Origin of the sequence: Oceanobacillus alkalisoli, assembly GCF_022213125.1 — a bacterium.
Taxonomy (GTDB): domain Bacteria; phylum Bacillota; class Bacilli; order Bacillales; family Amphibacillaceae; genus Oceanobacillus; species Oceanobacillus alkalisoli.
Map to the genome: position 1 here is coordinate 57672 of NZ_JAKNRA010000009.1, position 57671 is coordinate 115342.

At 39.9% G+C, this 57671-nt stretch carries 61 protein-coding genes, 2 tRNA genes and 2 other annotated features (2 of these 65 cut by a window edge); of the genes, 14 read left to right on the plus strand and 49 right to left on the minus strand.

The genetic code is table 11. The annotated features are described in order from the left end of the window. The 10 genes from tig to L3V42_RS11985 form a co-directional block, all read right to left on the minus strand. A protein-coding gene (gene tig / locus L3V42_RS11940; RefSeq protein ID WP_235761039.1) for a trigger factor crosses the window boundary here: on the minus strand, nucleotides 1-746 show its 5' portion. Its footprint begins 544 nt before the window's first position; only the first 746 of its 1290 coding nucleotides appear in the window; it begins with the start codon at nucleotides 744-746; its stop codon lies off the left edge, out of view. Nucleotides 747-861: 115 nt separating this feature from the next. Continuing rightward, on the minus strand, nucleotides 862-1830 hold the full coding sequence (locus L3V42_RS11945) for a tetratricopeptide repeat protein (protein WP_238472073.1): 969 nt from the start codon (nucleotides 1828-1830) through the stop codon (nucleotides 862-864). Nucleotides 1831-2373: 543 nt separating this feature from the next. Next, nucleotides 2374-2447, minus strand: a tRNA-Arg gene (locus tag L3V42_RS11950). Between the two features lies 1 nt (nucleotide 2448). Continuing rightward, a tRNA-Gly gene (locus L3V42_RS11955) sits at nucleotides 2449-2522 on the minus strand. A gap of 155 nt (nucleotides 2523-2677) precedes the next feature. Then, the gene (locus L3V42_RS11960; protein ID WP_235761041.1) at nucleotides 2678-3190 is read right to left on the minus strand and encodes a metallophosphoesterase; all 513 of its coding nucleotides are present in this window, start codon (nucleotides 3188-3190) and stop codon (nucleotides 2678-2680) included. A 48-nt stretch (nucleotides 3191-3238) separates the two neighbouring features. Beyond that, nucleotides 3239-3844, minus strand: a complete 606-nt coding sequence (locus tag L3V42_RS11965; RefSeq protein WP_238472074.1) for an XTP/dITP diphosphatase — start codon at nucleotides 3842-3844, stop codon at nucleotides 3239-3241. After that, nucleotides 3845-4612 (minus strand): ribonuclease PH, encoded by a 768-nt coding sequence (rph, locus tag L3V42_RS11970; protein WP_238472075.1) that lies wholly within the window; start codon nucleotides 4610-4612, stop codon nucleotides 3845-3847. Between the two features lie 136 nt (nucleotides 4613-4748). Next, nucleotides 4749-5831 carry a GerMN domain-containing protein gene (locus L3V42_RS11975; protein WP_238472076.1) on the minus strand — a complete coding sequence of 361 codons (1083 nt, stop codon included), beginning with the start codon at nucleotides 5829-5831 and terminating at the stop codon, nucleotides 4749-4751. Between the two features lie 386 nt (nucleotides 5832-6217). Next, nucleotides 6218-7033: a glutamate racemase gene (gene racE, locus L3V42_RS11980; RefSeq protein WP_235761096.1), complete on the minus strand. Its 816-nt coding sequence runs from the start codon at nucleotides 7031-7033 to the stop codon at nucleotides 6218-6220. Between the two features lie 22 nt (nucleotides 7034-7055). Further along, nucleotides 7056-7511, minus strand: coding sequence for a MarR family winged helix-turn-helix transcriptional regulator (locus L3V42_RS11985; protein ID WP_235761045.1), 456 nt, complete (start codon nucleotides 7509-7511; stop codon nucleotides 7056-7058). Nucleotides 7512-7889: 378 nt separating this feature from the next. Between L3V42_RS11985 and L3V42_RS11990 the strand changes: the two genes are divergently transcribed. Then, complete coding sequence (locus tag L3V42_RS11990; RefSeq protein WP_156857869.1) at nucleotides 7890-8114, plus strand: helix-turn-helix domain-containing protein; 225 nt, start codon at nucleotides 7890-7892, stop codon at nucleotides 8112-8114. Between the two features lie 224 nt (nucleotides 8115-8338). Next, entirely contained in the window at nucleotides 8339-8749 is a 411-nt protein-coding gene (locus tag L3V42_RS11995) for a carboxymuconolactone decarboxylase family protein (RefSeq protein ID WP_235761046.1), read from the plus strand. An 83-nt stretch (nucleotides 8750-8832) separates the two neighbouring features. On the opposite strand, the gene L3V42_RS12000 is transcribed toward L3V42_RS11995, so the two are convergent. The 4 genes from L3V42_RS12000 to L3V42_RS12015 all read right to left on the minus strand — a co-directional run bounded on the left by L3V42_RS12000 (nucleotide 8833) and on the right by L3V42_RS12015 (nucleotide 12564). After that, nucleotides 8833-9288 (minus strand): acyl-CoA thioesterase, encoded by a 456-nt coding sequence (locus L3V42_RS12000; RefSeq protein ID WP_238472077.1) that lies wholly within the window; start codon nucleotides 9286-9288, stop codon nucleotides 8833-8835. A gap of 92 nt (nucleotides 9289-9380) precedes the next feature. Next, the gene (gene sdhB, locus L3V42_RS12005) at nucleotides 9381-10145 is read right to left on the minus strand and encodes a succinate dehydrogenase iron-sulfur subunit (protein ID WP_238472078.1); all 765 of its coding nucleotides are present in this window, start codon (nucleotides 10143-10145) and stop codon (nucleotides 9381-9383) included. 15 nt (nucleotides 10146-10160) lie between these two features. Further along, the gene (gene sdhA / locus L3V42_RS12010) at nucleotides 10161-11912 is read right to left on the minus strand and encodes a succinate dehydrogenase flavoprotein subunit (protein WP_238472079.1); all 1752 of its coding nucleotides are present in this window, start codon (nucleotides 11910-11912) and stop codon (nucleotides 10161-10163) included. A gap of 31 nt (nucleotides 11913-11943) precedes the next feature. Beyond that, a complete protein-coding gene (locus L3V42_RS12015) occupies nucleotides 11944-12564 on the minus strand; it encodes a succinate dehydrogenase cytochrome b558 subunit (RefSeq protein ID WP_235761050.1) in 621 nt (206 codons plus the stop codon). 422 nt (nucleotides 12565-12986) lie between these two features. Between L3V42_RS12015 and L3V42_RS12020 the strand changes: the two genes are divergently transcribed. Beyond that, complete coding sequence (locus L3V42_RS12020; RefSeq protein ID WP_310739763.1) at nucleotides 12987-13433, plus strand: YslB family protein; 447 nt, start codon at nucleotides 12987-12989, stop codon at nucleotides 13431-13433. 203 nt (nucleotides 13434-13636) lie between these two features. On the opposite strand, the gene uvrC is transcribed toward L3V42_RS12020, so the two are convergent. The 15 genes from uvrC to L3V42_RS12095 form a co-directional block, all read right to left on the minus strand. Beyond that, a complete protein-coding gene (gene uvrC / locus L3V42_RS12025) occupies nucleotides 13637-15451 on the minus strand; it encodes an excinuclease ABC subunit UvrC (RefSeq protein WP_235761052.1) in 1815 nt (604 codons plus the stop codon). An 87-nt stretch (nucleotides 15452-15538) separates the two neighbouring features. Then, nucleotides 15539-15853, minus strand: a complete 315-nt coding sequence (trxA, locus tag L3V42_RS12030) for a thioredoxin (RefSeq protein WP_235761053.1) — start codon at nucleotides 15851-15853, stop codon at nucleotides 15539-15541. A gap of 146 nt (nucleotides 15854-15999) precedes the next feature. Beyond that, nucleotides 16000-16971, minus strand: a complete 972-nt coding sequence (locus L3V42_RS12035; RefSeq protein ID WP_235761054.1) for an electron transfer flavoprotein subunit alpha/FixB family protein — start codon at nucleotides 16969-16971, stop codon at nucleotides 16000-16002. A gap of 29 nt (nucleotides 16972-17000) precedes the next feature. Further along, entirely contained in the window at nucleotides 17001-17774 is a 774-nt protein-coding gene (locus L3V42_RS12040; RefSeq protein ID WP_238472080.1) for an electron transfer flavoprotein subunit beta/FixA family protein, read from the minus strand. 23 nt (nucleotides 17775-17797) lie between these two features. After that, entirely contained in the window at nucleotides 17798-18571 is a 774-nt protein-coding gene (locus L3V42_RS12045) for an enoyl-CoA hydratase (RefSeq protein WP_235761056.1), read from the minus strand. Between the two features lie 238 nt (nucleotides 18572-18809). Next, the gene (gene fadR, locus L3V42_RS12050; protein ID WP_235761057.1) at nucleotides 18810-19391 is read right to left on the minus strand and encodes a fatty acid metabolism transcriptional regulator FadR; all 582 of its coding nucleotides are present in this window, start codon (nucleotides 19389-19391) and stop codon (nucleotides 18810-18812) included. Between the two features lie 139 nt (nucleotides 19392-19530). Then, a complete protein-coding gene (locus L3V42_RS12055; protein ID WP_235761058.1) occupies nucleotides 19531-21228 on the minus strand; it encodes a long-chain-fatty-acid--CoA ligase in 1698 nt (565 codons plus the stop codon). A 191-nt stretch (nucleotides 21229-21419) separates the two neighbouring features. Next, a complete protein-coding gene (locus L3V42_RS12060) occupies nucleotides 21420-21827 on the minus strand; it encodes a DUF350 domain-containing protein (RefSeq protein ID WP_188857044.1) in 408 nt (135 codons plus the stop codon). A gap of 18 nt (nucleotides 21828-21845) precedes the next feature. Then, nucleotides 21846-24188, minus strand: coding sequence for an endonuclease MutS2 (locus L3V42_RS12065; protein WP_238472081.1), 2343 nt, complete (start codon nucleotides 24186-24188; stop codon nucleotides 21846-21848). Nucleotides 24189-24199: 11 nt separating this feature from the next. Further along, nucleotides 24200-25918, minus strand: coding sequence for a DNA polymerase/3'-5' exonuclease PolX (polX, locus tag L3V42_RS12070; protein WP_238472082.1), 1719 nt, complete (start codon nucleotides 25916-25918; stop codon nucleotides 24200-24202). A gap of 106 nt (nucleotides 25919-26024) precedes the next feature. Continuing rightward, the gene (locus L3V42_RS12075; RefSeq protein ID WP_235761061.1) at nucleotides 26025-26558 is read right to left on the minus strand and encodes a CvpA family protein; all 534 of its coding nucleotides are present in this window, start codon (nucleotides 26556-26558) and stop codon (nucleotides 26025-26027) included. A 3-nt stretch (nucleotides 26559-26561) separates the two neighbouring features. Continuing rightward, nucleotides 26562-26825: a cell division protein ZapA gene (zapA, locus tag L3V42_RS12080; RefSeq protein WP_235761062.1), complete on the minus strand. Its 264-nt coding sequence runs from the start codon at nucleotides 26823-26825 to the stop codon at nucleotides 26562-26564. A gap of 712 nt (nucleotides 26826-27537) precedes the next feature. After that, a complete protein-coding gene (pheT, locus tag L3V42_RS12085; protein WP_235761063.1) occupies nucleotides 27538-29967 on the minus strand; it encodes a phenylalanine--tRNA ligase subunit beta in 2430 nt (809 codons plus the stop codon). A 14-nt stretch (nucleotides 29968-29981) separates the two neighbouring features. After that, the gene (gene pheS, locus L3V42_RS12090; RefSeq protein ID WP_235761064.1) at nucleotides 29982-31016 is read right to left on the minus strand and encodes a phenylalanine--tRNA ligase subunit alpha; all 1035 of its coding nucleotides are present in this window, start codon (nucleotides 31014-31016) and stop codon (nucleotides 29982-29984) included. A 52-nt stretch (nucleotides 31017-31068) separates the two neighbouring features. Continuing rightward, nucleotides 31069-31308, minus strand: a binding site (T-box leader). 73 nt (nucleotides 31309-31381) lie between these two features. After that, nucleotides 31382-32119 (minus strand): TrmH family RNA methyltransferase, encoded by a 738-nt coding sequence (locus tag L3V42_RS12095; protein WP_238472083.1) that lies wholly within the window; start codon nucleotides 32117-32119, stop codon nucleotides 31382-31384. Between the two features lie 100 nt (nucleotides 32120-32219). Between L3V42_RS12095 and sspI the strand changes: the two genes are divergently transcribed. The 3 genes from sspI to L3V42_RS12110 all read left to right on the plus strand — a co-directional run bounded on the left by sspI (nucleotide 32220) and on the right by L3V42_RS12110 (nucleotide 33727). Further along, a complete protein-coding gene (sspI, locus tag L3V42_RS12100; RefSeq protein WP_235761066.1) occupies nucleotides 32220-32444 on the plus strand; it encodes a small acid-soluble spore protein SspI in 225 nt (74 codons plus the stop codon). Nucleotides 32445-32517: 73 nt separating this feature from the next. Next, nucleotides 32518-32997, plus strand: coding sequence for a DinB family protein (locus tag L3V42_RS12105; RefSeq protein WP_235761067.1), 480 nt, complete (start codon nucleotides 32518-32520; stop codon nucleotides 32995-32997). 109 nt (nucleotides 32998-33106) lie between these two features. After that, nucleotides 33107-33727 carry a lytic transglycosylase domain-containing protein gene (locus tag L3V42_RS12110; RefSeq protein WP_235761068.1) on the plus strand — a complete coding sequence of 207 codons (621 nt, stop codon included), beginning with the start codon at nucleotides 33107-33109 and terminating at the stop codon, nucleotides 33725-33727. A 45-nt stretch (nucleotides 33728-33772) separates the two neighbouring features. Here L3V42_RS12110 and L3V42_RS12115 read toward each other — a convergent pair whose 3' ends face one another. Both L3V42_RS12115 and L3V42_RS12120 read right to left on the minus strand, forming a co-directional pair. Then, a complete protein-coding gene (locus tag L3V42_RS12115; RefSeq protein ID WP_235761069.1) occupies nucleotides 33773-34858 on the minus strand; it encodes a M42 family metallopeptidase in 1086 nt (361 codons plus the stop codon). A gap of 204 nt (nucleotides 34859-35062) precedes the next feature. Next, nucleotides 35063-35548, minus strand: coding sequence for a dUTP diphosphatase (locus L3V42_RS12120; RefSeq protein WP_238472084.1), 486 nt, complete (start codon nucleotides 35546-35548; stop codon nucleotides 35063-35065). Between the two features lie 103 nt (nucleotides 35549-35651). Between L3V42_RS12120 and L3V42_RS12125 the strand changes: the two genes are divergently transcribed. Then, nucleotides 35652-36044, plus strand: coding sequence for a sigma-w pathway protein ysdB (locus L3V42_RS12125; RefSeq protein ID WP_235761071.1), 393 nt, complete (start codon nucleotides 35652-35654; stop codon nucleotides 36042-36044). 20 nt (nucleotides 36045-36064) lie between these two features. Here L3V42_RS12125 and L3V42_RS12130 read toward each other — a convergent pair whose 3' ends face one another. From L3V42_RS12130 to infC, 5 genes are all read right to left on the minus strand, one after another. Continuing rightward, on the minus strand, nucleotides 36065-36658 hold the full coding sequence (locus tag L3V42_RS12130) for a TVP38/TMEM64 family protein (protein ID WP_235761072.1): 594 nt from the start codon (nucleotides 36656-36658) through the stop codon (nucleotides 36065-36067). A gap of 57 nt (nucleotides 36659-36715) precedes the next feature. Next, nucleotides 36716-36988: a DUF1294 domain-containing protein gene (locus tag L3V42_RS12135; protein WP_235761073.1), complete on the minus strand. Its 273-nt coding sequence runs from the start codon at nucleotides 36986-36988 to the stop codon at nucleotides 36716-36718. Between the two features lie 565 nt (nucleotides 36989-37553). Further along, nucleotides 37554-37913: a 50S ribosomal protein L20 gene (gene rplT / locus L3V42_RS12140; protein WP_235761074.1), complete on the minus strand. Its 360-nt coding sequence runs from the start codon at nucleotides 37911-37913 to the stop codon at nucleotides 37554-37556. A gap of 56 nt (nucleotides 37914-37969) precedes the next feature. Continuing rightward, entirely contained in the window at nucleotides 37970-38161 is a 192-nt protein-coding gene (gene rpmI, locus L3V42_RS12145; RefSeq protein ID WP_235761075.1) for a 50S ribosomal protein L35, read from the minus strand. Nucleotides 38162-38307: 146 nt separating this feature from the next. Further along, on the minus strand, nucleotides 38308-38811 hold the full coding sequence (gene infC / locus L3V42_RS12150; protein WP_235761076.1) for a translation initiation factor IF-3: 504 nt from the start codon (nucleotides 38809-38811) through the stop codon (nucleotides 38308-38310). A 69-nt stretch (nucleotides 38812-38880) separates the two neighbouring features. After that, nucleotides 38881-39014, minus strand: a sequence feature (ribosomal protein L20 leader region). A gap of 218 nt (nucleotides 39015-39232) precedes the next feature. Between infC and L3V42_RS12155 the strand changes: the two genes are divergently transcribed. Continuing rightward, the gene (locus L3V42_RS12155; RefSeq protein WP_238472085.1) at nucleotides 39233-39403 is read left to right on the plus strand and encodes a DUF5325 family protein; all 171 of its coding nucleotides are present in this window, start codon (nucleotides 39233-39235) and stop codon (nucleotides 39401-39403) included. A gap of 14 nt (nucleotides 39404-39417) precedes the next feature. Here the strand turns inward: L3V42_RS12155 and L3V42_RS12160 are convergent, their stop codons facing one another. Beyond that, on the minus strand, nucleotides 39418-40224 hold the full coding sequence (locus tag L3V42_RS12160; protein WP_305082624.1) for an inositol monophosphatase family protein: 807 nt from the start codon (nucleotides 40222-40224) through the stop codon (nucleotides 39418-39420). A gap of 129 nt (nucleotides 40225-40353) precedes the next feature. Continuing rightward, nucleotides 40354-40554, minus strand: coding sequence for a YkzI domain-containing protein (locus L3V42_RS12165; protein ID WP_235763835.1), 201 nt, complete (start codon nucleotides 40552-40554; stop codon nucleotides 40354-40356). A 787-nt stretch (nucleotides 40555-41341) separates the two neighbouring features. Here L3V42_RS12165 and L3V42_RS12170 point away from each other — a divergent pair. The 3 genes from L3V42_RS12170 (at nucleotide 41342) to L3V42_RS12180 (ending at nucleotide 43278) form a co-directional block, all read left to right on the plus strand. Beyond that, a complete protein-coding gene (locus L3V42_RS12170) occupies nucleotides 41342-41989 on the plus strand; it encodes a protein rep (protein WP_235763836.1) in 648 nt (215 codons plus the stop codon). A gap of 61 nt (nucleotides 41990-42050) precedes the next feature. Next, a complete protein-coding gene (locus L3V42_RS12175) occupies nucleotides 42051-42521 on the plus strand; it encodes a GNAT family N-acetyltransferase (protein WP_235763837.1) in 471 nt (156 codons plus the stop codon). Nucleotides 42522-42660: 139 nt separating this feature from the next. Then, the gene (locus L3V42_RS12180) at nucleotides 42661-43278 is read left to right on the plus strand and encodes a YktB family protein (RefSeq protein WP_238472086.1); all 618 of its coding nucleotides are present in this window, start codon (nucleotides 42661-42663) and stop codon (nucleotides 43276-43278) included. Nucleotides 43279-43315: 37 nt separating this feature from the next. Here L3V42_RS12180 and L3V42_RS12185 read toward each other — a convergent pair whose 3' ends face one another. From L3V42_RS12185 to L3V42_RS12220, 8 genes are all read right to left on the minus strand, one after another. After that, complete coding sequence (locus L3V42_RS12185; RefSeq protein WP_235763839.1) at nucleotides 43316-43582, minus strand: UPF0223 family protein; 267 nt, start codon at nucleotides 43580-43582, stop codon at nucleotides 43316-43318. Nucleotides 43583-43591: 9 nt separating this feature from the next. Further along, a complete protein-coding gene (locus L3V42_RS12190) occupies nucleotides 43592-44548 on the minus strand; it encodes an NAD(P)H-dependent flavin oxidoreductase (RefSeq protein WP_238472087.1) in 957 nt (318 codons plus the stop codon). A 50-nt stretch (nucleotides 44549-44598) separates the two neighbouring features. After that, nucleotides 44599-45474, minus strand: coding sequence for a polysaccharide deacetylase family protein (locus L3V42_RS12195; RefSeq protein ID WP_238472088.1), 876 nt, complete (start codon nucleotides 45472-45474; stop codon nucleotides 44599-44601). 133 nt (nucleotides 45475-45607) lie between these two features. Further along, a complete protein-coding gene (gene lpdA, locus L3V42_RS12200; protein ID WP_235763842.1) occupies nucleotides 45608-47014 on the minus strand; it encodes a dihydrolipoyl dehydrogenase in 1407 nt (468 codons plus the stop codon). Between the two features lie 4 nt (nucleotides 47015-47018). Beyond that, nucleotides 47019-48299 carry a dihydrolipoamide acetyltransferase family protein gene (locus L3V42_RS12205; protein WP_235763843.1) on the minus strand — a complete coding sequence of 427 codons (1281 nt, stop codon included), beginning with the start codon at nucleotides 48297-48299 and terminating at the stop codon, nucleotides 47019-47021. Nucleotides 48300-48322: 23 nt separating this feature from the next. Next, nucleotides 48323-49300 carry an alpha-ketoacid dehydrogenase subunit beta gene (locus tag L3V42_RS12210; protein WP_235763844.1) on the minus strand — a complete coding sequence of 326 codons (978 nt, stop codon included), beginning with the start codon at nucleotides 49298-49300 and terminating at the stop codon, nucleotides 48323-48325. A 3-nt stretch (nucleotides 49301-49303) separates the two neighbouring features. After that, nucleotides 49304-50347 (minus strand): pyruvate dehydrogenase (acetyl-transferring) E1 component subunit alpha, encoded by a 1044-nt coding sequence (pdhA, locus tag L3V42_RS12215; RefSeq protein ID WP_235763893.1) that lies wholly within the window; start codon nucleotides 50345-50347, stop codon nucleotides 49304-49306. A gap of 417 nt (nucleotides 50348-50764) precedes the next feature. After that, nucleotides 50765-51424, minus strand: a complete 660-nt coding sequence (locus tag L3V42_RS12220) for a YkyA family protein (RefSeq protein ID WP_235763845.1) — start codon at nucleotides 51422-51424, stop codon at nucleotides 50765-50767. A 345-nt stretch (nucleotides 51425-51769) separates the two neighbouring features. On the opposite strand from L3V42_RS12220, the gene def reads away from it, so the two are divergent. The 3 genes from def to rnjA all read left to right on the plus strand — a co-directional run bounded on the left by def (nucleotide 51770) and on the right by rnjA (nucleotide 54781). Continuing rightward, on the plus strand, nucleotides 51770-52321 hold the full coding sequence (gene def, locus L3V42_RS12225) for a peptide deformylase (protein WP_235763846.1): 552 nt from the start codon (nucleotides 51770-51772) through the stop codon (nucleotides 52319-52321). Between the two features lie 580 nt (nucleotides 52322-52901). Continuing rightward, nucleotides 52902-53111: a DNA-dependent RNA polymerase subunit epsilon gene (locus L3V42_RS12230; RefSeq protein WP_235763847.1), complete on the plus strand. Its 210-nt coding sequence runs from the start codon at nucleotides 52902-52904 to the stop codon at nucleotides 53109-53111. Between the two features lie 2 nt (nucleotides 53112-53113). After that, nucleotides 53114-54781 (plus strand): ribonuclease J1, encoded by a 1668-nt coding sequence (rnjA, locus tag L3V42_RS12235; protein WP_235763848.1) that lies wholly within the window; start codon nucleotides 53114-53116, stop codon nucleotides 54779-54781. A 39-nt stretch (nucleotides 54782-54820) separates the two neighbouring features. On the opposite strand, the gene L3V42_RS12240 is transcribed toward rnjA, so the two are convergent. The 3 genes from L3V42_RS12240 to L3V42_RS12250 all read right to left on the minus strand — a co-directional run. Further along, entirely contained in the window at nucleotides 54821-55489 is a 669-nt protein-coding gene (locus tag L3V42_RS12240; protein ID WP_235763849.1) for a potassium channel family protein, read from the minus strand. Between the two features lie 260 nt (nucleotides 55490-55749). Next, a complete protein-coding gene (locus tag L3V42_RS12245; RefSeq protein WP_238472101.1) occupies nucleotides 55750-57492 on the minus strand; it encodes an ABC transporter ATP-binding protein in 1743 nt (580 codons plus the stop codon). Between the two features lie 110 nt (nucleotides 57493-57602). Beyond that, nucleotides 57603-57671: the end of an ABC transporter ATP-binding protein gene (locus L3V42_RS12250; protein WP_238472089.1), read on the minus strand. It continues 1680 nt past the right edge of the window; only the last 69 of its 1749 coding nucleotides appear in the window; the start codon falls outside the window, past its right edge; the stop codon is at nucleotides 57603-57605.

Below are 57671 nucleotides of genomic sequence, written 5' to 3' on the forward strand. Positions count from 1 at the left end.
TCTGGAAGTTCTTTTGCTTTTACTTCATGAATTTTAACTTTAAATGTTGCTTCTTTACCAGCTAGGTCTTCTGCATGGTATTCTTCCGGGAAGGTAACATCAATTTCCGTCTCTTCTCCTGGTTTCTTACCGACTAATTTCTCTTCAAATCCAGGAATGAATTGACCAGAACCAATTTCCAGGCTATGGTTTTCACCTTTCCCACCTTCGAATGCTTCACCATCTGTGAATCCTTCAAAGTCGATGACAACTGTATCGCCATCTGCAATTTCTCCTTCTTCTTTCACAACAAGCTCTGCATGCTGCTCTTGAAGGCTTTTCAACTCATTATCCAGATCTTCCTCTGTTACTTCAACAGATTCTTCTTCCACTTCAAGGCCTTTATATTCGCCTAAAGTAACTTCAGGCTTCACTTCAACCTCTGCAGTGAAGATCAATGTTTTACCTTTTTCGATTTGTTCGATATCAACACTCGGCTGTACGATTGGAAAAATGTCCGCTTCGTCCACCGCTTTCGAATAAGCTTCCGGTAGTACAATATCTACAGCATCCTGATAAAGGGATTCTACTCCGAAACGCTGTTCAAATAATCCGCGTGGAATTCTTCCTTTACGGAAACCTGGTAATTGTACATCTTTCACTACTTTTTTAAACGCTTGATCTAATGCTTGATCAAATTCTTCAGCAGGAACTTCAAATGTCAAAATTCCTTTATTTCCTTCTTGTTTTTCCCATTTCGCTGTCATAATTGATTACCTCCAACATCTATTGTTTAACTTAATAATACATTTAAGGGTTAATTTTCATTTTTTACAACTCAATCATTATACCATAACTTAGAGGTCTTTCAAGCATTTGTACCTAATCCTCAATAATACTTGCATATAATAGATCGGTTGTCTTAATTTCTTGGATATACTTATCTACCTCTGCTCGTTCTTGCTCAGGAACGGCAATGTTTAAATAGTCGTTCCCAATCTGTAGTAATGCCTCTGCGATATAAGGTGATTCATCAAGTGATGGTGCAATTGGATAGAGCGCGTAAAGATAGTGCCCTAAAAGCGTATTCATCACTTCATACAATGACGGATTGCTTTGCTCCGCTTCTTTGATCCGGGAAGCAATTTCTTTAGCGATTGCACTTTCATTTATTTCCGGTGTTTCACTTGGTGTCGCCTTCATTTTGATGCCAAACTTATGTACTTCTATCGACTTTGTTATTCCTATTCGTTTCATCCAAAGATAGATGGCCGTTTTAACTAACGGATGGATATGTTCATCAACAAGCAGCGAGATTACTTTCTCATTTGGCTGGATCGTCGTTTTACTAAGCTTATTTACGAGTCTCCATTGTTCAATGTGGTTATCTTGGTGCACAGCATCAAAGAGCGCATCTAAGTAAATATTCGAACGTTCTAATTCCACATTCAGCCGCATTTTTTCACTCATCGAGTAAAGTTGTTTGAATGGTTCTTTCAATTGGTTCGGTACATTGCCGCTCTCTAATTCCACTGCCACGACATCAATCAATGCATCATATTGATCCGTTTGAAATAATAAAGTTAAATAAATATGTATGTACTGGTAATAATAGGAATCTTTTTCTTCTATTAATGACTCACAGAGTTCCTGTGCTTCCACGTAACGCTCCAGCTCCATTAAGCAAATTAATTTCCCGGTGTAAATTTCATGATTTTTTACATCATAGCTTAATAGGTTGTCTAATTTCTCCAAAGCTTCCTCGAATTTCTTTTCTTTAATTGCTGCAACACTTTCTTCTTCTAGTACTTTTTGCCATTTTGGAAACAAAATAATATTTCCAGGTTTCATTTTCCTCAGGTCACCTCCTCCTTTTGTTTCAATTTTTTATGAGCTTGAATGAATTTCATAATTACCAAAGTCGGCTTTTCCATCACCATATGTAGTTGGGATCGAACCAACTCAACTACATCTGGTGATGGTGAAGCATTAAATACGTATTATGAAATTCATTAAGCTTAACTTAATAAATAGTTTTACCCTTCCTATTAAATATGAAACATGAAGAAAGAGAAAACAGCAGCCTTTTCTATCCTCTGCTACGGTTTATTCCGTTCATTCAATCGAGGGGTTGCTTCATCTGGTTCGTTCGTCAAGCAAATAGATAAAGTAAAACTTCAATCCGTGGGGTTTTTCTTCATCCCCACGGATTGTTAGTTGAACGAACCTTAGGTGTTAGCTCTCGTTTCTTCCCACCTTAACTTGCTAGATTGAGCGGAAGTTTTGAGGTGGGAGTTTTACGGATACTTACACCGGGATAAAAGTATATATATCCTATCATAATACAAAAGAGAAACCTAAAACAAGTTAGGTTTCTCTTTTGTTGTCTGAAAGTGTCCCAAGTAGGATTCGAACCTACGGCCTACAGCTTAGAAGGCTGTTGCTCTATCCAGCTGAGCTATTGGGACATGGAGCGGGTGAAGGGAATCGAACCCTCATCATCAGCTTGGAAGGCTGAGGTTTTACCACTAAACTACACCCGCAGATTTCTTTTTTATTTAGTTTTAAGTGGTCATTATGTAAAATATATGTTTTAAAAGCGAACAAGTTTTATTATAGCAGTTTTGCATTAAATGTCAATATTTTTTTGAAAAAAGCTTGCTGAGAAAAAATATCCTCTCAGCAAGCACTTGATAGATTAAGCCTTTACTGGATAATCCAGCGCAGGATAATGCTCACCAGATAGTGTGTAAAATGTAGCAGATATAGCTTTATCGGAATCCCATTCTAAAATAGCATAAGTTTTCTCCCGCATCCCACCTCTTGGCTGGAAGATACTGCCTGGATTAATAAATAGTTGTTCCCCTTCCTGAGCAGCGCCAGCTACATGGGTATGTCCAAAACAAACGACATCAGCGTCTGCTTCTCTTGCCCGCAAGGATAGAGCGGTCAAACCATAGTTCACCTTATGCAGATGGCCATGGACAATCAGGAAATTCAATCCATCTATTTCCAATGTTTGTTCATTCGGATAGCGATTGTCAAAATCACAATTTCCAGCGACTTTATAAAACCCATCCAATGGACCGGAGTCGATATCAAGCTCAGAGTCTCCGCAATGAATGCGGTAATTGACCTCGTGTCTTTCCTTTATTTCCGATAGTTCCTCTGTAAGTCCATGACTATCACTAACAATCAAAATTTTCGTCATGCTGCTGCATCTCCCTTTCTGCTTATCCTTTTTCATGTAAGGAGAGTTTTACTTATGCTCAACTAGCTTGTCCCAGTTCTCCAATTGCTTTATCGCGTTACTCCGGTGGCTGATTTGATTTTTTTCACTAGCACTCAACTCTGCCATCGTTTGTTGATAGCCGTTAGGGATAAACAATGGATCATAGCCAAATCCATTTTCCCCATGAGGAGCAACAGAAATTTCACCTTCACAAGTACCTTCATAAAATTTTGTTTTCTCCCCGGGAATTGCTATTGCAAGTACACAGACAAATCTTGCTGTTCGTTCAGCTTGCGGAACATCCTGCAGTTTCTGTAGCAGCTTTTGATTATTTGCTTCGTCACTCTTATCTTCTCCTGCGTAGCGAGCAGAATATATACCTGGTGCACCGTCCAGCGCATCCACAACAAGCCCTGAGTCATCTGCGAGAACAGGGCGATTCAGCATTTCTGCAATCTGTTCTGCTTTTAGTGCCGCATTCTCTGCAAAGCTATTGCCGGTCTCTTCAATATCTGGAAGTTGTTGCTCGGCAATATCCAATAATGACTGCACGTTTACACCATAGGGCTGAAAGAAATCAATAAACTCTTTGACTTTCCCTTGATTCCGAGTCGCGATAATGATTTCTTTCATTTAATTCCTCTCTCCTTGTGGTGCTTTGGTACTTTCAATTGATTCTCCAAGTTCACCCAATATCTCTTTCTGTAATTCAAATAGCTGTTGCAAGCCTTCATCTGCTAAGCTAAGCATCGTGAAAAGCTCATTCTTCGAAAATGTAGCCTCTTCTCCAGTACCTTGGATTTCTACAAATTCACCTTTCCCGGTCATTACAATATTCATGTCTACATTTGCTTCTGCATCTTCTTCATAGTTTAAATCGAGAATCGCTTCACCTGATGATAATATTCCAACAGATGTCGCTGCTAAATAATCTTTTACAGGCAAGGATTTAATCTGTTTTTTTTCCACTAAAGTTCCAAGTGCAAGTGTCATTGCAACAAATGCTCCGGTAATGGAAGCAGTTCTTGTCCCACCGTCCGCCTGAATAACGTCACAGTCCACCCATACTGTGCGCTCACCAAATCCTTCCAAATCAACAACAGAACGTAAAGCCCGTCCAATAAGGCGCTGGATTTCCATCGTTCGTCCTGTCACTTTACCTTTTGAGGATTCTCGGATATTCCGCTTTTCTGTAGCCCGCGGCAGCATCGCGTATTCGGCAGTAATCCAGCCTTTACCTTGTCCTCTCATAAAGGGGGGTACTCTATCCTCTACACTTGCATTACAGATTACTTTTGTATTCCCCACTTTAATCAGCACTGAACCTTCCGGATGCATAATATAATCTTTTTCCATTTTAATAGGTCTTAATTCATTTATTTTTCTACCATCATTTCTCATGTGAAAAATCCTCCTCACTCGTCGAATTAAGCTTACCATACTTTTCCCGAAAGAAAAATCATCATCCCTACAAAAGTTGCATGTAGCATAAAACAAAAAGAAGCTAGGACATGGCCCCAGCTTCGAATTTCTTTTATTAAAGTTTCTCACTTGGAACAAAGAAGTCTGCACTGACCGGTTCACTGTACGGCTCCCCGCTCTCATTTGCAATTACATCCTTATTCTCGACTTTAATCTCTACAGCATCAATTTCATCCTGAATCGTTAATGTTCGTACAATCGTCTCCATCACGTCATCTGCAATAACTGCGTCTTCTGCATCTTTTAATATCGCTTCATTAAAAGTGAGTTCCAACACTCCTTCTGACAATGCTGGTTCGCTGACAAGCATTGCTTCTTCATTGAATACATGAGTTACATTCGCCATAAAACCTGGACCATCCATTAATGAAGTGACAATCGCTTCAAACATCTCTTCGTCTTCCCCGACACCTACATATTGCGTTACAGGTATATAGTACCGGTTTTCTTGGTCGCTTGCTGGGTAATACATCGTCACTGCTTCACTGTTAATGAAATCAATCGTGTCATTTTGTATGACGTTGATCCCATCTGCTTCAGAGTAACCTTTTCCAATCGGAGTACCATTTACTGGCATTTCATCTAGTTGATGACCATTAACCCAAAGCTGAACACGGTCTACACTCTCAAATTGCGTTAAGGTATGTGTAACAGCCTCAAGAATTTTCACTTCATCTTCAGCAGCATAATCTTCGAATTCCTCCGAAAGGTCAACAACCATTGTCCCGTCCTCCAAAAGATTTAAACCAAGAATTTCCGTTCCTGCGGGCAAGACCGCACGAAAACCATTTGGCAATACATCCATTACCGGACCATCAACAACTAGATACTCTAATACTTGGGTTGCAACCTCTTTTGATTCAAGCAGCGGCAGTTCGATCATTTGTGATGCGACCATACCGTTTGCATCAATTAAAAATAGCTGGCGGGCAATTGTCTCGTTTGCTTCTTCTTCCATGTTCTCCTCGTCTGTTTCGGCCCCATCTGCTTCTGTTTGTTCATTACTTGCTGTATCATTCACTGCTTCTGCATTTTCAGGTGGATCGATTTCAACGGAAGACTGCTCCCCTTGGAAACAGGCAGTTAGTAACAATAGTGAAGCACATACACCTGGAATTAATAATCGACTCGCTTTCATGCAATACCTCCCTGCGATGGTTTGTACTACAATATATACGAGCTATCAAGTGGAAATAGACCAGCTTGTTTTAAAAATGTTTAAATAGAGTCGGAAGGTAAAATAACACCCTGACGTTCGTTGACTATAAAGGACGAACTAGCCATCACTTTCATGCAGCGTAAATGTTTTGCACGTTCTTATGGGTTGCTCTCTAATCGCCGTTCAGCAGGTGCGAGAGGTGTCTGGACTGCAGACCTCCAGAAGTGAGTTTCAGACACTCACACCTTATGAAGGTGATGTGTTTTTATTTTTGATTACTTTAGGGGCGGAGTTATTTGCAAATTGGAACAGAATCTGAGTGTCGCATCTACCGGTCCCATGGTGAAACGTACTATAGGATAGCGCTATTCTTTTTCGATGACTGCTCGTTTAATTGTAAATTGTTGGTGAATTGCATTTTGGAAAATTTTAGTTGCGATTCGGTTAAATATCTCCATGTCTCCAGTAGAATAAATTTCATGCACTTGCTGCAGACCTGATTTATTCTGTAATTGTTTTATTTCAAGAACAGCGCTTGTTTCTCTTGCTGTTTCTTCACTTGAAGAAATCACTGCTACCTGATCCCCAACTACTTTTTTGATAAGCGGTTTTAATAAAGGATAATGCGTGCATCCAAGAATCAACGTATCCATATCATTATCTTCCACCAACGGTTCTAGCGTTGATTCTACAACCATTCTTGCCTCTTCCCCTGTAAAGACTCCTTTTTCCACTAACGGTACAAACAATGGACAAGCTAGCGCCTGTACATGAAGTTCTGGGTTGATTTGTTTTAAGGCATCAGGATAAGCACCACTTTTCACTGTTCCCTCTGTTCCGATAATGCCAATTTCTTGATTAATTGTTGCCTTAATTGCTGCTCTTGCACCCGGGTTAATCACACCTATTACGGGGATGTCTAATTTTTCTTTTAGATCATCAATCGTATAGGCAGTAGCTGTATTACACGCAATCACAAGCAGCTTAATTTCCTTTTCTAATAAGAAATCCACCATTTCCCAAGTGAATTGTTGAACTTCTTCTTTCGTTCTTGGTCCATATGGGCAACGTTTCGTGTCACCAAGATAAATTAGCTTTTCCCTTGGCAGCTGCCTCATTAGTTCAAGTGCCACGGTCAAACCGCCAACACCTGAATCAATTACTCCTATTGGTTTCTCCACAATCCGTTCATTCCTTATCTGATTATTTCTCATTTACTTGCTTCATCCGACTATATAATGAATCAAGCATTTCATTTAATATTGTTTCTTCTTCCGGGCTGAAGCCGTCGAGAACTTCCTGTAAGTATTCTTGGCGCTTTTCAATCACTTCATGAATAATCACTTTTCCTTTGTCCAATAAATGAATTCTTACTACCCGGCGATCTTTATCATCCCTGATTCGTTCAACCAATTCATTCTTCTCCATACGGTCGACGAGGTCTGTTGTTGTACTAAAAGCAAGACTTATTTTATTTGAAAGCTCCCCAATCGTCAAATCTCCTTCCTCGAGCAACCATTGCAGGGCTACAAACTGCGGAGATGTTATGGGGTAGTTATGTAATATCTTCCTGCCGTTTTGTTTGATCATTCCAGATATATAACGTAATCTTTTTTCAATTTTAACGATGGATTCAGCTGAGGTAATCTCATTCTCCATTCGGCAACCTCCTTGCATTCTAATTTCAATTTGAACAAACGCTTTAGCTTAGTATAACAAATTTTCATCCCGGTGTAATCGTCCATAAAACTCTCACCTCAAAATTTCGGTTCTTGTCAAGAAAGTTTAGGTGGGCAGAAACGTGAGCTAACATCCTAAGGTTCGTTGAACTAACAATCAGTGGAAGGTGAAGAAATAACCCTACTGATTGAAGTTTCACTTTTTCAGAAGCATAGTAAATATGTTGCTCCCCCCACAGTAAAGGCTCTTAAAATAGGTCATTTATTACGCACTAAAATCTTTTCCGTTCATAAGCTATAATGACTAAATAATTCCCTTCAAAATGCGGCTCTATCAAGAGCAAGGAGGGGTTATCATTTGAAGGACAGCAACTATAAACCGAAGCAATTATTAACGAAGCGAGAAAAGGAAGTATTTGAACTGCTTGTACAAGACATGACAACAAAAGAAATAGCCCAGAAACTGTTTATATCGGAAAAAACTGTGAGAAATCATATTTCAAACGCGATGCAGAAGCTGGGGGTAAAGGGGCGTTCACAGGCAGTCGTTGAGCTTCTCCGTATGGGAGAACTTAAGCTGTAATTTAGACCGACTTTCATTCAGTGGAAGTCGGTCTAACTTATTTTTCACTTGTAGGAGAAGGTCTCATTCCATGAAACCCATACACTCCCATTGACGAGTCGTTCAAAAAGGTTATATACTAATATTGTTATGAAAAAACGGAATTTTATCGAGTATAAAGTTTTCTTATACAATTATAATTATTTCCGTAAATAACAAGTAATAAAATCAAGGAGGACTTTACAATGGCAAACGATCGTTATCAAAAAGGAATAGATAAAATACAGGAGCTTACAGCATCTGATGACAGCAATCCGACTGGTGAAATGGATATTGGTGAAGCATTTAAAGATATTGCCCCTGATCTTAGCAAGTATGTGGTGGAATTTGCTTTTGGTGATATTTATGCACGGCCTGGCTTGGACAACAAACAAAAAGTAATGACCACCATTACTGCTCTTGTTGCGCAAGGGAAACCGCAAATCGAAATGCATATCAAGACCGGCCTATCTGTTGGTTTAACACCAGAGGAGATTGTAGGTTGTATTATGCATCTTATCCCATACACAGGATTCCCAAGTGTTCTAAATGCTCTAAAAGTAGCTCAAAAAGTCTTCAATGAACGTGGGTTAACTGTTACAACGCCTGAAATATAATAGATGGTTGAATCAGTTCTAAAAGATACATAATGGTAAAAACACCGACTTCCTTTTTATAGGAAGTCGGTGTTTTTATCAATTTAGCGTACATGATATTGATCTGTAAGCAATGCTTTCATTCCCTCGGGAATCGCCCAGGCTTTATTTGTTGTAAAATCCATCATAACAACACGCCCTCTTCCAGTGGCGGTTATTTCACCTTGATTATTGACCGCCATATAATGTAAGTCCATGGATGTTGTACCGATTGTTTCCACTTTAACATAGAAATCGATTGTCTCATTGAAAAACATTTGCTTAAGGTAATTGCATTGGAGGTCTGCGACAACAAAGCCTCGTTTCTTTTGATCAAAATCCTTAAACAGACCGAAAGATTGCAAAAATTCAATCCGTGCCTCTTCAAAATAAATGAAGACAGATGTATTATTGACATGGCCATATAAATCTGTTTCAGAAAAACGCACCTTTATCGGAATGGAAAAAGAAAATCCAGAACGCCATGCCTCCAAATCATTTATGTAGTCAATTCCTTTCATAGCAATACCCCCAAATGAAACGAAATGGCCCTACCTGTAAAGGTAAGGACCACTCGTTTTAATTTACTGCATGAGAAACTACGCCTTTGTTTTTATAATGTCTCGTCACTGCCAAAGAAGCTTCGGAATGCATGCAGGTTCGTTGCACGGTTCATTGCTGCGATGGAAGTAGTAAGCGGGATGCCTTTTGGACATACTTGTACACAGTTTTGTGAGTTTCCACAACCACTGATACCTCCATTTTCCATTAAACCTTCTAATCGATCACTTGCATGCATCGCTCCTGTAGGGTGAGCATTAAACAAACGCACTTGTGAAAGAGCTGCCGGACCGATAAAGTCAGATTTATCGTTAACGTTTGGACAAGCTTCCAGACAAACACCACATGTCATACATTTTGAAAGCTCATAAGCCCATTGACGTTTATTCTCTGGCATTCTGGGACCAGGTCCAAGATCGTGGGTACCGTCAAGCGGAACCCAAGCTTTCACTTGTTTCAATGCATCAAACATACGTTCACGATCGACAATCAAATCACGTACAATCGGGAAGGTCGACATCGGTGCTAAGCGAATCGGCTGCTCCAATTGGTCAACCAATGCTGCACATGATTGTCTCGCGGTACCATTAATTACCATTGAACAGGCACCACAAACCTCCTCTAAACAACTCATCTCCCACATGACCGGTGATGTTTCTTCCCCATTTGCGTTTACCGGGTTCCGTTGAATTTCCATTAACGCGGAAATAACGTTCATATTCTGACGGTATGGAACATGAAACGTTTCCTCATAGGGTTCAGAGTCCGGACTGTCTTGACGAGTTATAATAAATGTAACTGTACTTTTTTCAGCCATTTTGTATTCTCCCCCTTAGTGTGTCGTTGTGTAGTCACGTTTTCGAGGCTCGATTAATGACACATCAACTTCTTCATAGCTAATAATCGGTTCCACATTCTTGTTGTCAAACTCTGCAATTGTTGTCTTCAGGAATTCGTCATCATTACGCTCAGGGAATGCCGGCTTGTAATGCGCCCCACGGCTCTCATCCCGTTTATATGCACCGATTGTAATAACACGCGCGAGATGCAACATGCTATCCAGCTGGCGCGCAAACATAACTCCTTGGTTACTCCAACGAGAAGTATCATTAATATTGATATTCTTCCAGCGCTCTTGCAACTCTTGGATCTTTTCATCTGTTTGCAGAAGCTTTTCATTTTCACGTACAACGGTTACGTTATCTGTCATCCAATCGCCAAGTTCTTTATGCAGAACATATGCATTTTCGGTTCCATCCATGCCTAGAAGCTCATCGAATTTCGTTTGCTCTTCACGTTCTTTCTCGTCAAAGAGCTGATCACCAATGTCTTCTGCATGCTTATCAAGTCCTTCTATATATTCAATCGCTTTCGGACCTGCTACAGAACCACCGTAAATTGCGGATAATAACGAGTTCGCACCTAGACGGTTCGCACCATGCTGGGAATAATCAGCTTCACCTGCCGCAAATATCCCTGGAATATTCGTCATTTGATTTCCATCAATCCAGAGTCCACCCATTGAATAGTGAACAGCCGGGAATATCTTCATAGGGACTTTACGAGGGTCTTCTCCAACAAACTTTTCATAGATTTCTATAATTCCACCAAGTTTAATATCAAGTTCTTTTGCATCTTTATGAGAGAGGTCAAGGTAAACCATGTTTTCACCATTGATCCCAAGTTTTTGATTCACACAAACATCAAAAATTTCTCTTGTCGCAATATCACGCGGTACAAGGTTTCCATATGCTGGATATTTCTCTTCCAGGAAGTACCAAGGCTCCCCATCTTTATATGTCCAGATTCGCCCACCTTCTCCACGAGCAGATTCACTCATGAGACGCAGTTTGTCATCACCAGGGATAGCTGTCGGATGAATCTGAATAAATTCTCCGTTAGCATATTTAACTCCCTGCTGGTACAGGATACTTGCAGCCGAACCTGTATTAATCATCGAGTTTGTTGATTTCCCAAAGATTATACCAGGGCCGCCTGTTGCAAAAATAGTAGCATCAGAACGGAATGCACGGATTTCATGTGATTTTATATCTTGAGCAACAATGCCTCGACCAACACCTTCGTCATCGATGATCGCTGACAAGAATTCCCAACCTTCATATTTCGTAACAAGCCCTTCCACTTCATAACGGCGGACTTGTTCATCCAGTGCATATAATAACTGTTGCCCTGTTGTCGCTCCTGCAAATGCCGTACGGTGCATTTGCGTACCACCAAAGCGTCTAAAATCCAGAAGGCCTTCTGGAGTACGGTTAAACATAACGCCCATCCGGTCAAACATATGTATAATTCCCGGAGCCGCCTCACACATCGCCTTTACTTGCGGCTGGTTAGCCAAAAAGTCTCCACCGTATATCGTGTCATCAAAATGAAGCCATGGTGAGTCTCCCTCACCTTTCGTATTAACTGCTCCATTAATTCCACCTTGAGCACATACAGAGTGAGAACGTTTTACAGGAACAATTGAAAATAAATCTACTTTTACACCTGCTTCTGCTGCTTTGATTGTAGCCATCAAACCTGCTAGACCACCACCAATTACAGCAACTTTACGATTACTCATTTATTTGACTCACTCCCCTAATTACTTACTTTTACACACCATACGCAAACTGAATCAATGTTCTTACACCAAGATAGCTAACCGCGATAAAAATGAAGAGAGCTACGTAGGTTAACACACGCTGTGATTTGGGTGATTGCGTAATGCCCCACGTCACAAAGAAGCTCCATAGACCATTAGCAAAGTGGAATACAGCTGAAACTACACCGATTATGTAGAACCAGAACATAAATGGACTGGAAAGAATTCCTTCCATCAAGCTGTAGTTTACTTCAGCGTTTCCAAGTGCAATCTGGACGCGTGTTTCCCAAACGTGCCACGCAATAAATATTAATGTAATGATTCCTGTCCAGCGCTGTAGCTTGAACATCCAGTTGCGGAAAAATCCATATTTTGCTACGTTGTTCTTTGCAGTAAATGCTATGTATACCCCTAATACTGCATGATAAAGAATCGGCAGATAGATGATGAAGATCTCCAATAGTATTACAAATGGAAGCCCTGCCATAAACCCCGCTGCTTTATTGAAGCTTTCTTCTCCGTACACGGCAAAGTGGTTAATTACCAAGTGCTGGACTAAGAATATCCCGATAGGAACAACACCTAGTAAAGAATGTAACCTTCTCCAGTAAAAATCACGTTGCCCCGCCATGTTTTTCCCCCCTTGTAGGTAAATAGTTTCATATTTAGGTATCATTCAAGGCTGCAAATTTTTTCTAATTTCTACATCAACCTTTAAATGATACAAAATTATAACACTTTTATTGTACTTCTTAGTTTATAAACCGTCAAGAAAACGATTTAATTTCTAACAATTCAGCAAGCAGCTATGGACCTCCTAAAAACTTCCATGGCCTAATTATAGCAAACTTTTAATAATTAGCGTTTATAAGAGACTCAATGATAATTAATTATGAACAGCAGAGAGGATTATACATCGTCCTATCGGAGGTCCGCAGTAAAGCATGATTATCCTAACTCCAGTTATGACTGGTTCACTGTATTTATGTGTTGTATAATAAATAAAAGTCTACTAATGATAGTTTAGCATATTGACAGTTTATGATGGAAAGGGTGACAGAATTGAGTAAACAGCTGACGACAATCCCGATTTCTCAACTTGAAGAATTACATACATCCGGTGCGGGGTTTGACATCCTCCGCTATCTCGCGCTTCCTGACTTATTAGGAGACGAAGCACCTACATTGCTTTATTATATGGGAAAAAATCTTGCAAGGAAATTTGATATAAATTCGATAGACGATATCACTCATATTTTCGAAACGTTAGGTATTGGCAAAATGGAACTTGTTAAAGAAAAAAAGCGAGAGAAAACATTTCATCTGCTTTCCGACTCGGTCGTACTTCGTTTAAAAAGCCCAATTGCCGCTGACTTCCGTTTAGAAGCAGGGTTTCTTGCAGAGGCAATTCAGATGATCGAAGGAATAGAATGCGAATGCACTGAGGAAATTAATCGTCGTATCCACCAAATACAATTCACAGTGTTTTACACAAATTAAAAACACGCACCGCCTCTCGGTACTGTTTAGTCGAGGGACAGTGCGTATTATGACTCATTAACAAGTATGTAACACCCTGCCCTCTAAACATGTGAGAAACCTAAAAGGTGGAGGTGGGGATAAACAGTCCGTAAAATCCCTGATTCTGTTCAACTAACATTCAGCAGGGAGAAAAGAGCTCCCCGCTAAATGTTAGTTTCTCTTTATGAATTCGTTTTTTCCTCTTCCGCATTTGCTTCTTCTTCCAGCTCATTTAAATGCTTAAGCACCTCGTGAGCTGTGTTAGACGGAATTCCAAGTTTTGTAATATCTGTTACAGAAGCTTTTTTCAGCTCTGTGATCGATTTAAAATGTCTAAGCAATAGCTTTTTCCGTTTTTCACCAACACCAGGTATACCATCAAGCGAAGATTGGAATAATCCTTTACTGCGCAAATTCCTATGAAATGAAATGGCAAACCGGTGCACCTCATCTTGAATCCGCTGAACGAGATAAAATTCTTGGGATCGCCGCTCAAGTGAAACAATTGACGGAGGTGAACCGTATAATAATTCACTTGTCTTATGTCTATCATCTTTTACTAATCCAGCAATCGGAATATCAAGTCCTAATTCATTTTCGAGTACATCGGTTGCAGCGCTAATTTGGCCCTTCCCACCATCGACAATGATCAAATCAGGCAGTGGCAGATTCTCTTTAAGCACACGTGTATACCTTCTCCGTACTACTTCACGCATCGTTTCATAGTCATCAGGTCCATCAACCGTGCGGATTTTATACTTGCGATAATCTTTTTTACTCGGCCGGCCATCTACGAAAGCAATCATCGCTGAAACCGGATCGGTTCCTTGGATATTCGAGTTGTCAAAGGCTTCGATACGATGCGGTGTTTCAATGTTAAGAATCTCACCAAGCTTCTCTGTCGCGATAATTGTCCGTTCTTCATCTCTTTCAATCAAGAGGAATTTCTCATTAAGTGCGATTTTTGCATTTTTCATCGCTAATTCAACAAGTTCTTTCTTTCTGCCCCGGAAAGGTGTATGTGTATGGACCTCCAGCAACTCATTGATTAATTCGCTATTTGATCCAATCGGCAGGAGAATTTCTTTTGGTTTTAAATGGTTTTGATGTAAATAGAATCTACCAATATAGCTAGTAAATGCTTCTTCTGGATCATCATAGAACGGGAAAGTCGTTACATTTCGTTCAATCAACTTCCCTTGACGCATGAAGAAGACTTGGATACACATCCATCCTTTGTCATAGCTGTATCCAAATATGTCGCGATCTGTCTTATCAGTCATTGTCATTTTTTGTTTCTCCATAACAACGTCGATATGTTGAATTTGATCCCGTAATTCCTTCGCTCTTTCAAAGTTAAGTGCTTCACTCGCTTCATACATTTTCTCTGTCAGATTCCCTTTGATATCTTGGTAGCCGCCTTGCAAAAAGGAAGTTATCTCTTGAACAATCGCAGCGTATTCCTCGGCCGCTGGCGGATTCTTACTACATGCTTTACATTGATTCAAGTGATAATATAAACACGGTCTGCCTGGTGGATTATTGCATTTGCGTAAAGGGTACATTCGGTCAAGTAGCTTCTTCGTTTCCCGTGCTGCGATTACGTTCGGATACGGCCCGAAATACTTCCCTTTATCTTTTTTGATTTTTCTTGTAATCAATAGACGGGGATGTCTTTCAGCTGTAATTTTTAAATAGGGGTATGATTTATCGTCTTTCAGCATAACGTTATATTTCGGATCATATTTTTTTATTAAATTCATTTCTAAAATGAGTGCTTCCAGTTCTGAAGAAGTGACAAAATACTCAAAGTCGACGATTTCTTGAACTAATCGCTGCGTTTTCCTGTCATTTGCTCCAGTAAAATAAGAACGGACACGATTGCGTAATTTCTTTGATTTACCGACATAGATGATCGTTCCATGCTTATCTTTCATGAGGTAACAGCCTGGATTTGCCGGGAGTATTTCCAATTTCCTTTTGATGATGTTATTCATGGTAATCATTCCTTTAAGTTTAGAAAATCCCTTGTTATGAAAACAACAAGGGATTTTTCGGTTCTCTATTATCTAATTTTACACGATTTAGAGATGTTTGTTAATTACTCCGGTTAATGCTTCTTTTGGTTGGAAGCCAATTACCTGGTCAACCACTTCTCCATCTTTCATCAGCAATAAAGTTGGGATACTCATAACACCAAATTTACTTGCTGTTTCTTGGTTATCATCGACGTCCAATTTAACAATTTTTACATCTTCGGACATCTCACCGTCTATTTCCTCTAAAACTGGAGCAATCATTTTACAAGGTCCGCACCATGGTGCCCAAAAGTCAACGAGGACTAAACCCTCTGAAGTTGCTTCAGCAAAATTTTGATCTGTTACATGTTCAATTGCCATTCTATAATTTCCTCCTTTTGATAAATCAATCTTACTTAAATAGAAGTATAACACCCTTATTATTTACTTCCTAGCATTTTGCTTATTCGTTCCAAGAAAAATAATTGAAAAAATCCAGGACGAAAGCATGCCCCGGATTTTTTTAATCAGACTTTAACCGTTTTAATTTCTTCAATAAGTAGAGGCATAACCTCGAATAGGTCGCCTACAATTCCGTAGTCGGCGATATTAAAGATGTTTGCTTCTGGGTCTTTGTTTATCGCCACGATGACTTTTGAGTTTGACATCCCTGCCAAGTGTTGAATCGCTCCAGAGATACCAACTGCGATGTAAAGATCCGGGGTAACGACTTTCCCAGTTTGCCCGATTTGGAGGGAGTAGTCGCAGTATTCCGCGTCACAAGCCCCGCGAGATGCTCCTACTGCACCACCAAGAACATCCGCTAGTTCGTATAATGTGTCAAAACCTTCTGCACTTTTCACTCCACGTCCACCAGCGATAACAACGCTTGCTTCGGATAGGTCTACTCCTTCACTCGCTTTACGGACCACGTCTTTGATAATAGTACGAATATCAGCAACATCGACTTCTTTCGCTATTATATCACCACTTCTTGCTTCATCACGTTCAAGGGGTGCTATATTATTTGGACGGATGGTTACAAATGTTAATCCATCTGTAATGATTTTCTTTTCGAAAGCCTTACCTGAATAGATTGGACGAACATATTCTACACGATCCCCATTTGTTTCAATGGCTACAGCATCAGAAACCAATCCGGTATCCAACTTGGCTGCTAGTTTCGGTGTCAAATCCTTTCCAATGGATGTATGTCCCATTACGATGCCATCAGGCGATTCATCATTCACTACAGCCAGAACTGCTTGGCCGTATCCTTCTGATGTATAATTTTCTAACTTTTCATGGACTATTGTAACAATGCGATCGGCACCATAGTAAATTAGCTCCTGCGCCTGAGCTTCTAAATTTTCTTTCCCTAAAACAACGCCGACAATTTCAGCATCTGCCTGAATTTTTTTCGCTGCAGCTACTGCCTCAAATGAAACGTTACGTAATGTACCATCTTTTGCCTCTGCAATTACTAGTAATTTACTCATCCTTCTTCCCCTCTCTCTATCCTTTTCAATTAAAGTACTTTCTTTTCGTCTTTCAATAACGTAACAAGTTCTTTTACCTGATCTTGAATCTCACCTTCCAAAACTCTTCCTGCTTCTTTTTCTGGCGGTAAGAATACTTCAATTGTTTTCGTCTTCGGTTCGACATCATCCTCATCCAAATCAAGATCATCCAGTTCTAATTCTTCAAGCGGCTTTTTCTTCGCTTTCATAATTCCTGGAAGGGACGGATAACGCGGTTCGTTCAACCCCTGCTGGCAAGTAACGAGGATAGGCAGACTTGTTTCAACAGTCTCCACGTCACCTTCTACATCTTTTTCGATGCTGACATTATCCCCATTGATGGATAGATTTGTAATCGTTGTAACGTACGGTATACCTAGTGCTTCGGCAAGACGCGGACCTACCTGGCCACTCGCCTCATCAATTGCAACATTCCCCGCTAAAATCAGGTCTACTTCCTTATCTTCAAAAAATGCTTCCAATATTTTGGCTGTCGTATATTGATCGCCCTCTTCAAGATCATCTTCCGTATTGATGAGAACTGCCTTATCCGCTCCCATTGCAAGAGCAGTTCGTAATTGCTTTTCAGAGTCTTCATCTCCAATTGTGATTACGGTTACTACCCCTCCGTGCTCATCACGCTGCTTGATTGCTTCTTCTACAGCATACTCATCGTATGGGTTAATGATGAATTCTGCACCATCCTCATCAATCCTTCCATCATCCAGATTAATTTTCTCTTCTGTATCAAATGTCTTTTTTAATAGTACATAAATATCCATCTTGCTTCCTCCTCTTATATCTTTTATTTATCTTTAAAATCAGGCTTTCTCTTTTCTACAAATGCTTGAATACCTTCTGTCGCATCTTCGGATCCAAATATTGTTCCGAAAGCCTTTGCTTCAGCTTCCATACCGGCTACGAATTTATCGGAGCGGGTGTAGTTTACAAGTTTCATAACATGATGAATGGTTGGTTTACTTTTTGCAGCTATTGTTTTGGCCAACTGAGCGGCTTCTTCCAATACACTTTCGTCTGGTACAGCACGATTCGCAAGTCCAAATGCCGCCGCATCCGTGCCGGAAATCGGCTCGCCTGATAAGATCATTTCATATGCTTTAGATGTTCCAATGTAGCGTGGTAAGCGCTGGGTTCCAGCAAAACCAGGGATGATTCCTAGATTAAGTTCTGGAAGACCGAGCTTTGCGTTTTCCCCCACAATCCGAATATGACATGCCATAGCTAGCTCAAGGCCTCCGCCTAACGCAGCACCATGAATTGCCGCAATAACTGGGATCCGGAAGTCTTCCAGCCTTTGAAACACTTGCTGTCCACTTTTAGCAAGGTTTTCATAGTCTGAATGCGCTTGCAAAGAAGTGAATTCTTTTATGTCGGCACCAGCCGAGAAGAACCTGCCTTCCCCGTGAATGATAATTACTTTCACATTGTCATCTTCTTCAATTTCTCCGAGGAATGTACTTAAATCCTTGATCAATTGACTAGACAATGCATTAGCCGGTGGACTTTGGATTGTTAAGTATGCCACTTGTTTATCCACATTTTTTACAATCGTGGTCAATATAATCCCCCCTCTTTACTTTCTATCTTAATCGAAATTCAATTATTTTAAAAATAATAACTCGATTGAATTTCATAATTACCAAAGTCGGCTTTTCCATCACCATATGTAGTTGGGGATGAACCAACTACATGTGGTAATGGTGAAGCATTAAATACGTATTATAAAATTCATTAACTCAACTATTAATTTAATATAAGGTTTTTTATTTGAAGAATTCTTCTTAAATTAACGATTATTACGCCTTTAAACCATTTGTTAAAAATTTGTGTACTTCATCGGTTTGGTCGACTAAATCAAATTTCCGTTCCTTCATCACCCAATTCGTCACAACTTCATCAAGTGTGCCAAAAATCATTTGCCGAATAAGTGCTGGATTGATGTCACTACGGAATTGGTTTTCTTTCATCCCCTCCGCAATAACTTCATCAATAATGTTTAAGTATGCTTTTAACACATTGTTAATTTGTAATCTTAACGAATAATTTGATTGCCTTAACTCCAGCTGCGTAACGATGGCAAGATCAGGATTTTGTTCCAATTGACTAAAGTGCATCTCGATAAGAACTTTTAACTTCTTATTCGCGTCTGCTTGCTCACTCGTTGCCTTCGCAATCTTATCAATGAATTGCCCCATTTTTTCTTCAAACACAGAGACGAGCACATCTTCTTTATTCTTAAAGTACAAATAAATTGTTCCATCAGCTACTCCTGCTTCCTTTGCTATTTTCGATACTTGGGATGCATGGTAGCCATTTTCTGCAATTACTTTCACTGCAGCTTCGATAATCTGTTGATATTTTGGCTTATTACTCTTCATCTTCTTCTCCTTAGCATGTTTCATATCTTTACATTGTTGAGTAAAAAATAAAACGGAATTATGAATGACCATTCATTCATAATTCCATTTTATTCGTTTATCTGGTAACTGTCAATAATTTTACAAAAATCCTTTTAAATTATACTAGTTCACTTTGTTCGTCTTGTTGTTTAACCTCTTCATCAACTAGTTGTCTTCTGAGAATTTTACCGACAATTGTTTTAGGAAGTTCTTTGCGGAATTCATAACTACGAGGCACTTTAAAGGCGGCAAGATTATCACGACAGAACGTGTTCAATTCTTCTTCTGTCACTTGCTTCCCATCTTTAAAAACAATGAAGGCTTTAACCGTTTCTCCGCGGTACGGATCTGGAATTCCGACGACCGCACATTCCTGGATTGCTGGATGTTCATAGAGCACTTCTTCCACTTCACGTGGATATATATTATATCCTCCAGCTATAATCATATCCTTTTTCCTGTCGACAATATAAAAGTAACCGCTCTCATCCTCATACCCCATGTCACCTGTATAAAACCAGCCATCACGGAGGGAGTGAGCCGTTTCTTCTTCGTTTTTCCAATAACCAACCATTACTTGCGGGCCTTTAACAGCCAATTCACCAACTTCACCAATTTCTGCTTCTTCCTCTGTACCAGTTTTTATAACTTTAACATCGGTATCAGGCCACGGCAGACCGATACTTCCATTGATTCGGTTCCCCCAAATGGGGTTAGCGTGAGTGACGGGAGATGTTTCCGTTAATCCATACCCTTCAACCAATCTTCCACCAGTTAACTTTTCAAATTGTTCTTGCACTTCAATCGGCAATGGTGCAGACCCGCTCAGGCATGCTTTAATAGACGACAGATCATACTTTCCGATATCCGGATGATTGATTAACCCGATATAAATCGTTGGTGCGCCGGGAAATAAGGTGGGCTTTTGCTTATCAATCACTTTCAAGACATCTACTGGATTAAATTTTGGCATTAGAATGATTTTCGATGCTTGCTTCACTCCAAAGTTCATCACTGTTGTCATACCATACACATGGAAGAAGGGCAATACTGCAAGAACGATTTCTTCGCCTTGTTTTGTCTTATAAAGCCAAGCTTCACACATTTGTAAATTAGCTACTAAATTGTAATGGGTAAGCATAACTCCTTTTGGATAACCCGTTGTTCCTCCGGTATACTGAAGAAGAGCGAGATCTTCTTTCGGATTGACTTCAACTTTTTCATATTCCGCTTGTGCCGTTTTCATTATATTTTCCCATACATGCGTATCCCCGCTCTGTTCTACCTTTACGACCATATTATATTCACGTTTCTGGATAAATGGATAAAACAAATTTTTCGGAAATGGCAAATAGTCTTTGATACCGGTTACAATTTTATGTTCTACATTAGTTTTCTCTTGTACATTGCTTACTCGTGGCACAAGAATGTCTAGACAAATAATCACTTTTACATCAGAATCTGCTACTTGATATTCCAGTTCCCTTTCTGTATAAAGCGGGTTCGTCTGTACCACAATTCCCCCTGCCATTAGAATGCCATAATAACTTATGACAGCCTGCGGGCAATTCGGGAGCATAATTGCAACTCTATCACCTTTTTTTAATTTAAGGGACTGTAAATAATTCGCGAATTGCTTTGCTTGTGTATACAACTCTTGATAGGTCAACTCTTTCCCCATGAAATAAAGCGCTTTCTTTTCTGGGTAGCGAGAAGCACTTTCCGCGAGATAGGAATCTAACGGCTTCTCATCATATTGGATGCTGGGCGGTATTTCTTCCGGATAATGAGCATACCAATTTTTTGTTGCTTCCATTTTATCTCCTCCTTTTTCTCTATTATAATCATTATATCGATTAATTTCTATTTTTAGAAATTTTATTTATCTAAATCAGGATATTATTTTAATTTACTTAAAAATATAATATAAACCGACAAGTAAAAATGCAATCGCTACACCAATTAAAATCTTTGCTAACCGTTCAAAAACCATTCCGCTTCCCCTTTCTATCCAATACTCGCACCTATGACAAACGCAATTCCGATGGAAAAGATCATCGATAACAATCCGACTGCCACATTTCCTTTCCCAATCTCTTCATCTACTTTGATTGTTGGTAAAAGAAATTCAAAAACAAAATAACCAGTTAATAACAGAACAAATCCGAATGTTCCCCAGCCGATCGTCTGCAGCAAGGAATCATTATGCTCGATGGAATAGCGGAAAATCGTAGCAATGCCAAAGATTTTCCCGCCTGTTGCCATTGCTACGGCAAGATTTCCCTTACGAATCTCTTCCCAGTTCTTATAGGATGTTACCAGTTCAAATACAGTTAGAAATATAAGCGTACATAATACAACAACACTATATCTTGCTGCTGTAATGACGATAATATTTTCCCAAAAACCATTCATACGGATATCCCCCCTTTTTTATTTAAGTTCCAAAACAGTGACCCCGCTGCCACCTTCACCACTGCCGCCGAAACGCGCAGATGATATTGCTGGATGTTGTTTAGCAAAATCTTGTACACCTGAACGAAGTGCGCCGGTTCCTTTCCCATGGATAATCGTTACTTTGCCGTAACCGGCAAGGAGAGCATCATCAACGTATTTCTCAAGACGATGAAGCGCATCTTCAAACCGTTCACCTCTAAGATCGAGTTCGGTCTTTACATGAGCATTGGAACCTCGGATGGTCGCTACGGTCCGTTCTGGATCTTGCTTCTGTCTCCCAACATATTGCAAGTCTTTTCTTTTTGCCTTTACTTTCATGATCCCAACTTGAACCATATATTCTTGCTCATTTAATTGTTCCAGCACGACACCTTGCTGATTGACCGTAAGCAATTTAATATCATCTCCTGGTGCCAACGGTCGATTCTCTTCCGATATTTCTTGTTTAGAGGAACTTGATTTACTGGTTAATTGCGGTTGTGCTTCTTCTAGCATTTTTCTTGCTTCTATCCACTCATGCTCCTTCAATCCAGCATTCATTTTCATATTACGGATTTCTTCTACAATGATTTCCGCTTCTTCCCTGGCTTGTTTTAATGCTTTCTCCGCTTTTTCTTCTGCTTTTCTATAAAGTTCTTCTTTTTTCCGCTCGAAAGTTTGCCACTCTTTTTCTATCTCGTCCCGCACTTTCTCACTTTCGAGTAAAATTCCGTGAGCTTCTTCATATTGCTTTTCCGCAGCAATTTGTGACTTTTCAAGTGATGCAATCATATTCTCAACACTTTTTGAATCGATGCCAACTAAGCTTTTCGCCTTATCAATCAATTCGTCTTGTAACCCAAGCCGTCTGGAAATTTCAAAAGCATTACTCCTGCCTGGGACTCCAATTAACAGACGATATGTCGGCTTTAATGATTCTACATCAAAATCAGCCGATGCATTAATGACATGATCGCGGTTATAGCCATATGCTTTCAGTTCCGGATAATGTGTTGTTGCTATGACTCGTGCCCGGCGAGCAATCACTTCATCAAGCAATGCCATTGCAAGAGCCGCTCCTTCACTCGGGTCTGTGCCAGATCCTAATTCATCAAAAAGTACAAGTGACTTGTCATCCACCTCTTCCATGATTGTAACAATATTCTTCATATGAGAAGAGAACGTACTTAGATTTTGCTCAATCGATTGCTCATCACCAATATCGGCAAAAACGGTCTGAAATACGGCAAGCTCGCAATCGTCAAAAGCAGGAACTTGTAAGCCCGATTGGGCCATTAAGGTACAAAGGCCGACCATTTTTAATGTAACGGTCTTCCCTCCCGTGTTCGGTCCGGTGATAACGATTGCTGTATAATCTTTACCGAGCTCAATATCATTTGCAACAACTTGATCATCTGGAATAAGCGGATGACGGGCTTGCTTCATCTTAATGATCCCTTTATCATTCATCCTAGGTTTACTTGCTTTCATTCTGCTTGCAAGCTTTGCCCGGGCCGCGATGAAATCAATCGTAGCGAGAATTTCCAAATTGATGGCTATCCTTGGTTCAACCTCAGCGATTTGACTTGTAAGTTCGGTTAAAATTCGTTCAATTTCCTGTCTTTCATTTAGAAATGCTTGTTGCAATTTATTATTCAGATCGACAACTGCCCGAGGTTCCATAAACAAAGTCTGACCGGAAGATGATTGATCATGGACAATCCCTCCGACTTGCGCCCGGTATTCCTGTTTTACTGGTAATACATAGCGATCATTCCGAATCGTAACGATAGCATCCGAAAGCATCTTTGCATGTGATCTCGTATAACCTTCCAACTTTTCTCGGACACTCGCTTCAAATGTCCGTATCTGGGAACGGATACCTCTTAATTTACTTGATGCATTGTCAAGTACGTCTCCATTTTCATCAATGGCACGGCGGATTTCCCGTTCAATCTCGCGCATCGGATCAATATCTTCAGCGAATTGTTTCAGAATCGGAATTTCCTCTTCCAAATCTTCAAGGAAATTCTTCACCTGCCTTCCACCATACATCGTATTCGCCGTATCAAGACATTCCGCAGCAGATAAAATACTGCCAATTACGCTGCGTTTCAAGCTTTCCCGGATATTACGGATTCCTCCAAATGGAATCACCTTATTGAGACGGTGAATTTGCGCCGCTTCGTCGGTTTCTTCTTGAAGCTGATTCACTTTGTCTAAATCCGTTTCAGGAGAAATTTGTGCAGCCTTCTCCTTACCAAGTGATGTTTCTGCTTGTTCCATTAATTGTTCAATTATTTTATCAAACTCGAGTACATGAAGTACACGTTCGTTCATTTACTTCACCTCTATTTATTTCGGTCTAAATAAGCCTTGAGCTCTGCCAATGGCAGGGTGTTCAATACCGTACTTTTTTGAATCCAACCGCGCTTAGCAGTTCGGACTCCGTATTCCATAAAATCGAGTGTTTCATAGCTATGGGCATCGGTATTAATAACCAGCTTTACTCCAGCTTCTTGAGCCATTTTTGCATGTGTTGCAGACAGATCGAGTCGGTTCGGGTTGGCATTGATTTCTAGAGCTGTATTTGTTTCTTTTGCCTTTTCTATCAGCTTTTCCATACCGACCCGGTAACCGTTCCGGCGTCCGAGTAATCTACCGGTCGGATGAGCGATCATATCGACATAAGGATTTTCAAGCGCATGATATAAGCGCTCCATAATTTTTTCCTCACTTTGGTTAAAGCTTGAATGGATGGACGCAATGACGAAGTCCAGTTCCTTTAAAAAGGAGTCTTCAAAATCAAGACTTCCATCCGGTAAAATATCCATCTCCACCCCGGTGAAAATATGAATAGCTGGATATTTCTCATTTAATAGCATAATTTCCTCCCATTGTTTGCGGAGACGTTCCTCATTCAATCCATTCGCTACCCGCAAGAATTTAGAATGATCGGTGATTGCGATATATTCATAGTTCTTTTCGATTGCTTTTTGAACCATTTCTTCTAAGCTTTGCGCCCCATCACTCCAAGTTGTATGCATGTGTAAATCTCCACGCATATCCTGTTGTTCAATAAGCTCTTGGTTTTCTTTGAATTGTTCAAGTTCCGTCGTTCCTTCGCGTATTTCAGGCGGAATATACGGAAGACCAAAATGTTCATAAAAAGACGTTTCATCCGGGAAGGTGAGTATTTCGTTTGTCGCATCTACTTCAACTCCATACTCACTAATTTTCTCTCCGCGTGATTTCGCCAATTGCCGCATCGCTACATTATGTTCTTTTGAGCCCGTAAAATGATGAAGGGTTGTTGTAAACTCTTCATCCTTCACTAAACGGAAGTCAACATTGATATCATATTCCTCTTCCAAGGTGACAGACACTTTCGTATCCCCTTTAGCAATCACTTCTTTGATTGTTGGAAGCAACAATAATTCTTTCCTTACCTTCTCGGGTTCATCTGTTGAAATAATAAAATCAATGTCTCTGATTGTTTCTCGCATACGTCTTAAGCTACCCGCAATCGAGTAACGGGTAATCCAATCTATTTCATCCAAATGGTTTTCGATTCTTTCAGCAACTTGCAACATCACGGCAATTGAAAGGCGTTCCGGTCGTTTCCCTGCTTCGTCCAATGCTGTTAATAGATTCTTCACAGTTTTAGCTCCAAAACCAGATAACTTTTCAACTTCACCATTCTCACATGCAGTTCGCAAGCTGTCTGCATCAACAACATTCAATTCTTTATAAACCCTTGAGAGTTTCTTTCCACCAAGACCTGGTAATTGGAGTAATGGAATCAGTCCTGCAGGAACCTCTTTCTGTAATACTTCAAGCTCCGTTGATTTCCCTTCAGTTATAAACTCGTTAATGACGGCACCCGTTCCTTTTCCAATCCCTTTTATTTTCGTCACATCGTCAATTTCCTCCAGCGATCTTTCATCGGATTCTAGTCCGCCGGCGGCCTTGCGATATGCAGCAATTTTAAACGGATTGTCACCTTTCAATTCTAAGTAAACAGCAATTTGTTCTAATAAACGAATTACATCTTTCTTATTTACGAGCAAAACATTCACCTGCTTTATAATAATCAATAAAAAAAGACCGATTCTGTATTGTTTACTACCTATTGTACATGTAATCCAGTAGCAATACTAATACGATGAACCGCTCTTATAAATAGACTTTCACTAATTCAAACAGTTTGTTAGAGAAATATGGAGTCTGCTCCAGTATGAGTAAAGCCAACGATGAATTGTTGATATATGACTGTACGCTTTCAATTGGTGTTAGGGCCAGCACATATAGAACAACAAATATAATTAAATAAATTTCCAAAAAGCCTAAAATCGCACCAAGTATTTTATTCACTGGCTTAATCAACGGTATCGCCGCTACGAAATCAAGCATGTTTGCAATAATTTGCAAGATTATTTTAACTGCAAAGAACAGGATTGCAAACGAAATGATATTATAAAATGCCATTTCAATCGGTAATCCCTGCAAAAATTCCGGCCAAATGTTATCGCTTAGTTCTTGATATGGAATCCAGAGTTCTAACCTGACTGCTACATCATCATAATACATCGCGGCAATGACAAATGCTGTAATGAAACCTATTAAATGAAAAAGCTGTAAGATAAATCCTCTATTCAGGCCAATAAACAGGCCAAACAGAAGTAATATAATTAAGATAAAATCAAACATATCCTATTTTTCCTCTTTCCTCGCAATTGAACCGACTAATTTTGCGTAGTCTTCCTTCAATTTCACATAATCATTCATCGCATTTACTGCTGTGAGTACCGCCAACCTTGTTGTATCTAAATGTGGATTATGTTCCTCGATTTCATTCATTTTCTGATCAACAAGACTCGCAACTAACTTCACATGACTGACTGGTTCACTACCTATAATTGTATATTTTCTATTATTTATCTCCACTATAGTTTTGCTTTTTTCATGTTCCGTCATGTTGATCCCTCCGCCAAAATCACTACCAATTATCATATCATTTTTTGTTTCTAAAAAGAAGTATTATAATTAACCCAACTTTTGCAGTCTGTACCCTCAGCCGTCCTGTGGCGCAATTAGTAACCCGACATTCCACTCCACATAAATTTCAAAACTTCCCCTACTTCTCAACTAACACCTTCATACAGCGTGAGTGTGCCAAACTTAGAAACTTTCTACTGGAGGTCCGCAGTCCAGACACCTCTCGCACCTGCTGAGCGGCTGGTGAGCCTCCTTGCAGGCAAGCCTGCTGCGGGGTCTCACCAAGCCTATCCTCCCACAGGAGTCTCGAGGTGTCTGGACTGCTACCAGGAAAGGCCAAATTTGAATCACTGTTTAATGTTCTGGAAAAAGTATACTCCTTATCGTGGCGGAATAATTTCTATTTAAAATAACCATCTTACCAGTTCAGTTGCTCGGTGGACGGTGACTCCTGCGGGAACAGCACGAGCCTGGAGACCCCTTAGTGCTGCCCGAGGAGGCTCTAGCAGTGCCTAAGGATGCGCATCCGTCCACCGGGCAACTGAACGGCGATTAGAGAGCGAACCATGAGAACGTGCAAAACACTTACGCTGTATGAAAATGTAAGTCGTTCGTTGGGATTTGTTGAGTAGTTAAGATGCAAAAGCGTTGTAGCTGATGATTCGTATCAGGTACAACGCTTTTCATTTTTTTAGGATCTTACATATCCGTTAAATTCATCAGCAATCGTTTTTACAATTTCTTGATAAGATGCTTCCACTTCTTCGTCTTTCAATGTTTTCTCAGGATCTTGATAAATGAGATGGTAAGCAATTGATTTTTTGCCTGCTTCCAAATGCTCCCCTTCATAAACATCAAATATAGCAACAGACTTCACTAAAGGTGCACCAATTTCTGCAATTCTTGCTTGGATGTTGCCTGCTAATACATCCTGATCTAAGATAAAGGCGATATCGCGCGCAATTGCCGGGTATTTTGGAATTTCTGCAAAGCTCGGTTCATTTTCATAATCGGCAAATACTGCATCTAAATTGATATCAAATACATAAGTTTCCTTCAAATCTAACCTTTTTGCAAGGAGTGGATGGAGTTGTCCCAGGAAACCGATGACCTGGTCATTTCGTTTAATAAGCGCTGTTCGGCCCGGGTGCATATCTTGGAGCTTTGTCTGTTCAAATTGTACAGATAGCTTCAACTGATCAAATAAACCTTCAACAATTCCTTTTACGACATAAAAGTCTACAGGTTTTACTTCACCTTGCCAAGGATGATCCACCCAGTTTCCAGTTAACGCTCCTGCTGCACGGAGTGTTTCTTCCGGTTGCTTCGTAATTTTCTCTTCCGTGGATACAAAGATTGATCCGATTTCGTAATAAGCAATATTTGCTTGGTTTCTTGCTTGGTTATAGGTTAAAGATTGAAGCAGTCCAGGCAGTAAACTTAGACGAAGATATTTATGCTCTTCACTCATCGGTCTAGCAAGTGCTACTGGAACCGGTGACTTTGCCATTATTTCCGGACTGCATAATCTCTCACTATTATGTTCATCCGTCAAGGAATAGGTTCTGTTTTCCATAAGCCCTACCCCTTCTAGGAAAGACTTAATATTACGCCTTAATTGCTGTTCCCGATTTAGCCCACCGACTTGGCCATCCCCTTCAGGTAATGTGTACGGCAAGTTATCATAACCGTAAATACGAGCGACCTCTTCCAGCATATCTTCAAAAATGGTGATATCTTGCCTTCTCGTAGGTACTTGAATGGTAAATGTTGAACCATCCTGTTCAAATTCGAATTGTAATCTACGTAAAATAGAAGCAATCTCTTCATCTTTAATAGCTGAACCAAGTCTTTCATTCACATGTCCAGTCTCAATCACAACTGTTTTCTCTGCGTAATCAAGCCCGTCATATTCACTTAAGCCTTGCAGAACATTACCATTCGCGTATTTCTCAAATAAATGACATGCCCGCTCACCAGCTTTTCTTACTCGATTCGGGTCGACCCCTTTTTCAAATCGAGTACTCGATTCACTGCGTAATCCTGTTTGCTTGACCGTTCGTCTTACTGTTGTGCCATCAAAGTAAGCAGCTTCAAGTAAAATGGTCGATGTCTCTTCTGTTACTTCCGAATCAAGTCCACCCATTACGCCAGCAAGCGCAGTTGGTTCCATCCCATTTGTAATAACAAGATTTTCAGGCGTCAATTTGCGAGTCTGTCCATCAAGAGTTATAATTTCTTCCCCTTCATCCGCCCGCCTGATTAACACTTTATTAGATGCAAATCGATCATAATCAAACGCATGGAGCGGTTGACCGTATTCGAGCAAGACATAGTTCGTAATATCAACGACATTATTAATCGGGCGGATACCAGCTGCCAGTAAAGCGTTTTGCATCCAAAGTGGAGATGGCTTGATTACGACATCCTTAATGATGAATGCACCGTAATATTTATTTAAGTCTTGAGCAGCTACTTCTACCGATACATAATCTTCTGCTCGTTCACTTTCATTACTTTCAATTGTTTCATCCGGATAGGTCACTTGTTCATCAAGAATAGCTGCTACTTCATTCGCCATCCCGATCATGCTTAATGCATCTGCTCGGTTCGCAAGGATATCAAGCTCGAAGACAGCATCATTTAGATTGAGGAGATCCGTAACATTCTTACCGATTTCTGCATCATTCTGAAAAACATAAATTCCGTCTACAAACTCTTGAGGGATGAATTTTTCTTTTACTCCTAATTCCTGTAAGGAACAAATCATTCCATTTGATTCCACACCGCGTAATTTTACTTTTTTAATTTTAAAATTACCTGGTAATACTGCCCCGGGCTTCGCTACGACAACTTTTTGACCTGCAGCCACATTTGGTGCTCCACAAATGATTTGTAACGTTTCCGTTCCAACATCTACTTGACAAAGGTTTAATTTGTCGGCATTCGGATGCTGCTCACAAGTTAGGACCTGCCCGACGACAACATCGTTCACCTTTTCTCCGACATATTCAATACCTTCTACCTCAATACCGGATTTTGTAATTCGCTCTGCAAGTTCTTCTGGAGAAATATCTCCTAAATCAACATAATTATTTAACCAGTTATAGGATACGTACACTGCTTTTTTCCTCCCTATGCGTGATGATACTGTTTTAAGAATCGAATATCGTTCGTATAGAAGCTACGAATATCGTTTACGCCATATTTCAACATTGCAATCCGTTCCGGCCCCATTCCAAAAGCAAAGCCGCTGTATATTTTCGGATCATATCCACCCATTTCGAGTACTTTCGGATGAACCATGCCACCACCTAAGATTTCAATCCAGCCTGTACCTTTACATACGCTGCACCCTTCGCCATTACAAACTTTACAGGAAATGTCCATTTCCACGGATGGTTCTGTGAATGGAAAATAACTCGGGCGCAGACGAATTTCACGATCTTCTCCAAACATCTGCTTAGCAAATTTATCTAATGTACCTTTCAAATCACTCATCCGCACATTTTTATCGACAAGCAGCCCTTCAATCTGTGTAAATTGATGGGAGTGTGTCGCATCATCGCTGTCCCGACGGTATACTTTTCCTGGGCAGATCATTTTGAATGGCCGTTCACCATTATAAGCTTCCATTGTCCGTGCCTGGACTGGAGATGTATGCGTACGCAATAACAGCTCATTTGTAATATAAAATGAATCCTGCATATCACGGGCCGGGTGATCTTTCGGTAAATTAAGCGCTTCGAAGTTATAGTAGTCTGTTTCGACTTCCGGACCTTCCTTAATCTCATAACCCATGCCAATAAATAAGTCCTCAATTTCCTCTACAATACTTGTTAGGAGATGTGGCCCACCGACATTGACTTTACGCCCTGGCAACGTCACATCAATCGCTTCTGTCTCTAGCTGTTCATGGAGTGCGATTTCTTCAAGTTCAGCCGATTTCTCTTCGATTGCGCCAGTGATGATATTACGTACTTTATTTGCCATCTCCCCAATAACCGGACGTTCTTCCGGGGAAAGCTTCCCCATTCCCTTTAGAACCTTTGTAATCGAACCTTTTTTCCCTAAATAAGCGACTCGAATATCTTGAAGGCTGTTCATTTCTTCAGCATCTTCAATTTTCGCTAAAGCTTCTTGCTGTATTGTCTCCAATTGCTCCTTCATACGGAATCCTCCTTAAAATACATTTAAACAAAATAAAAAAGCCCCATCCCGATAAAGGGACGAGGCTATTATTTCGCGGTACCACCCTTGTTGACAATAAAGTATATTGTCCAACTCAATCTTGATAACGGATTATAAAATCCGGGTACACCTTTACTTGTATACAACAAGGTCCAAGTGCCTGCTCCAGAGTGAAATGGTCTTATCCCAGCAATAGAAATGTTTTCAGTCTCAGACATTTCCTCCCTGCATTCCTGTCATGGATAATACTTAGCTCTTTCAACGCATTACATCTTCATTTATCTATACAATCCATTTATACTTCACTTCATACATTATAGATAATTTCCTCTGAGCTTGCAAGCCTATTCTTTCAGATGGTACATGAGAATACCCGCAGCAATACTTACATTTAATGACTCTGCTTTACCATAAATCGGAATTTTCACCCGCTTATCTGCTTGCTGAAGTAAATCTCGCTGCACACCTGCGCCTTCATTTCCCAGTATCAGTCCAACCTTCTCGGGTGTCTTAACCTCATGGTAATAAATCGCATCTTCCAGAGCAGTTGCCCATATTTCATAGCCTCTTTCTCTCAACGAAGGTATTTCTTCTTTCAAATCAGCTTCGTATACCGGGATGTGGAAGAGTGATCCCTGGGTCGCTCGGATAACTTTATCATTGTATAAATCAACTGTTCCCTCACCTAATATGACAGCGTCTATCCCCGCAGCATCTGCCGTACGGATAATCGTCCCTAAATTACCGGGGTCCTGTATCGCGTCAAGCATAACAAGCTGATTACCAGTTATGACGGTTACCGGCTGCATTTTAATAATTGCTGCTACTCCTTGTGGTGTTGTTGTCTGGGAAATGTGGGTAAACACCTGATTTGAAACACGTTCTACAGGAAGATTGGCACTCCAAGCAGGAATTGAAACATTTTCCTCTGCAATGATTTCTACTATTTTCTGACCACTCTTCCAAGCTTCTTCGACAAGATGCGATCCTTCGATGAGAAACATTTGCTGTTCCTTTCTACCCTTTCGTTTATGAAGCTTTCTCCAAGCTTTAACTTTTCCGTTCGTTAATGATGTAATCAACGTCTTCATCCTTATCGTGTTCTTTTTTCTTATCATACATATTTAGGAACCATTTGGTCAAACTAATTTCATGAATCGAAGAACGAAGGAGGTAAACAGAATGGATTTAAATTTACGGAAAGCAATTCTTAGTAATATTTCAACAAACGATCAATCCCAACTGGAAGCAACGATTGTAGATGCAATTCAAAATGGTGAAGAAAAAATGCTCCCAGGACTAGGTGTGCTGTTTGAGCTGATCTGGCAACAATCTGACCAAACAATGAAACAGGACATGGTAGAATCTCTAGAGTCTGGTGTAAAACAAGCTACTACAAGCTCTTAAAGGTGCTTTTCCCTACTATCTTTCCGATAATCTTGTTAAACTTGAAGTATTCAAAATTGAAAGGGGTTATATGATGTATCGGAAAGTAGATGATTTTCTCCAAGATTGGCAAGATGCAAGTTCAGAGACATTGCGAGTACTTGAAGCGATGACAGATGAAAAGTTAGACCAAGCGATTATAGAAGGACACAACACATTAAGATGGTTAGGTTGGCATTTGGCAACCGCCCCTGCTTATTTTGCCGGACTGTTGGGATTGGAGCTGAGCAATGCGGGAGATGCAGGAAAACTACCTAGCACAGCTAAAGAAATCGCGGAAGGATACCAATCAGTAAGCAAGGAACTAGCTGAAAAAGTATCAAAAGAATTCTCTGATAAACATTTGACTGAAAAAGTGGATCAACATGGAAGACCAACTGCCGGAGGTGCGATTCTTCGTACATTAATTGATCACCAAACGCATCATCGCGGACAAATCACTGTACTCCTCCGCCAAGCTGGACTTAATGTTCCTGGAGTCATGGGACCGACAAAGGAAGATTTGGAAAAATAATGAACAATTTGGGGCATAATGGTGCAAACAAGCATCTTATGTCCCTTTTAAGCATTGAATTCTTGGCGGAATCCTAGTAAGATAAGTAATAGAGAAAGTAGGGATTATATTGGAAATCAGAGACTTACAACAGTTCATACAGCTGCAAGCTATGCAAACCATGACCTCACCAAATACACACTCCAGTTCATCTTTTGCAGAACTTACCTTCAACCAATTACTGCAGGAAAAGATCAATCAAGCAAGAGAAATGACACCTCCCGTTTTATCAAGTACAGTATCCGCCCCTTACCAGCAATCGGTCAATTTGACTCAACTGATTCGTCAGGCGGACACTCTTTCTTCATCGAAGCCAACTGCTTTTGACAGCTACATTGAGGAAGCGAGCCGAAAATACAATATCGATAACCAGCTGATTCGAAGTGTCATTCAAGCAGAATCGAGCTTTAACCCTAATGCTACAAGTACTGCCGGCGCTCAAGGTCTTATGCAATTAATGCCTGGTACTGCAAGAGGCCTAGGTGTCGCTAACTCCTTTGATCCGAGGGAAAATATTTTAGGTGGTACAAAATATCTAAGACAGATGCTTGACCGTTATAACGAAAACATGGAACTCGCTCTTGCTGCGTATAACGCAGGCCCGGGAAATGTCGATAAACACGGTGGCATTCCTCCATTTCATGAAACGAGGAATTATGTAACAAAAGTGATGAACAATTACTTAGTTTAAATTAAAAACACAAGGTGTGCTCGAGACACCTTGTGTTTTCTGTTATTAAGCAAGAATTAATTCCTTCACTTTATCCTTATCAAGTTGTTTAATGACTTCAACAATCAATTTCACTGCATTTTCGAAGTCATCCCGATGTAATATTGCTGCATGAGAATGAATATAACGAGTTGCAATTGTTATAGATAAGGCAGGTACTCCATTTGCTGTTAAGTGAATAGAACCGGAATCTGTTCCACCGCCAGCAATCGATGTATACTGATATGGAATTCCTTGTTCATCCGCTGTTTTCACAACTAAATCACGCAAGCCTTTATGGGATACCATCGAAGCATCGTAAAGAACGATCTGTGGGCCATCCCCTAATTTACTGTCTGCTTCATGAGCAGAGATTCCCGGTGTGTCACCTGCAATTCCAACATCTACACCAAAGCCGATATCGGGCTCGATTTGGTTAGCAGATGTTTTTGCCCCACGAAGACCAACTTCTTCTTGAATCGTTCCAACGCCATAAACGATGTTCGGGTGATCTACACCTTGAAGCTGCTTCAATACATCAATTGCAATAGCGAGACCAATACGGTTGTCCCAAGCTTTCGCCATCAGCATCTTTTCATTTTTCAATTGGGTGAACTCGAAATATGGAACAATAGATTGACCTGGAAGAACACCGAATGACTCTGCTTCTTTTTTACTTGATGCTCCGATATCGATAAACATGTCTTTGATTTCGTACGGCTTCTTACGCGCTTCGGCCGAGAGCACGTGTGGTGGTTTGGAACCGATGACACCTGTGACATTCCCAATGGATCCCATAATCGTTACACGCTGGGCAAGCATGACCTGGTTCCACCAGCCTCCAACCGTTTGGAAATAAATAAATCCTTTATCATCGATACGTGTCACCATAAAGCCAATTTCATCTAAATGACCAGCAACCATAATTTTCGGTCCATTTTCGTTTCCTACCTTTTTCGCGATAGAGCTGCCTAGATTATCCGTCGTCACTTCATCTGCATAAGGGGAAATATACTTTTCAAAAACATCTCTAACTTCCCTTTCATTTCCCGGAATGCCGTTTGCATCTGTTAAGTCTTTCAACATTGTTAACGTTTCGTCTAATTTTGCCATTGTTTAATCTCTCTCCTTTACATCTGAATGAATTTCATAATTACCAAAGTTGGCTTTCCCATCACCATATGTAGTTGGGAACGAACCAACCCAACTACATATGGTGATGGTGATGTATTAAATACGTATTATGAAATTCATTAATCTAGTTAAAGTATAAACTTATTATATCAAAGATAAGAAACTATGCTTAAGAGATGTCTTTTAATATCCTTGATCTTGTCGTTCATAATTAATTTCATTTTTCTCCAGGTAGGCATTATAAATATCCACTTCGTTAAATCCAAGTACTTTTCCTAAATGAATAAATTCCTTGAACAGGTGTATGTATCCTTCTTCTGATGGATTCTGATTAAAGCCTGCAGCTACGATAAAGACATGATTAAATTGTTTCGTCTGTTGATTTTCTGTCCCAGCTGCCTTTTCGCCATTATACCTATACCCTTTCTCTAAACCAATTGATAAAAGGAAATGAATCCCGTCCACATATTCCGCAAGAATAACGTCTCTTTCGCTTGGTTTCTTCTTACTCCAAAACTTAAAACAGCGGGTTTCATTTGCAAGCTCCCCAAGCTCTACAAGAAAGGCCAAATGCCGTTCATTGTATAAATCTTTCCCTTCGAGTTCATGATTATTAGCAATATAGCTGTCCAATTCCTGCTGCATATTATAAAGCTTTTCCCAATTCAATTCACTGCACCTCATTTTATCTTAAGTTTTTTTTAAAAAAGTGAAACCTTTCCTCGCTTCCTTTCGTACTTGAATTATATAACAAGTAAGGAGACGATTACACATGCTTGTACTATTATTTCGCATTCTTATTCTGCTTGCAATTATTCTCCTTGTTTATACTTGGATTGAATACTTAAGAAGTTCGGATAGAAAAATACGGATTGCTAAAGAGCTAAAACAATTTTACCTTGTTGATGAACCAAAGAACAGTAAAAAGAATTTACGTTTCGTATATAAAGGTTGTACATTTGTCGGGGAAAAGTATGTTGGGATTGCAGAGGATTCCTTTGAGGTAACAAATCTCCATATCAGCGTCTGCCAACCAATAGAATTGAAAGGTATTACCCGGGAAGATCTATACTTTTTAGAAAGTGAATTATTAATACGTTACCCGTATGCGAAAATCGAATGGAAACACCCGATCAGCGACCTTGTATTAACGCCCTTAGAATAGAAAATGGAACGAAGCACACATCAAGCTTTTGATGTGTGCTTCGTCTGTTCAATGGAGAAAAAATCCTGCCATTTGATGATGATTTCTTTCCTGCGCAATAAATAAAAAAAGATGAGCAGAATGACCATTAATCCAGTGATTGTATATGGGGATAAAGTAGAAATGCTTCCTCCAATTGAAGTGTAAATGAAGGCAAGTGGAATGTTTGTAAGAACTGAGGTCTTTGTGTAGTCTCTAAAACTGGATGAAATTTCAATCAGACAGAGAGATATTAAATGAAAATGGATAAAGGGGACTAATCGAAGTAACAGAATCTGAGACTTTGTTAGCTCTTTGTTGTCTCCAAACAGTCGCTGTTTCACCCGAAGGATTCGATCCATTGCATTCGGCATCTTCGTATAAATTCCATAAAATAAGATGCTGGATAAAGTGACACCCACTAAAGAATACAAGCCACCTGCAAGCGGGCCGAAAAAGATTCCACCGGAGATACAGATAAAAACGACAGGAATAAAGAATAATGGCCGGAGTAAATGAAAACAAATAAATAGGACTGGTGCAAACAAGCCGCCAAGCTCAACATAGGTGAGAAGATCCGCTCCTAATGCCTCCATGCTCCTCCTCCTTCATAATTCGCTTTACTGTTTATTATATGTAAGACAATGAGTCGATTATGACATGCTCGAGAAGAGATAGATGAAAGCAGCAGCATTCCAGATGATCAGTACCGGGATTCCGACGGTAAACGATGTATGCTTTGTTTTATGGCGAAACAGCTGCATGCCGGCATATGTACCGAGCGCTCCCCCTAAAAAAGATAACAAGAAAAAAGTCCTTTCGGGAATACGGAACTGTTCCCTGATCGCCTTCTGCTTATCAATCCTCATCAGAAAAAACGTAAAAATATTTACAACTAGTATATAAACTAACACAGAATCATACATAAAAAAACTCCTTTTGCTATTATGTTAATGAATTTCATAATACGTATTTAATGCTTCACCATCACCATATGTAGTTGAGTTGGTTCGTTCCCAACTACATATGGTGATGGAAAAGCCGACTTTGGTAATTATGAAATTCATTCATGTTGTAATTTTATCATAAACCTAGCTTCTTTGGGGTAATTTCTGTTGGAAGTCCCCGGGTGAGATCTTTTTTATTTTCCATACTGAACTATATAAGCTGTAGCTGTATTATGGATTTTATCAAAGGTTGTTCTAGCGTTTATGATTTGGTAGGCGGACGTGCTATGAGACATAATAAATTTTGAATCTATGAAACTGTCTCATTGGAAAGTCCTATTAGACAAAATCAAGCCTTAATACAAGAAATTATCTCATTGGAGAGTTCTACCAGACAAGCGAACCTAAATATCCAATAGGTAAATTCTACCCTATAAGGAAATGAATAAACTAACATAAATTTCACTGTTATAGAAGTTAAGGACTTAATTTCAACATATATAAAAAGGTCAAATTCCGCCTGAATCGGAATTTGACCTTTTTATTATTTGCTTAAAGCTTCTTTAGCTTTATCCGTTAATTGTGTAAATGCTTGTGCATCGTTTACCGCTAGCTCAGAAAGCATCTTACGGTTAATATCAACACCAGCTAATTTCAAGCCATGCATTAACTTGCTATATGAAAGATCGTTCATACGAGCAGCAGCGTTAATACGTGCGATCCATAACTTACGGAAATCACGTTTCTTCTGTCTACGGTCACGATATGCATACTGACCTGATTTCATTACCTGTTGTTTTGCTACTTTAAATAATTTACTTTTTGAACCATAATATCCTTTAGCTAATCTAAGGACGCGTTTACGACGTTTGCGTGTTACTGTTCCACCTTTTACACGTGCCATTTTAAATTCCCTCCTAGTACAATTCTAATCCAAGTTTAATTCTGTCTCTCCATGACTTAAGGAATCATGGAATCGATGCGTCTTTGGTCCCCGCGAGAGACGGTCGCACCTTTACGAAGTTTACGTTTTTGTTTCTGTGATTTGTTAGCAAATAAGTGACTCGTATATGCGTGAGATCTTTTCAGTTTTCCAGTTCCAGTTCTTTTAAAACGTTTTTGAGACCCTCTGTGGGTTTTCATTTTTGGCATCCGAATTTCCTCCTAAAGTAAAATTAAGCAGTGTTTCTTATTAGAAACCTTGGTATTCGCCAAATCTTTACGGCGAACGCCTAAGTTGCCCTTATGCAGTAAGAAAAGATTTATACTTATCTTTCTGCATAAGAAAATAACGTATCTTATTTTTCAGTTGATGGCGCAACCATCATAAACATATTACGCCCTTCCATCTTAGGCTTCTGTTCAATGGTTGCAATATCTTTTACTTCTTCAGCAAAGCGGTCAAGGACATCACGGCCAAGCCCTTTATGAGTAATAGCTCTTCCGCGGAAGCGCACAGCTACTTTCACCTTGTCGCCCTTTTCCAAGAATTTCCGAGCATTTTTCAGTTTCGTTTCAAAGTCATGATCGCCAATTCCTGGTGTAAGCCGTACTTCTTTCACGTTAATAACTCGCTGTTTCTTCCGTGCTTCTTTTTCTTTCTTCTGCATTTCAAAGCGGTATTTTCCGTAATCCATAATACGAGCAACTGGCGGTTTTGCATTAGGTGCCACTAATACTAAATCCAAATTTCTCGTCTGAGCAATTTGCATAGCTTCCTTATGCGATTTCACACCAAGCTGTTCACCATTGGAATCGATTAGACGTACTTCCCTTGCGCGGATTCTTTCATTTACATTCAAATTCTCTTTGCTAATCTCAAGCCACCTCCGAATATTTTGTTGCTGATCTTTTTAGACAATCTATTTACTCACATAAAAAAAGTGTCGGTACGAACTGCACCCACACGTTTCCCTGTCAATTAATCATTAATATCTTGAGAGAAACCAGTCAACTGCTCTAATCGCGTCGATCAGGTGAGAAGCGGGTGCTTCTGCTTGTCTTCAGATCATATAAATTTCATTCAACTATTAAATTATAGCATGCCTGACTCTTTGCGTCAAGCATTTTCTATTTTTCAGTAGTCTTGTATACGTTACTCAGCAAAACTGCTTTCCTATAATAGCACAGTTACACAATAGAAGCAAATCTTTTTTTACCACTTTGAACTGTTCGCAGATTTCCTATATACTACAAATGGTTAGTATAAAGCGAGGTGTGAATATGGAAGCGTTTAATTGGAAATTTTTTATTCTCGCAATATTAGTAGTCTTTATGTTTATAGCAGTTGGGTTTGCTATTGCATTACGGAGTGTTTCGTTGATTGTTCTCTTCATCTTACTTGGATTCGGTTTGATGGGATATGGACTTGTTCTCAAGAAAAGGCAGAAGTGACTGTATGAATACAGTCACTTCCGGCCATTTTTAATAAACGCAAGTAATTGTTCTTGAATCTTCGGATTGCAAGTTAATATGGAGTTGTTGGTGAGCATATTTAATGACACTCCATCTAACGTTGTCGAAACCCCACCAACCTCATTAACGAGCACAATTCCAGCCGCTATATCCCACGGAGCAAGCCGCATGGATAAATATCCATCAATTATTCCCTCAGCAACATAGGCAAACTCAAGCGCGGCGGATCCGTATGAACGGCTGCCCCTGACTGTTCGAATCATTTGGTGCATAATTTTCTCGTCAACAACCCTGTTCGGACAGAGAAAATAATGGTTCATGTCAACGATTGATTCTTCCAGCTTCAAGTCTCTTCTAAGTTCTGGCAGCAATTCTTCATTCTTATACGCACCTTCAGAACGCTTCGCATGGTACAGTTCATCAGCCATTACATCATAAACCAGTCCAATTTCGCCAATTTCATCATGAAATACTGCAACTGAAATCGCAAAATTCTTCCGCTGGTGTACAAAATTCATCGTTCCATCGATTGGATCGATAATCCAGACGGTACCTTGCAAAGAGGTAAGCTCGTCTCCATAGCCTTCTTCCCCAATAATATAATGCTCAGGGTAGGTTTCTTTAATTTTTTCAACGAGGAACTTCTCCGTCTGTTTATCCATTTCAGTCACAAGATCATTCGGGTTTGATTTCGTTTCAATAATTCTCGGTTCATTTATTTTATTTCGTATCTGCTCACCGGCTTCCAATACCCAAGCTTCGGCATTCAGATAAACTTGATTACGTTCCATTTTATCCATCAGTCAATTCCCCCAATTCTCTTTAGTCCGCCTTTATTGTATCAAACGAACTCTGTAAGTCATAATAAAAGGACCTCGTATTCATTTGGCCACCGAAGTAGTAACCACTTAAATACGAAGTCCTTCCATTTACTCATTTTCATCTTCAGTAATTTCAATCAACTGATGACGCAGCGTACTTAGACGCTCTTTGACTTTAATCATTTCCGTTTTATCCCCGGCCTCCATAGCTTCGTAAAGATTCATTAATTCATAATCTATTTCCATTCGAATTACCGGGAGTTTAAGTTTCGCCTCTTGCTTTTCAATTGCTTGCATTAGATATTTCAATTTTAATCACACCTCTCTAAGTGATTACGATGGCTCTTTTAATTTAGTTTATGAAGATTTCTAAAGGAAGTTCGCCAATATTTAGAACTAGCTTCTTAAAATAGGTTTTCCCATATCCTTTCTAATTTAAACATTCATTCAGTGAAAAACCTGCAGTCTAATGGGCTTGTCCTCTTTAGATACAATGGAATTTTCTTTATAAAGTTTGATTTATTGACAAATCAGATCCCTTACTTAATAATAATTATTATCACTTGGCTTTCACAATCTGAAACAGTTAGCTATCCCTTTATATTAATTTGTAAGGTCGGCAAATCATTAATTACGATTACTTTCATACAATGTAAGTGATTTGCTCATTCTCTAGACTGGCGTTCTAATCGCCATTCAGTTTCCCGGGGAACGGATGCTTTCCATGGGCACGGCCTCAGCCTCCTCGGAAGAAAACCGCTTCCTGCGCTGCTCTGGACTCGTGCTTTTCCCGTAGGAGTCACCGTCCCCCGGGAAACTGAACTGGTTAGATGATTCTCTGAATAGAAATTGTTCCGTTACGAACAGTGATCCATATTTGGCCTTTCCTGGTAGCAGTCCAGACACCTGGAGACTCCTGCGGGAGGATAGGCTTGGTGAGACCTCGCAGCAGGCTTGCCTGCGAGGAGGCTCACCAGCCGCTCAGCAGGTGCGAGAGGTGTCTGGATCGCGGACCTCCAGTAGAAAGTTTCGGAGTTCAGCACACTCACGCTGTATGAAGGTGATAATCAGTTCAGTTTGAAAAGCTTTTTATTTAATGGAATATGTTTATGACGGTGAAGAATTGAATAAGAGTCTTGCTGATATGGCCAAGGGCTTTGGTAGAATGGTTAGATATAAAAAAATCGATAAAAATTTAATTGGTTTTATGAGGACCACTGAGGTGACGGTGAATAAAACGGACAACTCCTATAACCAGCATATTCATGCCATGATGTGCTTTGAAAGCAGTTATTTCAGGGGTAAAGATAATTATATTACCCATGAAGATTGGCAGGCGTTTTGGAAAAGGGCTATGAAGTTGGACTATGATCCGAATGTTTTTGTCACTGCAATTAAATCTAGGGTTTCCTCTGAACAGGACAAGCAAGCGATTGAAAAAGCGGTTAATGAAACTGCGAAATACTCGGTTAAATCTGATGATTATTTAACAGATGATGAAGAGCGGAATTTACAAATTGTTAAGGATTTGGAGGAAGGTTTGTATCGTAAAAGATTGATTTCTTACGGTGGTTTATTAAAGGTAATTCATAAAGAATTAAATTTGGACAGCGCTGAAGATGGCGATTTGATAAAAGTTAATGATGAAAATGATGATGATGAAAAAGAAGATGAAGGCTTTATAGTGACAGCAATGTGGAACTGGAATAGGCAAAATTATTATATAAAAAATGATGGTTCTTGATATTCCACAAACGGGCCATTTTGTTGAAGATTAAAACGTGAATTTTAATGGGGTGAGAAACATGCTTCAGTTTGTAAATATTGACCTGGATTCAGAAAAACATCGTGAAATAGTAACTAAATTCCGAAGAGATTCATTTGAAGTAAGTTTTGGAGATGGATTTGATTTTGATGAAGAAGATTACCTACATTGGTTAAAAGAAAAAATAGCCGATTACCCAAAAGGTTTTGTTTTGGTTAAGAAAAACAACAATTATGTGGGGCAACTTGAATTATCAGTTAGGCAATACGAAGGTAAAGATATAGGTTACGTTCACTTGTATTACTTAACTTCAGTGGAACGAGGCAAGAGCATAGGTCAAGAATTACACGACTATGCAAGACAGTTTTTTAAAGCCAATAATATTAAAGAATTTCATCTAAGGGTATCACCGACCAACATTTTTGCGATTAAATTTTATCGCAAAATTGGTATGAATGAAATTGGTCCTGAAGTGAATGGGAAGGTAATTAGGATGAAGGGTTCTGTGTGATTTTTATAAGAATAGAAATTCCAGAATCGGGCATGTTTAGGTACATATTTCAACAACTGCAGGCTTTTGTTAAGGATGATTTGCTAATATTTGCGAGGTGCAAGGGACAAGTTATCATTGATTAGAAAGGATGACAAAAATGGATTTTAATGGTTTTAAACAAACTGATTTTGACACATTTCATATCGATGGATTGGAAGCTCGAATGGAAGCAATCCAAACTCGCATTCAACCGAAATTCCGTGAACTTGGGGAAATTTTAAAAGATAATCTATCCATGAAGCTCGGGAATGAAATGTATTTACATATCGCAAAACATGCAAGAAGGACGGTGAATCCTCCAAAAGATACTTGGCTGGCAATTTGTGATAATAAACGAGGTTATAAGAAGCATCCACATTTTCAAGTAGGCTTGTTTGATGATCGTTTATTTATCTGGCTGGCACATGTTTATGAATTACCGAACAAACAAAAAATCGCTCAGGGCTTTATCGATAATTTCGCTTCACTGAAGGAACTGCCGAATGATTTTGTTGTTTCAATGGACCATATGAAGAAAAATTCTTTACCACTCAAAGAATTGGAAGAATCACATCTGGAACGTTTCCGTGATGTGAAAAAAGCGGAATTTTTAATCGGAAGAAATCTGGATATGAATGATGAACAAGTTCAAGACGGGGAGCAATTACTTGATATAGTCATCGCGACTTACGATGATCTTATTCCTTTCTATCAATTGGCATTAAAAGAACGCTAAAACAGCTGGGACGATTTTAAATGTCCCAGCTGTCTTTTTACATTCTAATATTTTTCTCTTCTGTATTCCTTGCTTGTTTGACTACAGGATAAGGCGCATAGCCTGATGCTTTTGTAAACGCAGCAAATAATTGCTTCTCTTCTGATTTAGATGGAACAATTTGTTTAAAACGTCGATACACAGCAAGAATATCATCTCTTCGCACATTTTTCTCATACGCCCGTTCAATTAAGGTGAAAAAATTTACGACATCAACAATTTCCTGTTGTGACCAAGTTTCATCGATCGGATAGGAATAATTCATCTACTTCCCTCACTTTGCCCATTGATTTCGTATTTCTGTTGCTTCACTAATAAGAGACTGAACTACGTTTTCTACAGTTGGGATATCATGAATTCTTGCCGCGGATTGTCCAGCCCACCCAAAGCCTTCCGTGTCGTTCCCTTCCTGGATATAGCGATAATTAACCTTCCCACTTATATAATCCTTTAGTGACTCATAGCCAAGCTGCTGCTTTTCAATTTCAAGGATTTTCTCGGCGAATGGACCTTTCAGCACTCGAGCGGGGGCGCCGATCGAACGTTTAATAACTGTCGTCCCCTCTTCGTCGGCATCCACAATTGCCTGTTTATAATTGGTGTGGGCGAGACATTCCCTTGTAGCAATAAAGCGGGTGCCCATTTCAATCCCCTCCGCTCCGAGACTGAGCGCCGCCATAAAGCCACGACCATCTGCAATTCCGCCAGAGGCGATAACCGGAATTGAAACATGATCGACTACTTGCGGGGTAAGAATGAATGTACCGACATCGGAACGACCTAAATGTCCTCCACCCTCTTGTCCGACGACCATCACAGCATCAGCACCGAGTTCTTCCGCTTTCTTTGCCTGCCTCCTAGCAGCGACAAGAACTAATTTTTTAATAGGATGCCCTTTTACCATGTCAAGGACTCCTTTAGGATTACCTCCTGTAACAGATATAACCGGAACTTCTTCATCAATCGCTACCTGCACCATGTGTTCATATGGCCGACCATGTTGTCCGATTGCATAGTTCACTCCAAACGGTTTACCTGTTAATGATTTCACCTTTTGTATTTCCTCACGTAATGCTTCCGGTGACGGTAATGTCATCGCAGTAATTTGCCCAAGGCCACCCGCATTCGAAACCGCTGCGGCTAGTTCAGAATAAGCTAAGTAAGCGAGTCCTCCCTGAATGATCGGATATTTGATATTCAGCAACTCTGTTACCTTTGTTTTAAAGTTCATTTATACGGTTCCCCCCTAGATTTATCACTGGAGCATGCTTTCTATTTTATTTAATTCGCTTTATCTAATGTTTGAATAAGAGTCGGATCGACAATATCATAACCGTTGTCTCTTAAACCATTTACAATTCTTTCTAAGGCAGCGTTCGTCCATTCCCTGTCATGCATTAATAAATTTGCTCCGGGTTTCAGTAAGGAGTAATCAACATCCACTTCGGAACCTTCACCTGTAATCATTGCTTCCGCTAACTTATCTGCATCCATATACGGTTCGAAATAATCATAACCATATGTCCAATTCATTAATACCATCCCTTCATCGAAGGCCACTTGCTCGGAATAATCTGTATTCATTCCATTAGGTGCCCGGAAGAATTTTGGTCTTTCACCAATAATTTCTTCTACTCGATCACTTAAGCTTACAATTTCTTCTCGTTGTTCTTCTTCAGGTATATCTGGTATTAAAGGGTGATTATATGTATGGTTCCCAATCAGAAAGCCCATTTCATGTAGTTGTTTTAAAGCTTCTTCCTCTTCTGGTGTATCAAGAAAGTGCCCATTTACAAAGAAAATAGCACCTGCGTCTAATCGTTGTAACGTTTCCGCCATTTCCAAAGTATATTCTGCTGGTGCATCGTCAATCGTTAAAAGTACGACATTTTCTTCTGTACCTTCCTCTAATGGTGCAACACTTGCATCTTCCGCAATATAGTACGCTGGATCATTTACCGCTTCTGCATCCGCTTCTACCTCGGTTTCCTCATCTTCAGCAGGCTTGTCTTCCTCCTTTCTTTCGTCTTCACGCTCTACTTCTTCTGTTTGTTGATTCATGTCTTCATTCATCGAATCATCCGGATCTTCTGCCTCATTTCCAGAGCAGGCAGATAAAGCCAGCGCAAAAATGAGCAGAAAAACAATTCGCTTCATGTTTTGTATCCTCCTGATGTTTCTATTTGGTATATATTATAGTAATGATTAGAATAGATGACAATGAAAAGCTAGCTTTTAGACAAATAAAAAATGACGGCTAAATCAATAGCCGCCATTTTTTATTTGTTTTTTATAGCATATGAACTGGTTTTCCTAGTCCTACTTCTGCAGCTTCCATCGTAATCTCACCTAGCGTCGGGTGCGCATGGATGGTTAATGCGATATCTTCCGCTGTCATGCCAGATTCAACTGCAAGACCGATTTCGGAAATCATATCACTTGCGTTCGGTCCAGCAATTTGACCACCGAGAACAAGACCGTCTTCTTTACGAGTGATCAGCTTCAAGAAACCGTCTGTTTCGTTTAGGGCCAATGCACGTCCATTCGCTGCGAATGGGAATTTGCCGACTTTAACATCAAAGCCTTTATCTTTCGCTTCCTGTTCAGATAATCCAACAGTTGCTAATTCTGGTTCCGTGAATGCTACTGCAGGAACACCAATATAGTCAACCTCGGACTTCTCGCCACTGATTACTTCTGCCGCAATTTTCCCTTCATAGGAAGCTTTATGGGCTAGTGGAGGACCTGCAGTGATGTCGCCAATCGCATAAATGTTATCTACGGATGTACGGCACTGCTTATCTGTTTTAACGCGACCTTTTTCGTCAAGTTCGATACCAACTTGCTCTAAGCCGATTTCTTCCGTGTTAGGCTTACGGCCGACTGTAACAAGTACGTAGTCCGCTTCAAGGGTTTCTTCTTTACCTTTTGCTTCATAACTGACTTTCACGCCGTCTTTTGTTTCTTCAACGCCTTTAGCCATCGCTTCTGTAACAATGGTGACACCTTTTTTCTTAAGACGTTTTTTCACAACCTGTGTCATTTGTTTTTCAAACCCGCCAAGGATATCTTTTGCACCTTCAAGGAAAGTAACTTCTGTACCGAAGTTGGCAAAGACAGTTCCTAGCTCTGTTCCAACATAACCTCCACCGATTACAACAAGCTTCTTAGGAATTTCTTTTAAGTTCAATGCACCTGTAGAATCAAGTACACGATCAGAGAATTTGAAGCTCGGAATTTCGATAGGCGAAGATCCCGTTGCAATGATACAGTTGGTGAATTTGTAGGTTTGTGAATTCTTTTCATCCATGATTTTTGCAGTATTTTTATCTACAAAGTATGCTTCTCCACTTACGATGTCTACTTTATTCCCTTTAAGCAATCCTTCAACACCGCTCGTAAGTTTGTTTACGACAGAGCCTTTCCATTCTTGCACTTTAGAAAAGTCAACCGTAACTTTTTCCGCTTTAATACCAAGATCTTCGATACCTTGTGCTTCAGCTGCTTTCTGTCCTGCAGTAATGAGTGCTTTCGATGGAATACATCCAACGTTCAAGCAAACTCCGCCTAACGCTCCTTTTTCGACAATCGTTACCTTTTGTCCAAGTTGAGCGGCACGGATTGCAGCAACATATCCCCCAGGTCCAGCGCCAACGACAAGTGTGTCTACTTCTACTGGAAAATCTCCTACTACCATCTTCTTACGCCTCCATCATGATTAATTGTGGATCATTTAGTACACGTTTAATCTGGTTCAGTGCAAGTTGTGCAGTTGCACCATCAACGATACGATGATCAAAGCTTAGAGATAAAGCAAGTACTGGAGCTACAACAACTTCTCCGTTACGTACGATTGGCTTCTCAGCAATTCTACCAATTCCTAAAATAACTGCTTCAGGATAATTCAGAACTGGAGTGAACCATTGTCCACCTGCAGAACCAATATTGGTAATGGTGTTAGAAGCTCCTCTCATCTCTTCAGGTTTCAGTTTACCATCTCTGGCTTTCTCTGCCAAGGAGTTGATTTCTGCTGAAATTTCAAAGATGGATTTTCTATCTGCGTTCTTAACAACCGGTACGAGCAGGCCTTTATCTGTATCTGCAGCAATACCGATATTGTAATAGTGTTTCTGTACAATTTCATCTGTTGCATCATCAATATTAGCATTGATAATTGGATATTTCTTCGATGCAGAAATTAAAGCTTTTACAACATATGGGAGGAATGTCAATTTAACATCCTGCTCAGCTGCAACTTCCTTAAATTTCTTACGGTGTGCAACAAGCTCTGTCACATCGATTTCGTCCATTAATGTAACGTGAGGAGCTTTTGTTTTCGAATTAACCATTGCATTTGCAATAGCTTTACGGATACCCGACATTTTCTCGCGAGTTTCCGGGAAGTCACCTTCTGGGATGGCGACTTGCTGTGTGCTTGAAGCTTTCGCTGTATCTTCTGAAGTATCCGCTGCAACAGTTTCAGCTGGCTGTGCATCTCCGCTTACGAACGCATCGATATCTTCTGTTAAAATTCGGCCGTTTTTACCTGTTCCAGATACTTCTCTAATATTAACGCCTTGTTCACGTGCGTATTTTCTTACAGAAGGCATTGCAATCACTACTGCATCACTGTCCGTGTCCGCACTTTCTGTTTGTGCTGGCTTTGCAGCTTCTGCTTTTGCTTCTTCTTTTGGTTCTTCTGTTTGTGCCGGTGCTTCTTCCGCACTGTCGTCTGACTCGTAACCCTCAGCATCAAACGAAACGAAAGTATCTCCTACTGTCGCAACGTCACCTTCTTGAACGTAGATTTTCTTAACTGTACCATCTACTGGTGCTGGGATTTCTACAACTGCTTTATCATTTTGTACTTCACAAAGGACATCATCTTCACTGACTTCATCGCCTTCATTTACGAACCATTTTACGATTTCGCCTTCCGCGATTCCTTCACCGATGTCCGGAAATTTAAATTCAAATGCCATTTCTTCTACCTCCTATGTTGATTTTAGAAGTTTACTACTTGGTTTACTTTTTCTATTATATCCTTGTGGTTTGGAAGCCAAACTTCTTCTGCTTCTGCGAACGGGTATACAGTATCTGCCGCAGTTAGACGTAATACTGGTGCTTCTAAGTGCAGAATAGCTCTTTCTTGAATTTCTGCAACTACATTTGCTGCAACTCCAGCTTGACGCTGTGCTTCTTGAATAACTACCACACGGTTCGTCTTCTCAACAGATGCAAGGATTGTATCGTAATCGATTGGTGATACCGTACGTAAGTCGATTACTTCTGCTTCAATACCATCTTCTGCAAGCTCATCAGCCGCTTTTAGTGCTGCGTGTACCATTGCACCATAAGCAACTAGTGTAACATCTTTACCTTCGCGCTTTACAGCCGCTTTTCCTAATGGAATTGTATATCCTTCTTCCGGTACTTCTTCACGGAATGAACGGTAAAGCTTCATATGCTCAAGGAAAATTACCGGATCATTATCACGGATTGCAGAAATAAGTAATCCTTTCGCTTCGTATGGAGTAGATGGGATTACAACTTTAAGACCAGGTTGTTGTGCAACAAGCCCTTCCAGTGAATCTGCGTGAAGTTCAGGTGTATGAACTCCTCCTCCAAATGGTGCACGAACCGTAATTGGTGCTTGATGCGTACCACCAGAACGGTAACGCATTCTAGCCATTTGTCCACTAACAGAGTCCATTACTTCAAATAAGAAGCCGAAAAACTGAATTTCTGGAACTGGACGGAAACCTTGAGTAGCAAGTCCGATTGCAAGTCCTCCGATCCCTGACTCAGCAAGCGGAGTATCAAATACACGTTCTTCACCAAACTCTGCCTGCAAACCTTCTGTCGCACGGAAAACTCCACCGTTTTGTCCAACGTCTTCACCAAACACAAGTACGTTTTCATCATTCTTCAATTCGTTACGCATTGCGTCTGTAATTGCTTGAATCATTGTCATTTGCGCCATGATTTATTTCGACTCCTTTTCTTCGTAAAATTCTAACTGCTCCTGTAAGTTTTGCGGGAGCTCTTCATACATATTATTAATTAAATCCGTTACTTTTTGTTTTGGATATTGGTCGGCTTTCTTGATTGCCTCCTTAATATCTTCTCTTGCTTCTTCAATTACCTTGTTTTCATCTTCTTCGCTCCAAAGTTTTTTCCCTTCAAGGAACTTACGGAAACGTACAAGTGGATCTTTCTTTTCCCACTCTTTATCTAAGTCTTCCGAACGATAACGAGTTGGATCGTCACCTGACATCGTATGTGGACCGAAACGGTATGTCATTGTTTCAATCAATGTTGGACCTTCACCTTTCACAGCACGGTCGCGCGCATCTTTGGTCGCTGCATAAACTGCAAGCACGTCCATTCCATCTACTTGAATTCCTTCGATACCAGCTGCAACAGCTTTTTGTGCTAATGTTTTCGCAGCAGTTTGTTTTTCTACTGGAACAGAGATAGCAAAGCGGTTGTTCTGTACAACGAAAATTGCTGGAGCTTGATAAGCACCCGCCATGTTAATACCTTCATAGAAGTCACCTTGTGACGTTCCACCATCACCTGTATAAGTGATTGCAACATTTTTCGCGCCACGTAATTTCATACCAAGTGCTACGCCAGCTGCTTGTACATACTGTGCACCGATAATAATTTGCGGAGCTAATGCTTTCAAGTCATTTTCATATTGGTTTCCGTGGAAATGACCTTTCGAGAATAAGAATGCTTGATACAGTGGCAGACCGTGCCAAATAAGCTGTGGTACATCACGATATCCCGGTAAAATGAAATCTTCTTTCTCTAACGCAAAATGACTTGCCAGCTGGGAAGCTTCCTGACCTGCAGTCGGTGCGTAGAAACCTAAACGTCCTTGACGGTTAAGTGCGATTGAACGTTGGTCTAGAATTCTTGTGTAAACCATCCGACGCATAAGCTCTTTTAGCTCATCATCAGATAACTTAGGCATCGCCTTTTCATTAACAACTTTTCCATCTTCATTTAGAATCTGGAACATTTCGAACTTACTCTCAACATCTTTTAATACATGTTTCAAGGTAGTCACCTCTCCTTTATTAGTAAAATATTATTATTGGGAGTAAACACTCCCACTCCATTCATGCCCAACAACTCGGGGCGGATCTTCTTCACCTCAAACTGTTATATAGATTCCCGCAAAAAAACTAGTACAAAACCTGTACAATTAAATCTTAGCTTAAATTCCTCAATAGGTCAAACACTTTAACTTCACTTTACCCTTAATGATGTAAGCCTAACCACCAAATAATGTTATAGTACAAAATTTCTTCACGGTTCTGTCCCACCACAGTTTTAACAACATCACTAATACAGGTATAGTTTAATCTATATAGATAAAATGGGCAAAAAAACAAACCTTATGCACCAGATTCATTCTGCATAAGGTTTTAATGTATTATTCTTCTTCAAATGTCACTTCCATATTAGCCGCTTCATAAAACGCTTGTTTCAATTCATTATATCCGACCGTTAATTCATTAAACGTATCATTCGCAGTTAATATTTGTTCATATGTTGCATTTATTTTTTCAATCTGTTCATTCAATACTTCTTGTTCCACTTCTTCATCTTGCAACAAAGTATACAATTCAGTTTCTAAATCGAGCGATTGCTTGTATGCTTCATACAGATCATCATATGTAATATAACGGTCCATCATTGTCTGATACATTTCTTCGCCTTTTGTCTTTGCGTCTCCTTCTTCAAGGTCATCAAGCAGCGCTTCAATTGATTGGAATTCCTCTTTAGCCGCCTGTATGCTCTCACTTTCAACATCAATCTTTTCTTTGCGCTCCTCTATCAATGCAATAGCATCTTGCGAAAGCTTTGTAATTTCTTCAAAATCATCCATTCCCAGATCAATTACTTGAGCATAAATTTCTTGTTCCTGCTTTTCAAGCTCTGTAATCTCACTTTGCTGTGCTTCAAATTCTTGTTCAAGTACAACGGTTTCCTCTAAATGTGTATGTATTTTCTCCTCTGTACTCTCACTGCTGCACGCCGATAAGACGATGAGTAATAATCCAAACATAAGTACTGTTTTCTTCCAAGTCATAACCTTTAACCTCCTAGACATCTAATTCATGAGTATGTTTTTAGAGTATATCATAAATTAAGTTCGAACTGATAGACAATTATCATGGCCTTTCCTGGTAGCAGTCCAGACACCTTGAGACTCCGGTTAGACTTGGCGAGACCCCTTAGTGCTCAGCCTGAGGAGGCTTGTCGACCGCTCAGCAGGTGCGAGAGGTGTCTGGACTGCGGACCTCCCGTAGAAAGTGCACACTTACGCTGAATGAAAGCAATTGGCGATTTTTTTAGATGCGAAAGTTGAGCATTTCAGATATGATAAGATGGAGTAAGAAAACTGATTAATTCACTATAGTAAGGAGAAATAGATATGATTACAATGAAGGATATTGTACGTGAAGGCCACCCTTCGTTAACGAAAGTTGCTGAAGAAGTAAGACTGCCATTAACAGAAGATGAAAAGCAGCTTTTAAAAGATATGCTTACATTTCTTAAAAACAGTCAAGATGATGAAATTGCTGAAGAATATGGATTGCGTGCAGGTGTAGGTCTTGCCGCCCCGCAACTAGGGATTGAAAAGCAGATGTTCACCGTTTTTTATGTAGATGAGAAAGGCAAAGTTCATGAACATGCCCTCGTCAATCCAAAGATTGTTTCTCACTCTGTTGAAAAAACATTTCTGCCCACAGGAGAAGGTTGTTTGTCCGTGGACAGGGAAGTAGAAGGTTATGTCCCGCGTTATACAAGAATTACTGTTAAAGCTTTTGATATCGACAATAATCCAATCAAATTACGGTTGAAAGGGTATCTTGCAGTCGTATTCCAACATGAAATTGATCATTTGAATGGTATCATGTTTTACGACCGTATTAATCAAGAGAACCCGTTCCATATTCCGGAAAATTCAAAGCCCCTTGAATAATCGGAAGGTCTCCCCACCTTCCCTCTCTCTTTAATAAAGTACCTTTCAGGACAAACGTGCATAAAATAAAGTATAAATTCCGAGGAATGACAAAAAATAGGATTACCAAAACGGAAGCAGCATGACATCTTTAGATAGTTAAGGTATCCGTTCAGCGCCACTATTTCCAGGGTAGTTTTTTCCACTATTAAAAAGGGAATATGTACCTTTAAATAATATTTTTTTCCTTAATCATTTCAAATTTCATTGATTCGTACTATAATGTAGATAAGAGGATTGGATCGGTAAAATGTTTTTGCTGCTTTTCTTAATATCTGAAAGGAGACGTGTGTAAACATGTTGAAGCGCCTTAGAGAAAAGCTCAAGAAACGTTTGAAAGATTTTATAGGTCAAAAAGAACGTGTGCCTACACCTTATAAATAGAATGATTACTGTTCACCAATCAACTGGAAGTCATGCATGCTACGGAAACTTGCAGGAATTTAATAACATCGATTACATGCTAGGCGCATGACCATCGAAGCGTGCGCTCGGCATGTTTTATTTGCAATCAATATCTAAAAATGTCAGGAGAGATAATATGATATATAAGGTTTTATATCAAGAACTCGCAGATGAAGCTCCAGTTCGAGAACGGACGCAAAGTCTCTATATTGAAGCTGCTTCTGTAAGAGAAGTAAGAGAAAAATTAGACGATCGAAATTACAATGTAGAATATATTCAAGAATTAGATGAGGCACATCTAGAGTATGAAAAACAATCCGATGATTTTAAAGTGGAGAATATCTAGGTATGAAATTTGTGAAAAATGACCAAACCGCTGTCTTCGCACTAGGAGGACTGGGGGAAATTGGTAAAAATACGTATGCTGTTCAATTTCAAGATGAAATCATTATAATCGACGCTGGGATTAAATTCCCTGAGGACGAGCTTCTCGGAATTGACTATGTCATCCCTGATTATACGTATTTAGTACAAAACCAAGATAAAATTAAAGGATTATTCATCACGCACGGGCATGAGGACCATATCGGAGGGATCCCTTATCTGTTACGTGAAATCAATGTGCCGATTTATGCTGGAAAACTTGCAATAGGTTTAATCAGATCGAAACTAGAAGAACATGGTTTACTAAGAAATGCTAAGTTAATTCCAATTAAAGAAGATGATGTTATTAAATTCCGTAAGACTTCCGTTAGTTTTTTCCGGACAACTCATAGTATTCCGGATTCCTATGGGGTTGTCGTCAAAACACCTCCAGGAAATATCGTTCATACTGGGGACTATAAGTTCGATTTCACCCCAGTTGGAGAGCATGCTGATTTAACAAAAATGGCTGAGATTGGCAAAGAAGGCGTACTTTGCTTATTATCAGACAGTACAAACAGTGAAGTCCCTGGCTTCACCTTGTCTGAGAAAGTCGTCGGTCAAAATATCGATGATATATTCAGCCGTGTTGATGGCAGACTAATCTTTGCCACATTCGCATCTAATATTTATCGCTTGAGCCAAGTAATTGATTCAGCTGTAAAACACAATCGAAAAGTGGCTGTGTTTGGACGCAGTATGGAAAATGCGATTAACCTCGGGCTGGAACTCGGCTATATTCAAGCACCTAAAGACACATTTGTGGATAGTAATCAAATCAATCGCCTTCCTGCCGATGAAGTAGCGATCCTTTGTACAGGTTCTCAAGGGGAAGCAATGGCGGCTCTTTCAAGAATTGCTAACGGTACACACAAACAAGTTCAATTAATACCTGGAGACACTGTTGTATTTTCATCATCTCCAATCCCGGGAAATACAATTAGTGTTGGTCGTATCATCAATAAACTTTACCGCGCCGGTGCTGACGTAATCCACGGTAAATTAAGCAATGTGCACACGTCAGGTCACGGAGCACAAGACGAACAAAAACTGATGCTTCGTCTCATGAAACCGAAATTCTTTATGCCGATCCACGGTGAATACCGAATGTTAAAGGAACATATCAAGCTTGCAGTTGATTGTGAAATCGAGCCAAACAATTGCTTTACTCTCGACAATGGCGATGTACTCGCATTAAGCAAAGATACTGCAGAAGTAGCTGGAAAAATTCCTTCAGGTACGATTTATATTGACGGTAGCGGTATTGGCGATATCGGAAATATTGTTTTAAGAGACCGACGTATCCTTTCAGAAGAAGGTCTTGTGATTGTTGTTGTGAGCATCAATATGAAACAATTCAAGCTTGCAGCTGGGCCGGATATCATTTCCCGCGGGTTCGTCTACATGCGAGAATCAGAAGACCTTATCAAGGAAGCACAAGAGCTCGTAACGACACATTTAAATAAAGTAATGGAACGTAAGACAAGCCAGTGGTCGGAAATTAAAAATGAAATTACCGACACCATCGCACCATTCTTATACGAGCGCACAAAACGCCGCCCGATGGTCTTACCAATCATTATGGAAGTATAAATTAAAATACATTAGCAGGCAAATACCTGCTAATGTATTTTATTGTTCATCAATAATAAGATGTTTTTCAAATCGGTGGATGTCATCATCTCTTCCGATGACAAGCAATATATCCTCAGGTTCAAATATATATTCCGGACTTGGTGAGACATCGATTACCTCGCCTCTTTTAACCGCAACTACATTACAACCGAACTTTGCTCGAATATCAAGCTCAATTAATGATTCTCCAATCATTTTCCTGCCTGTTTTTACTTCGACAATGCTATGATTATCGGATAAATCGAGAAAATCGAGAATGTTATTTGAAATAATATTTTGGGCAATTCTTCTGCCCATATCTCGCTCTGGATGGATGACACGATCCACGCCAAGTTTTCGCAGTATTTTTTCATGATAATCATTTTGTGCTTTTACAGTTATTCGTTCAACATATAAATCTGTTAGGATTACGGTTGTTAATATACTTGCTTGGAGACTTTCCCCAATCGCTACGATCACATGTTCAAAATTATTGATTCCAATTTCTTTTAATGATTCTTCATCGGTTGAGTCAAGGATGACAGCATGGGATGCGATATTTTTGTATTCATTTACCTTTGCTTCGTCAATATCAATTGCGAGAACTTGCTTCCCTTCCTTGCTCAATTCCCGGCAAATACTACCACCGAACCTCCCCAAACCAATCACCGCATAATCCTTACCCATCAGTATCCCTCCAGAACTAGTCATCTTTGTAGACTTATTATAACCTCTACATAAACATTGTACAAAATTGAAAAGTGAAACTTCATTCAGTGGGGTCTCCTTCCCTATTGAATGGTAGTTGAATAGAATCAGGGAGTTACGGACTGTTTAGTCCCCACCTTCATCAATTGGGTTTCTCTCATGTTTAGAGATGGGGAGTATTACAGACCCGTTAATGCGTGATAAACACTCATGCTTTCTGCTGGAGTTCTTTTGTTTCTTTACAAGGAATCAAGCATGGTAAATTGGGATTTGACTAGTTCGTAGTATTTCCCTCGTTTGGCGATAAGCATTTGGTGATTGCCGCTTTCAAGGATTTTTCCGTTTTCCAGGACGAATATCTTGTCAGCCTCCCGAATCGTTGACAGTCGATGAGCGATAATAATGGATGTTCTTCCTCTTAAAAGCAGCTTTAATGCCTCTTGTATTCTCATCTCTGACTCTGTATCGATGCTCGCTGTTGCCTCATCTAAAATAATGATCCGCGGGTTCGCAAGTAATGCTCTTGCAAAGGAAAGTAATTGCCGCTCTCCAGCTGACAGTATGTTCCCCCGCTCTTCCACCTCTGTTCGATAACCGTTAGACAGTCGTTTAATAAAACCATCTGCCCCGACAACTTTTGCTGCTTCTATTACCTCTTTATCCGTTGCGTTCGGTCTTCCGAAGCGAATATTCTCCATTATGGTACCCGAGAAGATAAACGTATCTTGTAAAACAACACTAATCTGTTCACGGATACTTGCGAGTTCGACTTCTTGAAGATTTTTCCCGTCGATCTTAACTGCACCTTTTGTTGGATCGTAAAAGCGACTAATTAAATTGGCAATTGTTGATTTACCACTTCCTGTATGACCTACTAAAGCAATTGTTTCGCCTGCTCGGATGTCGAGTGATACTTCATGAAGAGCAATCCGTTCATCGTCATAAGAAAATTGTACATGATCAAATTGAATATGCCCTTTCATATCCTGAAAGATATACGCATTCTCTTTCTCTTTTACATTCGGCCGTTCATCAAGAAATTCAAATATACGCTCTGAGGAAGCCATCGCCATCAGCAGCTGATTATACATTTGACCTAACCGAGAAATCGGCTCCCAGAACATTCCGGTAAAATAAGCAAAAGCTACGAATGTACCGATCGCAATCCCACCATTATCTTCTCCGAGTATAATCAAATAGGAACCAAAAGCGATAAGAATGATTGTTCCGGCAGCATCACTCATATCGACAAACGGACGGAAAAATGCGCTTTTTTTCGCTGCATCTCTGAAGCTATGAAAGAATCCTTTGTTCACCCCATCAAAAAACTCAGCATTTTCTTCTTCCTGTGAGAATGATTGAGTAATACGCATACCTTGAATGGCTTCATTAAGATGGGAATTCATCCGCGACTGATTTATCCGGACATTTTGCCACGATCTGCGGATATTTCTTCTTAACTTGGTGGAAATATAAAACATGATCGGTAAAACAATTAATACAGCAATCGCTAATTTGGGACTTAAAACAATGAGGATCACCATAATTCCAATTAATGTAATGGAATCCATTAATAGATTGATGATTCCGTTTGTAAATAGTTCTTGCAGCGAGTTAATATCATTTAAAATTCGAACCAGAATCGAACCTGCTGAGCGATTATCGAAAAATCCATGGGATAAACGTTGTACGTGGGAAAATAAATGATGACGTAAATCATAAATGACATTTTGTCCAAGCTGGTTCACCCACTTAACCCGTAACGTATTGGCAAGATAATTTAACATATACAATCCGCCGATAAGCACAACGAGCCATGTCAATAATGTCGTATCCTTATTTAATATCGCAATATCAATGGCAACCTTCCCGACTAAAATCGGCACAGCCAAACGCACGAAAGTTGATACGAGCATTGCGATAACTGCTGCTGGTAAATAACTTTTCGCATAAGGTTTTAAATAAGTTAGAAGCCGCAGCATTTGCTTCCAGTTAAACGGTTTCTCAATAACTTGCTCAACAGTATAGCGAAACCGTGTCAAGTGATTTTTCTTTGTTTTACTTGTAGTTTCCAACCAAAACCCTCCTTCCATTAGTTCACAATTTGCATAATTTCTTCCCGGTCTTGGTATTGAATATCATAAATTCGGCGATATATACC

Excerpts from the sequence above, each read along its gene's own strand:
- L3V42_RS11945 (WP_238472073.1), bottom strand. The coding sequence starts at position 1,830 with ATGAAACCTGGAAATATTATTTTGTTTCCAAAATGGCAAAAAGTACTA.
- L3V42_RS11960 (WP_235761041.1), bottom strand. The coding sequence starts at position 3,190 with ATGACGAAAATTTTGATTGTTAGTGATAGTCATGGACTTACAGAGGAA.
- L3V42_RS11965 (WP_238472074.1), bottom strand. The coding sequence starts at position 3,844 with ATGAAAGAAATCATTATCGCGACTCGGAATCAAGGGAAAGTCAAAGAG.
- rph (WP_238472075.1), bottom strand. The coding sequence starts at position 4,612 with ATGAGAAATGATGGTAGAAAAATAAATGAATTAAGACCTATTAAAATG.
- L3V42_RS11975 (WP_238472076.1), bottom strand. The coding sequence starts at position 5,831 with ATGAAAGCGAGTCGATTATTAATTCCAGGTGTATGTGCTTCACTATTG.
- L3V42_RS11985 (WP_235761045.1), bottom strand. The coding sequence starts at position 7,511 with ATGGAGAATGAGATTACCTCAGCTGAATCCATCGTTAAAATTGAAAAA.
- L3V42_RS11995 (WP_235761046.1), top strand. The coding sequence starts at position 8,339 with ATGGCAAACGATCGTTATCAAAAAGGAATAGATAAAATACAGGAGCTT.
- L3V42_RS12000 (WP_238472077.1), bottom strand. The coding sequence starts at position 9,288 with ATGAAAGGAATTGACTACATAAATGATTTGGAGGCATGGCGTTCTGGA.
- sdhB (WP_238472078.1), bottom strand. The coding sequence starts at position 10,145 with ATGGCTGAAAAAAGTACAGTTACATTTATTATAACTCGTCAAGACAGT.
- sdhA (WP_238472079.1), bottom strand. The coding sequence starts at position 11,912 with ATGAGTAATCGTAAAGTTGCTGTAATTGGTGGTGGTCTAGCAGGTTTG.
- L3V42_RS12015 (WP_235761050.1), bottom strand. The coding sequence starts at position 12,564 with ATGGCGGGGCAACGTGATTTTTACTGGAGAAGGTTACATTCTTTACTA.
- uvrC (WP_235761052.1), bottom strand. The coding sequence starts at position 15,451 with ATGAATAACATCATCAAAAGGAAATTGGAAATACTCCCGGCAAATCCA.
- trxA (WP_235761053.1), bottom strand. The coding sequence starts at position 15,853 with ATGGCAATTGAACATGTAACAGATCAAAATTTTGCTGAAGCAACTTCA.
- L3V42_RS12035 (WP_235761054.1), bottom strand. The coding sequence starts at position 16,971 with ATGAGTAAATTACTAGTAATTGCAGAGGCAAAAGATGGTACATTACGT.
- L3V42_RS12040 (WP_238472080.1), bottom strand. The coding sequence starts at position 17,774 with ATGGATATTTATGTACTATTAAAAAAGACATTTGATACAGAAGAGAAA.
- fadR (WP_235761057.1), bottom strand. The coding sequence starts at position 19,391 with ATGAAGAGTAATAAGCCAAAATATCAACAGATTATCGAAGCTGCAGTG.
- L3V42_RS12055 (WP_235761058.1), bottom strand. The coding sequence starts at position 21,228 with ATGGAAGCAACAAAAAATTGGTATGCTCATTATCCGGAAGAAATACCG.
- L3V42_RS12060 (WP_188857044.1), bottom strand. The coding sequence starts at position 21,827 with ATGAATGGTTTTTGGGAAAATATTATCGTCATTACAGCAGCAAGATAT.
- L3V42_RS12065 (WP_238472081.1), bottom strand. The coding sequence starts at position 24,188 with ATGAACGAACGTGTACTTCATGTACTCGAGTTTGATAAAATAATTGAA.
- L3V42_RS12075 (WP_235761061.1), bottom strand. The coding sequence starts at position 26,558 with ATGTTTGATTTTATCTTAATTATATTACTTCTGTTTGGCCTGTTTATT.
- zapA (WP_235761062.1), bottom strand. The coding sequence starts at position 26,825 with ATGACGGAACATGAAAAAAGCAAAACTATAGTGGAGATAAATAATAGA.
- pheS (WP_235761064.1), bottom strand. The coding sequence starts at position 31,016 with ATGAAGGAGCAATTGGAGACAATACAGCAAGAAGCTTTAGCGAAAATT.
- sspI (WP_235761066.1), top strand. The coding sequence starts at position 32,220 with ATGGATTTAAATTTACGGAAAGCAATTCTTAGTAATATTTCAACAAAC.
- L3V42_RS12105 (WP_235761067.1), top strand. The coding sequence starts at position 32,518 with ATGTATCGGAAAGTAGATGATTTTCTCCAAGATTGGCAAGATGCAAGT.
- L3V42_RS12115 (WP_235761069.1), bottom strand. The coding sequence starts at position 34,858 with ATGGCAAAATTAGACGAAACGTTAACAATGTTGAAAGACTTAACAGAT.
- L3V42_RS12125 (WP_235761071.1), top strand. The coding sequence starts at position 35,652 with ATGCTTGTACTATTATTTCGCATTCTTATTCTGCTTGCAATTATTCTC.
- L3V42_RS12130 (WP_235761072.1), bottom strand. The coding sequence starts at position 36,658 with ATGGAGGCATTAGGAGCGGATCTTCTCACCTATGTTGAGCTTGGCGGC.
- L3V42_RS12135 (WP_235761073.1), bottom strand. The coding sequence starts at position 36,988 with ATGTATGATTCTGTGTTAGTTTATATACTAGTTGTAAATATTTTTACG.
- rplT (WP_235761074.1), bottom strand. The coding sequence starts at position 37,913 with ATGGCACGTGTAAAAGGTGGAACAGTAACACGCAAACGTCGTAAACGC.
- rpmI (WP_235761075.1), bottom strand. The coding sequence starts at position 38,161 with ATGCCAAAAATGAAAACCCACAGAGGGTCTCAAAAACGTTTTAAAAGA.
- L3V42_RS12155 (WP_238472085.1), top strand. The coding sequence starts at position 39,233 with ATGGAAGCGTTTAATTGGAAATTTTTTATTCTCGCAATATTAGTAGTC.
- L3V42_RS12160 (WP_305082624.1), bottom strand. The coding sequence starts at position 40,224 with ATGGATAAAATGGAACGTAATCAAGTTTATCTGAATGCCGAAGCTTGG.
- L3V42_RS12170 (WP_235763836.1), top strand. The coding sequence starts at position 41,342 with ATGGAATATGTTTATGACGGTGAAGAATTGAATAAGAGTCTTGCTGAT.
- L3V42_RS12175 (WP_235763837.1), top strand. The coding sequence starts at position 42,051 with ATGCTTCAGTTTGTAAATATTGACCTGGATTCAGAAAAACATCGTGAA.
- L3V42_RS12180 (WP_238472086.1), top strand. The coding sequence starts at position 42,661 with ATGGATTTTAATGGTTTTAAACAAACTGATTTTGACACATTTCATATC.
- L3V42_RS12185 (WP_235763839.1), bottom strand. The coding sequence starts at position 43,582 with ATGAATTATTCCTATCCGATCGATGAAACTTGGTCACAACAGGAAATT.
- L3V42_RS12190 (WP_238472087.1), bottom strand. The coding sequence starts at position 44,548 with ATGAACTTTAAAACAAAGGTAACAGAGTTGCTGAATATCAAATATCCG.
- L3V42_RS12195 (WP_238472088.1), bottom strand. The coding sequence starts at position 45,474 with ATGAAGCGAATTGTTTTTCTGCTCATTTTTGCGCTGGCTTTATCTGCC.
- lpdA (WP_235763842.1), bottom strand. The coding sequence starts at position 47,014 with ATGGTAGTAGGAGATTTTCCAGTAGAAGTAGACACACTTGTCGTTGGC.
- L3V42_RS12205 (WP_235763843.1), bottom strand. The coding sequence starts at position 48,299 with ATGGCATTTGAATTTAAATTTCCGGACATCGGTGAAGGAATCGCGGAA.
- L3V42_RS12210 (WP_235763844.1), bottom strand. The coding sequence starts at position 49,300 with ATGGCGCAAATGACAATGATTCAAGCAATTACAGACGCAATGCGTAAC.
- pdhA (WP_235763893.1), bottom strand. The coding sequence starts at position 50,347 with ATGTTCCAGATTCTAAATGAAGATGGAAAAGTTGTTAATGAAAAGGCG.
- L3V42_RS12220 (WP_235763845.1), bottom strand. The coding sequence starts at position 51,424 with ATGACTTGGAAGAAAACAGTACTTATGTTTGGATTATTACTCATCGTC.
- def (WP_235763846.1), top strand. The coding sequence starts at position 51,770 with ATGATTACAATGAAGGATATTGTACGTGAAGGCCACCCTTCGTTAACG.
- L3V42_RS12230 (WP_235763847.1), top strand. The coding sequence starts at position 52,902 with ATGATATATAAGGTTTTATATCAAGAACTCGCAGATGAAGCTCCAGTT.
- rnjA (WP_235763848.1), top strand. The coding sequence starts at position 53,114 with ATGAAATTTGTGAAAAATGACCAAACCGCTGTCTTCGCACTAGGAGGA.
- L3V42_RS12240 (WP_235763849.1), bottom strand. The coding sequence starts at position 55,489 with ATGGGTAAGGATTATGCGGTGATTGGTTTGGGGAGGTTCGGTGGTAGT.
- L3V42_RS12245 (WP_238472101.1), bottom strand. The coding sequence starts at position 57,492 with ATGCTGCGGCTTCTAACTTATTTAAAACCTTATGCGAAAAGTTATTTA.